Annotated in this window: 48 protein-coding genes (1 of these 48 running past the window's edge); 13 read left to right on the top strand and 35 right to left on the bottom strand. The window is 70.2% G+C overall.

What is annotated here, in order from left to right; translation table 11 throughout:
- A partial coding sequence (locus H180DRAFT_RS30080; protein WP_217628749.1) for a hypothetical protein occupies positions 1-208 on the top strand: 208 nt, incomplete at its 5' end.
- A 57-nt stretch (positions 209-265) separates the two neighbouring features.
- Here the strand turns inward: H180DRAFT_RS30080 and H180DRAFT_RS13225 are convergent.
- From H180DRAFT_RS13225 to thyX, 3 genes are all read right to left on the bottom strand, one after another.
- On the bottom strand, positions 266-1,951 hold the full coding sequence (locus tag H180DRAFT_RS13225; RefSeq protein ID WP_055486261.1) for a ribonuclease J: 1,686 nt from the start codon (positions 1,949-1,951) through the stop codon (positions 266-268).
- 194 nt (positions 1,952-2,145) lie between these two features.
- On the bottom strand, positions 2,146-3,045 hold the full coding sequence (dapA, locus tag H180DRAFT_RS13230) for a 4-hydroxy-tetrahydrodipicolinate synthase (protein WP_055486461.1): 900 nt from the start codon (positions 3,043-3,045) through the stop codon (positions 2,146-2,148).
- A 204-nt stretch (positions 3,046-3,249) separates the two neighbouring features.
- On the bottom strand, positions 3,250-3,990 hold the full coding sequence (gene thyX, locus H180DRAFT_RS13235) for an FAD-dependent thymidylate synthase (protein ID WP_055486262.1): 741 nt from the start codon (positions 3,988-3,990) through the stop codon (positions 3,250-3,252).
- Between the two features lie 335 nt (positions 3,991-4,325).
- On the opposite strand from thyX, the gene H180DRAFT_RS13240 reads away from it, so the two are divergent.
- Together H180DRAFT_RS13240 and H180DRAFT_RS13245 are read left to right on the top strand one after the other, a co-directional pair.
- Positions 4,326-4,562 (top strand): hypothetical protein, encoded by a 237-nt coding sequence (locus H180DRAFT_RS13240; protein WP_055486263.1) that lies wholly within the window; start codon positions 4,326-4,328, stop codon positions 4,560-4,562.
- A gap of 174 nt (positions 4,563-4,736) precedes the next feature.
- Positions 4,737-5,318, top strand: a complete 582-nt coding sequence (locus H180DRAFT_RS13245) for a hypothetical protein (RefSeq protein WP_055486264.1) — start codon at positions 4,737-4,739, stop codon at positions 5,316-5,318.
- A gap of 10 nt (positions 5,319-5,328) precedes the next feature.
- Here H180DRAFT_RS13245 and H180DRAFT_RS13250 read toward each other — a convergent pair whose 3' ends face one another.
- From H180DRAFT_RS13250 to eccD, 6 genes are all read right to left on the bottom strand, one after another.
- Positions 5,329-5,847 (bottom strand): hypothetical protein, encoded by a 519-nt coding sequence (locus H180DRAFT_RS13250; protein WP_254666013.1) that lies wholly within the window; start codon positions 5,845-5,847, stop codon positions 5,329-5,331.
- A 4-nt stretch (positions 5,848-5,851) separates the two neighbouring features.
- On the bottom strand, positions 5,852-6,607 hold the full coding sequence (gene dapB, locus H180DRAFT_RS13255) for a 4-hydroxy-tetrahydrodipicolinate reductase (RefSeq protein ID WP_055486265.1): 756 nt from the start codon (positions 6,605-6,607) through the stop codon (positions 5,852-5,854).
- Between the two features lie 82 nt (positions 6,608-6,689).
- On the bottom strand, positions 6,690-8,003 hold the full coding sequence (locus H180DRAFT_RS13260) for a M16 family metallopeptidase (RefSeq protein WP_079100085.1): 1,314 nt from the start codon (positions 8,001-8,003) through the stop codon (positions 6,690-6,692).
- An 80-nt stretch (positions 8,004-8,083) separates the two neighbouring features.
- Positions 8,084-10,336: a polyribonucleotide nucleotidyltransferase gene (locus tag H180DRAFT_RS13265; protein WP_055486462.1), complete on the bottom strand. Its 2,253-nt coding sequence runs from the start codon at positions 10,334-10,336 to the stop codon at positions 8,084-8,086.
- Positions 10,337-10,655: 319 nt separating this feature from the next.
- A complete protein-coding gene (gene rpsO, locus H180DRAFT_RS13270) occupies positions 10,656-10,946 on the bottom strand; it encodes a 30S ribosomal protein S15 (protein WP_055486267.1) in 291 nt (96 codons plus the stop codon).
- Positions 10,947-11,122: 176 nt separating this feature from the next.
- On the bottom strand, positions 11,123-12,592 hold the full coding sequence (gene eccD, locus H180DRAFT_RS13275) for a type VII secretion integral membrane protein EccD (protein ID WP_055486268.1): 1,470 nt from the start codon (positions 12,590-12,592) through the stop codon (positions 11,123-11,125).
- 268 nt (positions 12,593-12,860) lie between these two features.
- On the opposite strand from eccD, the gene eccCa reads away from it, so the two are divergent.
- Positions 12,861-16,802, top strand: a complete 3,942-nt coding sequence (gene eccCa, locus H180DRAFT_RS13280; RefSeq protein WP_055486269.1) for a type VII secretion protein EccCa — start codon at positions 12,861-12,863, stop codon at positions 16,800-16,802.
- A 239-nt stretch (positions 16,803-17,041) separates the two neighbouring features.
- Positions 17,042-17,296 carry a DUF397 domain-containing protein gene (locus H180DRAFT_RS13285; RefSeq protein ID WP_055486270.1) on the top strand — a complete coding sequence of 85 codons (255 nt, stop codon included), beginning with the start codon at positions 17,042-17,044 and terminating at the stop codon, positions 17,294-17,296.
- A 122-nt stretch (positions 17,297-17,418) separates the two neighbouring features.
- On the opposite strand, the gene H180DRAFT_RS13290 is transcribed toward H180DRAFT_RS13285, so the two are convergent.
- From H180DRAFT_RS13290 to H180DRAFT_RS13310, 5 genes are read right to left on the bottom strand one after another with little or no spacing between them, the layout of a single operon-like run.
- Positions 17,419-18,111 (bottom strand): hypothetical protein, encoded by a 693-nt coding sequence (locus H180DRAFT_RS13290; protein ID WP_055486271.1) that lies wholly within the window; start codon positions 18,109-18,111, stop codon positions 17,419-17,421.
- Between the two features lie 43 nt (positions 18,112-18,154).
- Positions 18,155-18,940, bottom strand: coding sequence for a hypothetical protein (locus H180DRAFT_RS13295; protein WP_055486272.1), 786 nt, complete (start codon positions 18,938-18,940; stop codon positions 18,155-18,157).
- Positions 18,937-19,644, bottom strand: coding sequence for a hypothetical protein (locus H180DRAFT_RS13300; protein ID WP_055486273.1), 708 nt, complete (start codon positions 19,642-19,644; stop codon positions 18,937-18,939). The genes H180DRAFT_RS13295 and H180DRAFT_RS13300 overlap by 4 nt, the downstream gene beginning before the upstream one ends.
- Positions 19,641-20,927 (bottom strand): WXG100 family type VII secretion target, encoded by a 1,287-nt coding sequence (locus H180DRAFT_RS13305; RefSeq protein WP_055486274.1) that lies wholly within the window; start codon positions 20,925-20,927, stop codon positions 19,641-19,643. Before H180DRAFT_RS13305 ends, H180DRAFT_RS13300 begins: the two co-directional genes overlap by 4 nt.
- On the bottom strand, positions 20,927-21,247 hold the full coding sequence (locus H180DRAFT_RS13310; protein WP_055486275.1) for a hypothetical protein: 321 nt from the start codon (positions 21,245-21,247) through the stop codon (positions 20,927-20,929). The genes H180DRAFT_RS13305 and H180DRAFT_RS13310 overlap by 1 nt, the downstream gene beginning before the upstream one ends.
- A gap of 426 nt (positions 21,248-21,673) precedes the next feature.
- On the opposite strand from H180DRAFT_RS13310, the gene H180DRAFT_RS13315 reads away from it, so the two are divergent.
- Positions 21,674-22,075 carry a hypothetical protein gene (locus H180DRAFT_RS13315; protein WP_055486276.1) on the top strand — a complete coding sequence of 134 codons (402 nt, stop codon included), beginning with the start codon at positions 21,674-21,676 and terminating at the stop codon, positions 22,073-22,075.
- A gap of 263 nt (positions 22,076-22,338) precedes the next feature.
- Here the strand turns inward: H180DRAFT_RS13315 and H180DRAFT_RS13320 are convergent, their stop codons facing one another.
- The 8 genes from H180DRAFT_RS13320 to eccB all read right to left on the bottom strand — a co-directional run bounded on the left by H180DRAFT_RS13320 (position 22,339) and on the right by eccB (position 31,136).
- Positions 22,339-23,580 carry a S8 family serine peptidase gene (locus H180DRAFT_RS13320; protein ID WP_254666014.1) on the bottom strand — a complete coding sequence of 414 codons (1,242 nt, stop codon included), beginning with the start codon at positions 23,578-23,580 and terminating at the stop codon, positions 22,339-22,341.
- Positions 23,581-23,744: 164 nt separating this feature from the next.
- Complete coding sequence (mycP, locus tag H180DRAFT_RS13325) at positions 23,745-25,055, bottom strand: type VII secretion-associated serine protease mycosin (RefSeq protein ID WP_254666015.1); 1,311 nt, start codon at positions 25,053-25,055, stop codon at positions 23,745-23,747.
- A 108-nt stretch (positions 25,056-25,163) separates the two neighbouring features.
- Positions 25,164-26,657: a WXG100 family type VII secretion target gene (locus H180DRAFT_RS29505; protein WP_139151386.1), complete on the bottom strand. Its 1,494-nt coding sequence runs from the start codon at positions 26,655-26,657 to the stop codon at positions 25,164-25,166.
- Between the two features lie 38 nt (positions 26,658-26,695).
- On the bottom strand, positions 26,696-27,025 hold the full coding sequence (locus H180DRAFT_RS13335) for a hypothetical protein (protein ID WP_055486279.1): 330 nt from the start codon (positions 27,023-27,025) through the stop codon (positions 26,696-26,698).
- 25 nt (positions 27,026-27,050) lie between these two features.
- On the bottom strand, positions 27,051-28,418 hold the full coding sequence (mycP, locus tag H180DRAFT_RS13340; RefSeq protein ID WP_079100087.1) for a type VII secretion-associated serine protease mycosin: 1,368 nt from the start codon (positions 28,416-28,418) through the stop codon (positions 27,051-27,053).
- Between the two features lie 138 nt (positions 28,419-28,556).
- On the bottom strand, positions 28,557-28,847 hold the full coding sequence (locus tag H180DRAFT_RS13345) for a WXG100 family type VII secretion target (RefSeq protein ID WP_055486280.1): 291 nt from the start codon (positions 28,845-28,847) through the stop codon (positions 28,557-28,559).
- 91 nt (positions 28,848-28,938) lie between these two features.
- A complete protein-coding gene (locus H180DRAFT_RS13350) occupies positions 28,939-29,250 on the bottom strand; it encodes a WXG100 family type VII secretion target (protein WP_055486281.1) in 312 nt (103 codons plus the stop codon).
- A gap of 350 nt (positions 29,251-29,600) precedes the next feature.
- Positions 29,601-31,136, bottom strand: a complete 1,536-nt coding sequence (gene eccB / locus H180DRAFT_RS13355; RefSeq protein ID WP_055486282.1) for a type VII secretion protein EccB — start codon at positions 31,134-31,136, stop codon at positions 29,601-29,603.
- A gap of 671 nt (positions 31,137-31,807) precedes the next feature.
- Here eccB and eccE point away from each other — a divergent pair.
- From eccE to H180DRAFT_RS30425, 3 genes are all read left to right on the top strand, one after another.
- A complete protein-coding gene (gene eccE, locus H180DRAFT_RS13360; protein ID WP_055486283.1) occupies positions 31,808-32,992 on the top strand; it encodes a type VII secretion protein EccE in 1,185 nt (394 codons plus the stop codon).
- A 14-nt stretch (positions 32,993-33,006) separates the two neighbouring features.
- Complete coding sequence (locus H180DRAFT_RS13365; protein ID WP_254666016.1) at positions 33,007-33,879, top strand: hypothetical protein; 873 nt, start codon at positions 33,007-33,009, stop codon at positions 33,877-33,879.
- Between the two features lie 406 nt (positions 33,880-34,285).
- Positions 34,286-37,549, top strand: coding sequence for an SCO5717 family growth-regulating ATPase (locus H180DRAFT_RS30425; protein ID WP_055486284.1), 3,264 nt, complete (start codon positions 34,286-34,288; stop codon positions 37,547-37,549).
- 80 nt (positions 37,550-37,629) lie between these two features.
- Here H180DRAFT_RS30425 and H180DRAFT_RS13375 read toward each other — a convergent pair whose 3' ends face one another.
- The 12 genes from H180DRAFT_RS13375 to rimP all read right to left on the bottom strand — a co-directional run bounded on the left by H180DRAFT_RS13375 (position 37,630) and on the right by rimP (position 53,403).
- Positions 37,630-38,649, bottom strand: coding sequence for a bifunctional riboflavin kinase/FAD synthetase (locus H180DRAFT_RS13375; RefSeq protein ID WP_079100088.1), 1,020 nt, complete (start codon positions 38,647-38,649; stop codon positions 37,630-37,632).
- Between the two features lie 54 nt (positions 38,650-38,703).
- Positions 38,704-42,498: a serine protease family protein gene (locus tag H180DRAFT_RS13380; protein WP_055486285.1), complete on the bottom strand. Its 3,795-nt coding sequence runs from the start codon at positions 42,496-42,498 to the stop codon at positions 38,704-38,706.
- A 216-nt stretch (positions 42,499-42,714) separates the two neighbouring features.
- Positions 42,715-43,503, bottom strand: a complete 789-nt coding sequence (locus H180DRAFT_RS13385; protein ID WP_055486465.1) for a DeoR/GlpR family DNA-binding transcription regulator — start codon at positions 43,501-43,503, stop codon at positions 42,715-42,717.
- A 286-nt stretch (positions 43,504-43,789) separates the two neighbouring features.
- On the bottom strand, positions 43,790-44,824 hold the full coding sequence (gene pdxA / locus H180DRAFT_RS13390; RefSeq protein ID WP_055486286.1) for a 4-hydroxythreonine-4-phosphate dehydrogenase PdxA: 1,035 nt from the start codon (positions 44,822-44,824) through the stop codon (positions 43,790-43,792).
- The gene (locus H180DRAFT_RS13395) at positions 44,821-46,197 is read right to left on the bottom strand and encodes a four-carbon acid sugar kinase family protein (RefSeq protein WP_074466792.1); all 1,377 of its coding nucleotides are present in this window, start codon (positions 46,195-46,197) and stop codon (positions 44,821-44,823) included. The genes pdxA and H180DRAFT_RS13395 overlap by 4 nt, the downstream gene beginning before the upstream one ends.
- Positions 46,198-46,403: 206 nt before the next feature.
- Positions 46,404-47,357, bottom strand: coding sequence for a tRNA pseudouridine(55) synthase TruB (truB, locus tag H180DRAFT_RS13400; protein WP_055486287.1), 954 nt, complete (start codon positions 47,355-47,357; stop codon positions 46,404-46,406).
- A gap of 3 nt (positions 47,358-47,360) precedes the next feature.
- The gene (gene rbfA, locus H180DRAFT_RS13405) at positions 47,361-47,822 is read right to left on the bottom strand and encodes a 30S ribosome-binding factor RbfA (protein WP_055486288.1); all 462 of its coding nucleotides are present in this window, start codon (positions 47,820-47,822) and stop codon (positions 47,361-47,363) included.
- 15 nt (positions 47,823-47,837) lie between these two features.
- Positions 47,838-48,134, bottom strand: coding sequence for a DUF503 domain-containing protein (locus H180DRAFT_RS13410; RefSeq protein WP_055486289.1), 297 nt, complete (start codon positions 48,132-48,134; stop codon positions 47,838-47,840).
- A 94-nt stretch (positions 48,135-48,228) separates the two neighbouring features.
- The gene (infB, locus tag H180DRAFT_RS13415) at positions 48,229-51,309 is read right to left on the bottom strand and encodes a translation initiation factor IF-2 (protein WP_055486290.1); all 3,081 of its coding nucleotides are present in this window, start codon (positions 51,307-51,309) and stop codon (positions 48,229-48,231) included.
- A 157-nt stretch (positions 51,310-51,466) separates the two neighbouring features.
- Positions 51,467-51,754 carry a YlxR family protein gene (locus tag H180DRAFT_RS13420; RefSeq protein ID WP_074466793.1) on the bottom strand — a complete coding sequence of 96 codons (288 nt, stop codon included), beginning with the start codon at positions 51,752-51,754 and terminating at the stop codon, positions 51,467-51,469.
- Positions 51,755-51,814: 60 nt separating this feature from the next.
- Complete coding sequence (gene nusA, locus H180DRAFT_RS13425; RefSeq protein ID WP_055486292.1) at positions 51,815-52,852, bottom strand: transcription termination factor NusA; 1,038 nt, start codon at positions 52,850-52,852, stop codon at positions 51,815-51,817.
- A 2-nt stretch (positions 52,853-52,854) separates the two neighbouring features.
- Complete coding sequence (gene rimP / locus H180DRAFT_RS13430) at positions 52,855-53,403, bottom strand: ribosome maturation factor RimP (protein WP_055486293.1); 549 nt, start codon at positions 53,401-53,403, stop codon at positions 52,855-52,857.
- Positions 53,404-53,758: 355 nt separating this feature from the next.
- On the opposite strand from rimP, the gene H180DRAFT_RS13435 reads away from it, so the two are divergent.
- The 3 genes from H180DRAFT_RS13435 (at position 53,759) to H180DRAFT_RS13445 (ending at position 55,972) form a co-directional block, all read left to right on the top strand.
- On the top strand, positions 53,759-54,325 hold the full coding sequence (locus tag H180DRAFT_RS13435; protein ID WP_055486294.1) for a hypothetical protein: 567 nt from the start codon (positions 53,759-53,761) through the stop codon (positions 54,323-54,325).
- Complete coding sequence (locus H180DRAFT_RS13440; RefSeq protein WP_055486295.1) at positions 54,322-54,801, top strand: ferritin-like domain-containing protein; 480 nt, start codon at positions 54,322-54,324, stop codon at positions 54,799-54,801. The genes H180DRAFT_RS13435 and H180DRAFT_RS13440 overlap by 4 nt, the downstream gene beginning before the upstream one ends.
- Positions 54,802-54,994: 193 nt before the next feature.
- Complete coding sequence (locus H180DRAFT_RS13445) at positions 54,995-55,972, top strand: aminoglycoside phosphotransferase family protein (protein WP_055486296.1); 978 nt, start codon at positions 54,995-54,997, stop codon at positions 55,970-55,972.
- A gap of 63 nt (positions 55,973-56,035) precedes the next feature.
- On the opposite strand, the gene H180DRAFT_RS13450 is transcribed toward H180DRAFT_RS13445, so the two are convergent.
- Positions 56,036-57,481, bottom strand: a complete 1,446-nt coding sequence (locus H180DRAFT_RS13450; RefSeq protein WP_055486297.1) for a CitMHS family transporter — start codon at positions 57,479-57,481, stop codon at positions 56,036-56,038.
- Between the two features lie 171 nt (positions 57,482-57,652).
- Between H180DRAFT_RS13450 and H180DRAFT_RS13455 the strand changes: the two genes are divergently transcribed.
- Positions 57,653-57,671, top strand: the beginning of a protein-coding gene (locus H180DRAFT_RS13455; RefSeq protein WP_055486298.1) for a LysR family transcriptional regulator. 902 nt of this gene lie beyond the right edge of the window; only the first 19 of its 921 coding nucleotides appear in the window; its start codon is at positions 57,653-57,655; its stop codon lies off the right edge, out of view.

Raw genomic sequence — 57,671 nt, forward strand, 5'->3', positions numbered from 1 at the left:
TCTGGCGTTGACTTTTGGCACGCTGTTGAGTTCTCAAAGAACGGACGCTTCCATCACAACCCTCACAGGCCGCTCCGGGCGCTTCCCTCTCGGTGATTCCAACCTTACCAGGGAACTTTCCGAATCCGTTTGCCGGACCGTCGAGTTGGGTCTGGTCGCGGATGCTGCGGACGAAGATCGGCCGGTACCCGCTGAGTTGGAGATGTAAACGTACTGGAGCGGAGCGCCTGGATGCAAATCGAGGCGCTCCGCCCTGCGTTGGGGCTCAGACCTCGACGACCACGGGGAGGATCATCGGGCGGCGGCGGTAGGTGTCGGAGACCCACTTGCCCACGGTCCGCCGCACGAGCTGCTGGAGTTGGTGAGGTTCGGCGACGCCGTCCTGGGCGGCCTTGCCCAGCGCCTCGTCGATCTTCGGGACGACCTGCTCGAAGTCGGCCTCGTCGATGCCCGAACCCCGCGACTGGACATGCGGTCCGCCGACGATCTTGCCCGTGCTGCTGTCGACGACGACGAAGACCGAGATGATTCCCTCGTCGCCGAGAATGCGGCGGTCCTTGAGGGAGGACTCCGTCACATCGCCGACGGACAGGCCGTCCACATACACGTAACCGGCGTGCACCTTCCCCGCGATGGTGGCCTTGCCGTCGATCAGGTCGACGGCCACGCCGTCCTCGGCGATGACCACCCGCTCACGCGGAATGCCGGTCTGCGCCCCGAGTTCGGCGTTGGCCCGCAGGTGCCGCCACTCACCGTGGACGGGCATGAGGTTCTTGGGCCGGCAGATGTTGTAGAAGTACAGCAGTTCGCCGGCGGAGGCGTGCCCGGAGACATGGACCCGGGCGTTGCCCTTGTGCACGACGTTGGCGCCCCAGCGGGTGAGGCCGTTGATGACGCGGTACACCGCGTTCTCGTTGCCCGGGATGAGGGACGAGGCGAGGATCACCGTGTCGCCCTGGACGATGCGGATCTGGTGGTCGCGGTTGGCCATGCGCGAGAGCGCCGCCATCGGCTCGCCCTGCGAACCGGTGCACACCAGCACCACTTCCTCGTCCGGAAGGTCGTCGAGCGCCTTCACGTCGACGACGAGACCGGCGGGAACACTGAGGTAGCCGAGGTCGCGGGCGATGCCCATGTTGCGGACCATCGAGCGGCCGACGAAGGCCACTCGTCGTCCGAACTCGTGGGCCGCGTCGAGGATTTGCTGGATGCGGTGCACGTGGCTGGCGAAGCTCGCCACGATGATGCGTTTCTGCGCGCTCCCGAAGACCTGGCGAAGGACGTCGGAGATCTCGCGCTCGGGCGGGACGAAGCCCGGCACCTCGGCGTTCGTCGAGTCGCTCAGCAGGAGGTCGATGCCCTCCTCGCCGAGGCGGGCGAAGGCACGCAGGTCCGTGAGGCGCCCGTCCAGCGGAAGCTGGTCCATCTTGAAGTCGCCGGTGTGCACGACCATGCCCGCGGGCGTGCGCAGGGCGACGGCGAGCGCGTCGGGAATGGAGTGGTTGACCGCGACGAACTCGCAGTCGAAGGGGCCGATGCGCTCGCGGTGGCCTTCCTCGACCTCCAGCGTGTACGGGCGGATGCGGTGCTCCTGGAGCTTCGCCTCGATCAGCGCGAGGGTCAGCTTGGACCCGATGAGCGGGATGTCGGCCTTCTCACGCAGCAGGAACGGCACGGCGCCGATGTGGTCCTCGTGCCCGTGCGTCAGGACGATGCCGTCGATGTCGTCGAGGCGGTCCCTCAGGCTGGTGAAGTCGGGAAGGATCAGGTCGATCCCGGGCTGTTCCTCCTCCGGGAAGAGGACGCCGCAGTCGATGATCAGCAGCCGGCCGCCGTATTCGATGACCGTCATGTTGCGGCCGATCTCGCCGAGCCCGCCGAGGGGGGTGACGCGAAGGCCGCCCGCGGCCAGCTTCGGCGGCGAGCCGAGTTCGGGATGCGGATGACTCAAAAGACTCTCCTCACCACGCGCGCGCCACGCTCCCCCTGCCTCCGGCATGGGGAACCCCACTGGCCTCCGGGTGAGGGGCCCCGTGGGACACGTGGCGCGCGCGATATTCGTGAATGGGTTGAATGCTTTTCGCTCGTACTGACTATGTCCGGGTATTTCGGTTGGTGCCCGTTATGGAGTTATGGCGTCGGTGTTCAGATCTCCACGCCGCCGTGGGCCAGGTCGTGCCGCAACTGCTGGGTCTCCTCCGGGGAGAGCTCCACGAGCGGCATGCGCAGCGGTCCGCCCGGCAGTCCGCGAAGACTGAGGGCGGCCTTCGTCGTGATGACACCCTGCGTACGGAACATGCCTGTGAAGACGGGCAGCAGCTTCTGGTGGATCTCGGTGGCCTTCGTCACGTCACCGCTCAGATGCGCCTCGAGCATCGAACGCAGCTCGGGCGTGACCAGATGTCCGACGACCGAGACGTAGCCGATGGCGCCGACGGAGAGCAGCGGCAGGTTGAGCATGTCGTCGCCGCTGTACCAGGCGAGCCCGCTGGTGGCGATGGCCCAGCTGGCACGCCCCAGGTCGCCCTTGGCGTCCTTGTTGGCGACGATGCGCGGGTGCTCGGCGAGCCGGACGATCGTCTCGGTGTTGATCGGCACGCCGGAGCGGCCGGGGATGTCGTAGAGCATCACCGGGAGTTCGGTGGCGTCGGCGATCGCGGTGAAGTGCCGGAAGAGCCCTTCCTGCGGCGGCTTGCTGTAGTACGGCGTCACCGCGAGGAGACCGTGCGCGCCGGCCTTGGCCGCGTCGCGGGCGAGCTCGAGGCTGTGCGCGGTGTCGTTCGTACCGGCTCCGGCGACGACGTGGGCGCGGTCTCCGACCGCCTCGACAACTGCCCGCACGAGCTGGGCTTTCTCGACATCGCTGGTCGTCGGGGACTCACCGGTGGTGCCGTTGACGATCAGGCCGTCGTTGCCGGAGTCCACGAGGTGAACGGCGAGCTGCTGCGCGCCGTCGAGGTCGAGTGCGCCGTCTGCGGTGAACGGCGAGACCATCGCTGTGAGGACGCGCCCGAAGGGCGTGTGCGGTGTGGAGGTCGGAGCCATGAGGTCCACGCTACTCGCAGGCCGGGCTGTCGTGCTCCCTCGGGGCCATGGTCATGGTCATCCGGGAGGGGAAGAAGGCGGTGTCCGAGCCCGTCGAGGGGCGCTGGGCGTGGGAGACCCGGCACTGCCTGCTCGGGGGTTCAAGCAGTGCCGGGCCGTGATTTCAGCGTAGACGCACTACGCGAAAGCGTGCAATCCGGGCACTTACGGCGCGACCCGGCCGTTTGCGTTGAACGCCTCGTAGGTCAGCGGCATGAGCTTCGCCCACTGCTCCTCCATCAGTTCCCCCACCATCTCGATCTCCCGCTGCGGAAAGGACGGCACTTTCGCGTCCTCGTGCTGGGTGCGCAGTCCGAGGAAGTGCATGAGGGAGCGGGCGTTGCACGTCGCGTACATCGAGGAGTACAGGCCGACGGGGAGGACGGCCCGGGCCACCTCGCGTGCGACTCCGGCGTCCAGCAGCCGCTGGTACGTCTCGTACGCCTGGCGGTAGGAGTCCTCCATCGCGGAGACCGTCAGCTCGTGCTGCTCGGGAGTGCCCTCCACGAACTCGTACTTCCCCGGCCGGCCCTGCTGCACGAGCTTGCGGGTGGGGCCGGGGGTGTAGAAGACGGGCTCGAGGCGGCGGTAGCGGCCCGATTCCTCGTTGTAGGACCAGCCGACGCGGTGCCGGTGGAACTCCCGGAAGACGAAGAGCGGAGCGCTGACGAAGAAGGTCATCGAGTTGTGCTCGAAGGGACTCCCGTGACGGTCGCGCATCAGGTAATTGATCAGACCCCTGGAGCGTGCGGGGTCCTTGTGCAGCTCCTCCAGGGATTTCTCGCCTCCGGTGGAGACCCGGGCCGCCCACAGCACGTCGGTGTCGGCAGCGCTGTGCTTGACCAGCTCGACGGTCATGTCTCCGCGGAAGCTGGGGGATGCGGAGTGGTCTGGGGTGTCGGTCACGGAGGTCCTCCGGGTCGTGCGGCTGCCGGGCGCGCCCAGCCTACGGCTCGCCACCGACAGCACCTGTCCCGTGCCCGGTCTGTTCCGGGCTTGAGGCGGCAGCCCCCTGCAGCCCCGTGCATGTGCTGTTGCGCGCGTCCGTTTCGCCTGGCTGACGGCTTCCGTCCGGACAAAAGGGGGTGTCTGGGCCGATAAGCGGGGTCGGTGCGTGAAGGCGCCCGCCCGCTTGATATTTTTTGACACACGTCCCCATTCACCCGGCACTTCTCAGCCGTCAGGGGCGTTCTACCTACGAAACCCTTTTCAGAAACGATCTCGACAGGAGTCTCCTGCCCATGTTCCGCCGCGGAGAGTCTGTACCGTTCGCGTTCCTCGCCGACGCCGACCGGTTCCGCAGCAATGTCACGCCCCCGCCCCGTGCCCAGCGCAGTTTCGCCGAGAAGGCAGGCGGCGCGCTGTTCGGCCTGACTGTGGTGGCCGGGCTGGCCGGATCGCTGATCCTGGGCGTGCCCGCGCTCGATCCCGAGCGTCAGTCACAGCACCACGGCCCCGCCGCGGCCGAGAGCCGCTGACGCCTCGAGCGTCCGCTTTCCTCCGGCCGGGCACTGCTGTCCGGCCGGTCCTCGGGTCACCTCCCCGACGCGCCGCGCTCACCTGCCGGGCTGGCCGGGTCCCGCACACCTCGCTAGTGTCCACGCGCATCACCCGATCCACCCGATCGAGACCGTTCAGAGCGAGGACCACCAGTGCCCCTGCCCTTCATGACGGCCGCAGAACGACCCGGCGCGGCCGAGCACCCGGAGCCCGCCCCGCTTCCGTACGACGTCCGCGAGCACTGGCGCCGCCCGTACCGTCCCGGCCCCTGGAGGGTCGGGGGCGCCGCCGTGATGCTGCTGCTCGCCTCGTACATGCTCTTCTCCGCCCTGATCATCGCCCTCGCCGGAGCTGTGCCGGGCGCCCTGATGTGCCTCGGCGCCGCGCTGGCCGTGATCGCGCTCGCACTGCGGCTGCTGCGCGTGGGGGTGTGGGTCTCGGCGCACGGGCTGCGACGGGTCGGCCTGCTGAACACGGTGACGCTGACCTGGACCGAGGTGGCCGCAGTACGGACGGTTCAGCAGCCCGTACGGTGGCTCGGGCTGCCGCGCACCGTGCAGGGGCAGGCGCTGGACGTCGTACGGGCCGGTGACGGGGAGCCGCTGCGCACGCTGCTCACCGACCACAACGCCGACTTCCTGGCGCGGCCCGAGGCGTTCGACCGGGCCGCGGACGTCATAGAGGGATGGGCGGCCGAGTCACAGCCCGCCGTCCACGGGCCCAAGCGCCGGTAGGGGCCTGCCGTCAGGGAGCGCCGTCGCCGCCGGGTCCCTTCGGGCCCCGGTCAGGGGGGCTCCCGGCGTGTTGCTCGTCGCGCTCCTGCTGGTCCCGGCGGTGCAGCGTGATGGCGTGCTGCATGGCCTTGCGCGCGCGAGGGGTGTCACGGGCGTCGCGGTAGGCGACCGCCAGACGGAACCAGGAACGCCAGTCGTCGGGAGCGCTTTCGGTCTCGGCCTTTCTGCGGGCGAACACCTCGTCCGCGGACTCCCGGTCGATGCGGCCCGACGGCGTGCGCCGCAGTTCGTCGTGCGGCAGGCCGCCCTCCGCTTCCAGCTGCCGTGCCAGCCGCTCCGCGTTCCGGGCGAAGCGCGTCGTGTGCCACAGGAACCAGAGACCGATCAGCGGCAGGACGAAGACCGCGAGACCGAGGGCCACGGTGACCGGCGTGCCGTGCCGGACCAGCAGCACTCCGCGGCTGCCGACCAGCACGAAGTAGACGACCAGCACGCCGGCCAGCGTGAAGTACGCGATCTTCGCCCGCACGCCGTCACCCGTCCAGGTCGAGGAAGTGCTCCAGACCGTAGGTGAGTCCCGGAGCGGAGCCGACGCGGCGTACTCCGAGGAGCACACCGGGCATGAACGAGCTGCGGTGAAGCGAGTCGTGCCGGATGGTGAGGGTCTCCCCCTCGCCTCCGAACAGCACTTCCTGGTGGGCGACGAGACCGCGCAGCCGGACGGCGTGCACCGGGACGCCGTCGACGTCGGCGCCGCGCGCACCGTCCAGGGAAGTGGTCGTGGCGTCGGGCTGGCCGGGCAGTTCGGCTTCCTCGCGGACGGAGGCGATGAGCTGCGCGGTGCGCACGGCGGTGCCGCTTGGTGCGTCGGCCTTGTTCGGATGGTGCAGCTCGACGACCTCGACGGATTCGAAGAACCGGGCGGCCTGCTGCGCGAACTGCATGGTCAGGACCGCGCCGATGCCGAAGTTCGGGGCGATGAGGACGCCGGTCCCCGGCGATGCGGCGAGCCAGCCCCGCACGGCCTCCAGCCGATCGTCCGTCCAGCCGGTCGTGCCGACGACGGCGTGGATGCCGGACGCGACGCAGTGCTCCAGGTTGCCCATCACGGCGTCGGGGTGCGTCAGGTCGACCACGACCTCGGCGCCGGCGCGGGTGAGGTCCGCGAGGTCGCCGTCGCGGTCGAGGGCGGCGGCGAGTTCCATGTCCTCGGCGGCTTCGACGGCCCGTACGGCCTCGGAGCCCATGCGTCCTTCGGAGCCGAGGACGGCCACGCGCAGCTTGCTCATTGTTCGTTCCTTCGGGACTGACCGGACCGGTGGTGCCGCCGGGTCCTGGCGGGGGACGTGGGACGGGAGTGCGGGGCGGCCGTCAGGCGACCGCCTCGTGGAGCTGGGTCGTCTGCCGGTCGGTGAGGGGCCCGATGACGGCGAGCGAGGGACGCCGGCCGAGCACGTCCCGTGCGACCTCGCGTACGTCGTCGGGCGAGACGGCGGAGATTCTGGCCAGCATCTCGTCGACCGACAGCTGTTCGCCCCAGCACAGTTCGCTCTTGCCGAGGCGGTGCATGAGTGCGCCGGTGTCCTCCAGGCCGAGGACCGTGGCGCCCGACAACTGACCGATGGCGCGGCGCAGTTCGTCGTCCGGGAGACCGTGGGCGGCGGCCTGGTCCAGCTCGTCGCGGCAGATCTTGAGCACATCCGGCAGCTGCCCGGGCCGGCAGCCCGCGTAGACGCCGAACAGGCCGCAGTCGGCGAATCCGGAGGTGTAGGAGTACGTGCTGTAGGCCAGGCCGCGCTTCTCACGGATCTCCTGGAAGAGCCGGGAACTCATTCCGCCACCGAGTGCCGCGCTGAGCACCCCGAGCGCCCAGCGCCGGTCGTCGTTGCGTGAATAGCCCGGCATTCCCAGGACGAGGTGAGCCTGTTCCGTGCTGCGGTCGGCGATCTCCACGCGGCCGCGGGCACGCAGGGGGCGTGTGCCGGTGCGCGGGCCGACCGGCTCCCGGCCGTCGGCGCGTTCGAGCGCGCCGGCCCTGTCGAAGGCCGCACGCACCTGGGTCACGACGGTGTCGTGGTCGAGGTTGCCCGCGGCGGCCACCACCAGGTGCGGCGGGTCGTAGTGCTTGCGGTAGAAGCGGGCCAGGCGGTCGCGTGTGAAGCCGTTGACGGTCTCGACGGTTCCCAGAACGGGGCGGCCCAGCGGCGAATCGCCCAGCAGCGCGCGGGCGAAGAGGTCGTGCACACAGTCGCCGGGATCGTCCTCGGTCATCGCGATCTCTTCGAGGATGACGCCTCGCTCGGCCTCCACCTCGGCCGGATCGAGGACCGAACCGGTGAGCATGTCACCGAGAACGTCGATGGCAATCGGCAGGTCGGAGTCGAGGACCCGTGCGTAGTAGCAGGTGAACTCCTTGGCGGTGAAGGCGTTCATCTCCCCGCCGACGGCGTCCAGCTCGGCCGAGATGTCGAGGGCGCTGCGCCGCCTGGTGCCCTTGAAGAGCAGATGCTCCAGATAGTGCGTGGCGCCGCCCAGCGCCGGCGTCTCGTCGCGGGAACCGACGTGCACCCAGATCCCGAGGGTCGCCGAGCGGACGGTGGGCACCGTCTCGGTGACGACGCGCAGCCCGCCCGGCAGGACCGACTTGCGGACCACGCCGCCTGTCTCCGGGCGGCCGCCTGACATCGCCTTCACTCCCGATGGTGTACGGGCGACGGCCCGCCCCACCGCGGTGGTGGGGCGGGCCGTCGCACGGTGTGCATGTGTCACTTGTCACCCGCGTCGGCCTCGGCCGGCGCGGTGTCCTTCTCGTCGGAGTCGCCGGAGCCCTCGGACTCCTCGTCCTCGAGTACGGGGATCAGCGAGAGCTTGCCCCGCTGGTCGATCTCCGCGATCTCGACCTGGACCTTCTGGCCGACGCCGAGCACGTCCTCGACGTTCTCCACCCGCTTGCCGCCGGCGAGCTTGCGGATCTGCGAGATGTGCAGCAGTCCGTCCTTGCCGGGGAGCAGCGAGACGAAGGCGCCGAAGGTGGTCGTCTTCACGACGGTGCCCAGGTAGCGCTCGCCGACCTCGGGCATCGTCGGGTTGGCGATGCCGTTGATCGTGGTGCGGGCGGCCTCGGCGGCGGGGCCGTCGGCGGCACCGATGTAGATGGTGCCGTCGTCCTCGATGGTGATGTCGGCGCCCGTGTCCTCCTGGATCTGGTTGATCATCTTGCCCTTGGGGCCGATGACTTCGCCGATCTTGTCCACGGGGATCTTCACGGTGATGATCCGCGGGGCGTTGGGGGACATCTCGTCCGGCACGTCGATGGCCTCGTTCATCACGTCCAGGATGTGCAGACGTGCGTCACGGGCCTGCTTGAGCGCCGCGGCGAGAACCGACGCCGGGATGCCGTCCAGCTTGGTGTCGAGCTGAAGGGCCGTCACGAACTGCCTGGTGCCGGCGACCTTGAAGTCCATGTCGCCGAAGGCGTCCTCCGCACCGAGGATGTCGGTGAGGGTGACGTAGTGGGTCTCGCCCTCGATCTCCTTGGAGATCAGGCCCATGGCGATACCCGCGACGGGCGCCTTGAGCGGCACACCGGCGTTCAGCAGCGACATGGTGGAGGCGCAGACCGAGCCCATCGACGTCGATCCGTTGGAGCCGAGGGCCTCGGAGACCTGGCGGATCGCGTACGGGAACTCCTCGCGCGTCGGCAGCACCGGCACGAGCGCACGCTCGGCGAGCGCACCGTGGCCGATCTCACGGCGCTTCGGGGAGCCGACGCGGCCCGTCTCACCCGTGGAGTAGGGCGGGAAGTTGTAGTTGTGCATGTAGCGCTTGCGGGTCACCGGCGAGAGGGTGTCCAGCTGCTGTTCCATGCGCAGCATGTTCAGCGTCGTCACGCCGAGGATCTGCGTCTCACCGCGCTCGAAGAGCGCCGAGCCGTGGACCCGCGGGATCGCCTCGACCTCGGCGGCGAGCGTACGGATGTCCGTGACGCCGCGGCCGTCGATGCGCTTCTTCTCCTTGATGACGCGTTCGCGGACCAGTTCCTTGGTCAGCGTCCGGTACGCGGCGGAGATCTCCTTCTCGCGGCCCTCGAACTGCGGGATGAGCTTCTCGGCGGCCAGACCCTTCACGCGGTCCAGCTCGGCCTCGCGCTCCTGCTTGCCGGGGATGGTGAGGGCCTGGGCGAGCTCGTCACGGACCGCCGCGGTGAGAGCCTCGAGAACGTCGTCCTGGTGGTCCAGGAAGACCGGGAACTCGGCGACCGGCTTCGCGGCCTTGGCGGCGAGGTCGGACTGGGCCTTGCACAGCACCTTGATGAAGGGCTTGGCGGCGTCCAGGCCGGCGGCGACGACCTCCTCCGTGGGGGCCTCGGCACCGCCCTTGACCAGTTCGACGGTCTTCTCGGTGGCCTCGGCCTCGACCATCATCACCGCGACGTCGCCGTCGGGGAGGGTGCGGCCGGCGACGACCATGTCGAAGACGGCGTCCTCCAGCTCGGTGTGGGTCGGGAATGCGACCCACTGGCCCCGGATGAGGGCGACGCGGGTGCCGCCGATGGGCCCGGAGAAAGGCAGACCCGACAGCTGCGTGGAGCAGGAGGCGGCGTTGATGGCGACCACGTCGTAGAGGTGGTCGGGGTTGAGCGCCATGATCGTCTCGACGATCTGGATCTCGTTGCGCAGGCCCTTCTTGAACGAGGGGCGCAGCGGGCGGTCGATCAGCCGGCAGGTGAGGATCGCGTCCTCGGACGGACGGCCCTCACGGCGGAAGAAGGAGCCGGGGATCTTGCCGGCCGCGTACATCCGCTCCTCGACGTCCACCGTGAGCGGGAAGAAGTCGAGCTGGTCCTTGGGCTGCTTGGAGGCGGTCGTGGCCGACAGCACCATGGTGTCGTCGTCCAGGTACGCCACTGCGGAGCCGGCGGCCTGCTTGGCCACCCGGCCCGTCTCGAATCGGATGGTGCGGGTGCCGAAGGTGCCGTTGTCGATGACGGCTTCGGCGTAGTGGGTCTCGTTCTCCACCAGGGTTATCTCCTCGTATGCGTCCGGCACCCGTGTGGTGCGGACCGGCTGCGGAGGAGCGCTCCGTGTGCGGGCCGGTCTTCGATCGAAGCACCCGGAAGTCTGTCCGGGGGCCACTACCGAGGACCGGCTACGGGCGGGGCGCTCCTGCCGCGTCTGTTGCCTGTGTCTGTGTCTGTGTCTGTGTCCGACCGCGCTCCTGTGGTGGCGGTCTGTGTGTTGTACGTCGTGCAGGGACCAGCCTACAAACCAACCGGTCCCTTCAGGTACGGCGAAGGGAGCGGTCCCCTTTGATGGGAACCGCTCCCTCCGTCACATGTCAGCGGGCGCCCGCCGCGCCACGGCGGATGCCGAGGCGTTCGACGAGGGCGCGGAAGCGCTGGATGTCCTTCTTCGCCAGGTACTGCAGCAGGCGGCGGCGCTGGCCGACCAGCAGCAGCAGACCACGGCGGGAGTGGTGGTCGTGCTTGTGGGTCTTCAGGTGCTCGGTCAGGTCCGAGATACGGCGGGAAAGCAGTGCCACCTGGACCTCGGGGGAGCCGGTGTCACCTTCCTTGGTGGCGAACTCGGAAATGATCTTCTTCTTGGTCGCGACATCGAGAGACGACACGCGTACTCCTCATGGGTTCTGCCCGCGAGCGCCCCTGGTCTTCGCCTCAGGGGATGCTTCGATTACTCGGAGGGCCGGCCCAGCCTACCAGCGCCGCCGCACGCCTCCGCCCGCCCCCTGTGCAGCGGTCGGGGACGGGCGGAGGCGGGTCCGGCTCGGGCGGCGGCGGGGCCGGGTCAGCCCCCGATGGACCCGCGGACGCGGGCGTAGACCTCGAGAACCGCGAGGCAGAGCGGGATCAGCGAGAGCAGCACGAAGGTCTCCGTCAGCTCCATGAACCGGCCCCAGAACGGGGTCAGCCCCGTCCGCGGGACGATCAGGCCGATCGCTGTGACCAGCGCCGCCGCCACCGCGATCGATGCCGCGATCCAGACCGTGCGGATGTCGAGCCCGGCGCTGTCGCCGGCGGCGAACTCCCGGACGAGCTGCGCCGGGGGGTTGAGCGACAGCCCCAGTGCGAGCAGCGTCAGAGCGCCGAGGCCCGCGAGGAGCGCGCAGGAGACCTGCGCGGTGTAGCGGAAGAGCCGGGCCCGCAGCAGCATGGCGATGCCCGTCGCGAGGGCGAGCAGCTGGCCCCAGCCGCTGTCGGAGAAGCCCAGCACGGCCGCCGAGCCCACCACGGCGGCGCACCAGCCGCCGACGAGGCCGACGAGCATCTCGTGACCCCGGCGGGCCTGGGCCGCGATGCGCTCGGCGTCGACGGGGCCCTGGGCACTGCGGGAGCCGTCCTGACCGTCGTCGTAGCCGCCGGGACCGCCTGCGCGGGGCTCGAAGCCTATGGGCAGCCGGGCGAAGCGGGCGGAGAGACCCGGCAGGAAGGCGATGGTGCCGACGGAGACGGGGGCGGCGACGGCGGCCGCGTCGACAGGGCCGATGTCGGCGATGACGGCGATGAAGGTGAAGACCGTGCCGACGGCCGAGACGATGGCGGAGGCGACGAACGGACCGTCGCCCCTCGGCGTGATCGCGATGAGCACCGCGGAGGCCAGCAGCACCGCCACGCAGCCCAGCAGGAACTGGAGGCGGCCGACGCCCTGGCCGTCTGGGAGCGGGAGTACCCCGGACCCGGCGATCATGATGTGCGGCATCGCGCCGAGGCCGAGGGCGATGGACGAGGCCCTGTCGTCGTACACGCGGGCGCGGACGCACGCGAGAGCGACGAGCAGGAGCCCGGCCGCCGCGGCGATGATGCCGGGCAGTCCGTGCATGTCGTGTTCGACCGGGTCGGCGAACCACAGCGCGAAGGCCATGAGCACCAACAGCACTCCGCCGCCTACGAGTCCGGCCACTCGCATCCGCTGTTCGTTCCACAGGGCGCGGTCGCGCCGTACCGACGCGGCGACGGCGTCGCTGACGTCGTCGAAGACCGCCGAGGGGAGCGAATCGGCGAACGGCCGCAGAAGCAGGACCTCGCCGTCACGGATGCCGTTGCCCGCCAGCGAGAGCCCCGACTCCAGGACCCGCCCGTCCCGGCGCACCAGGTGATAGCCCGACAGGGAGCCCTCGGCGGGGCTGCCTCCGGAGAGACGGGCGATCTCCGGATAGACGTCGGACAGGGGCACGTCCTCGGGAAGCGCGACGTCGATCCGCCCCCCAGGAGCAACTACCGTGACGCGGCAGAAGCCGGTCGCTGCGGTCGTGGCCACCTTGTTGTTCCCCCTTGCTCACTGCTCGGACTCGGCGTCACGATGAAATACAGACATCTCGGGCTGATGGATTGCCCCAAGCTTCCTGACTACGGAAGCAGTTGGGAAGATTGCGGGTCACCTTACCGTCCGCGGCGGACAGTCGGTCCTCCCGGATCCCGGAGACTCTCATACCTACTAGGATCAGCGTCTGCATGACCGGTAGCTGTTGCGATGGCGGGGGCGTCGGTGCGTAATTGCGAATTTATCGTGAAGGACTGATGAAACGGTGAGTGTGGTCATCGTGAAGCGGCAGCCACGGGTCATGCCGCCGACCGTGCCCGAGGGGGAAGTCAAGCTCGAATCCCCACCAGAACTGCCGCGGGACGGTGACAGCGACATCTGGATGAATCTCCTGCCCGTGATGGGCATGGGAGGTTCGGTCGCATTCTTCTTCATGCCGGGCTCGCAGCCCTACATGAAGGTCGTCGGCGGCCTGATGGCGGTCTCCACGGTCGCCATGGCGATCGCGCAGGTCGTCAAGGCACGCCGGGGAGGCCGTGCCCAGATGGGGCAGGCGCGGAGGGACTACTTCCGCTATCTGGACCAGATCCGGAAGGACGTACGGAAGACTTCCGAGGCACAGCGGAGCGCGCAGCTCTATCAGCATCCGAGCCCGGATCAGCTGTGGGCGATCGCCGGCGACCCGAAAAGACTCTGGGAACGGCGGCCCTCCGACAACGACTTCTCGTCCGTGCGAATCGGCACGGGCTGGCAGCAGTTGAGCACTCCGCTCGTCGCACCGGAAACGGCACCCAAGGACGAACTCGAGCCGCTCACGGCGGAAGCGATGAAGTCCTTCCTGGACATTCACCGTTCACTTCCGGATCTCCCCATCGCGGTGAGCCTGCGGGCCTTTTACCACGTGGTCGTCACCGGAAGTACGGACGAGGTGTACGGCAATGTACGCGCCGCCGTCGGTCAGCTCTCCTCGCTCCACTCCCCGGAGGAGCTGATGATCGCGGTCGTCGCCCACCCCGGCTCGATGGCGGAATGGGACTGGACGAAGTGGCTGCCGCACGCGCAGCACCCCTCGCAGTCCGACGGCGCCGGCCAGGCGCGGCTGTTCTACGACGACCTGGGGCAGCTCGAGGAGGCGCTCAGCAGCCAGCTCGACGGACGCGCCCGCTGGAACCGCGACGGCACGCCCGTGGCCGACCAGCCCCACATCGTCGTCATCCTCGACGGCGGTTCGATACCGCCCGACTCCCAACTCGCGGGCGCCGAGGGCCTGCAGGGCGTCACCTTCATCGAGGTCGCTCCGGGCACGCTGGACGACCAGATGTCCGGCGGCCTGACCGTCCACGTGCGGGAGAACTCCCTCGAGCTGTACGTCGGCCGGGAGTCGGCCTACTCCGGCAGGCCCGACCTGCTGAGCTACGAGCAGGCCGAGGCGCTGGCCCGCCAGCTCTCCCCGATGCGGATGGGCAGCGGGGAAGAAGGCGAACCGCTGCTGTCCAACCTGGACTTCACCGACCTCATGGGCATCGGCGACGCGGGTTCCGTCGACGTGGCGCGCACCTGGCGGCCGCGTTCGCTGCACGAGCGGCTGCGCGTGCCGATCGGGATCGGCGGCGAGGGCGAACCGGTCATGCTCGACATCAAGGAGGCGTCGCAAGAGGGCATGGGCCCGCACGGCCTCTGCGTCGGTGCGACCGGTTCCGGCAAGTCGGAGCTGCTGCGCACGCTCGTGCTCGGCCTGGCCGTCACCCACTCTTCCGAGACGCTCAACTTCATCCTCGCCGACTTCAAGGGCGGTGCCACCTTCACCGGCATGGCCGACATGCCGCACACCGCGGCGGTCATCACCAACCTCGCCGACGAGCTCACCCTCGTCGACCGCATGCGGGACGCGATCACCGGTGAGCTGAACCGCCGTCAGGAGACGCTGCGCAGGGCGGGCAACTACGCCAACATCACCGACTACGAGAAGGCCCGCGCGGCGGGCGCGGCCCTGGACCCGCTGCCCTCCCTGGTCCTGATCATCGACGAGTTCAGCGAACTCCTCACCGCCAAGCCCGACTTCATCGACATGTTCATCCAGATCGGCCGCATCGGCCGTTCCCTGGGCGTGCACATGCTGCTGGCGTCGCAGCGCCTGGAGGAGGGCAAGCTGCGCGGTCTGGACACCTTCCTCTCGTACCGGATCGGTCTGCGTACCTTCTCGGCCGCCGAGTCGCGCACCGCGATCGGCGTCCCGGACGCCTACCACCTGCCGAACGTCCCGGGCGCCGGCTTCCTCAAGTACGACACCGAGACGATGGTGCAGTTCAAGGCCGCCTACGTCTCCGGTGCCTACCGCACGGCCGGCCCGACGCGGGTCAGCCAGTCCACGCAGACGCGTCCCGTGAAGTTCACCGCCACGCCGGTGGCACTGCCGGCCATGCCGGAGCCGGAGGCACCGGAGACCGACACGGTCGACGACGCTCTCGCCGACACCGTGCTCGACGTGATCGTGCAGAAGATGGTGGGCCAGGGCCCGTCCGCACACCAGGTGTGGCTGCCGCCGCTGGACGAGCCGCCGTCCATCGACCAGCTGCTGCCCGCGCTCGCCGCCACCCCTGAGCGCGGCCTGACGGCACCGGAGTACACGGCCCTCGGCCGCCTGGCGGTGCCGGTCGCCCTGCTGGACAAGCCGTTCGAGCAGCGGCGCGACGTTCTGTACCGGGACTTCTCCGGCGCGGCCGGTCACGGCTTCGTCATCGGCGGTCCCCAGTCCGGCAAGTCGACGCTGCTGCGCACGCTGATGACGTCGTTCGCCCTCACGCACACACCGTCCGAAGTGCAGTTCTACTGCCTGGACTTCGGCGGCGGCTCGCTGCTGTCGATGGAGGAGTTGCACCACGTCGGCGGCGTCGCCAACCGTCTCGACGGTGAGAAGGTGCGACGCACGGTCAGCGAGGTCATGTCGATCCTCAACGAACGCGAGGAGTACTTCCGGACGCACAACGTCGACTCCATCGCCACATTCCGGCAGCGCCGCGCCGCCGGGCAGCTGCCGGACCAGAAGTGGGGCGACGTCTTCCTCGTCATCGACGGCTGGGCGACCTTCAAGAACGACTACGAGATGCTCGAGAGCGACGTCACCGACATCGCGACCCGAGGACTCGGCTTCGGCATCCACCTCATCCTCACCGCCTCGCGGTACACGGAGGTGCGTCCCGCGCTCAAGGACCTCCTGCAGAACCGCGTGGAACTGCGGCTGGGCGACCCGTCCGAGTCCGAGATCGACCGCAAGGTCGCGGCGAACGTCCCGGTGGCCATGCCGGGACGCGGCCTCAGCCCGGACAAGCTGCACCTGATGACGGCGCTGCCGCGCATCGACGGCTCCGCCACGCTGGAGGACCTGCCGGACGCGACCCGGCAGACGATCAGCGCGATCAACGAACACTGGCAGGGCGAGCCGGCACCCGCGGTCCGGCTGCTGCCGACCCTGCTCGAGGCCTCCAGGCTACCCAAGGGCTCCGACTACCCCGAGCACGGGCTGGCGTTCGGCATCGACGAGAGCTCGCTGCGGCCGGTCTTCGTCAACTTCGAGACCGACCCGCTGTTCGTGATCTTCGGTGAGAGCGAGTCCGGCAAGAGCGCCCTGCTCCGGCTCCTCATGCACCAGATCACCGAGCGCTACACGCCGGACAAGGCCAAGATCGTCGTCGGTGACTACCGGCGTGCGCACCTCCAGGGCGTTCCTGAGGCGCACCTGTCGCGGTACTGCGCCGCGTCACCCGCGCTGCAGGAGACGCTCGAGGGCCTGGCCGGCTCCATGTCCCGGCGCATGCCGGGGCCGGACGTCACACCCGAACAGCTGCGCAACCGCAGTTGGTACGACAGCCCGGACGCGTTCGTCGTCATCGACGACTACGACCTGGTGGCCACCGGGCAGAACCCGCTGATGCCGCTGCTGGAGTACCTGCCCTTCGCACGGGACGTGGGGCTGCGCGTGATCCTCGCCCGCTCGTCCGGCGGCGCCAGCCGCTCGCTGTACGAGCCGGTGATGCAGCGGATCAAGGAGCTGGGTGCGCAGGGCGTCGTCCTCTCGGGCGACAAGTCCGAGGGAGCGCTCCTGGGCAACATCTCCCCGACCCAGCTCCCGCCGGGCCGCGGCTACTTCCAGACGCGGCGCCGGGGCGGGCAGCTCGTCCAGACGGGGTGGCTGCCGGCGAACAACTGACGGCCTCCTCTCCGGGGCAGATCCGAACGGACGAAGCCCGTGCAGGGAGTTGGAACCCTGCACGGGCTTCGTCCATTCACAAGCACCGGATGCACGCACGGGGCTGACTCGATCCGGTCTGCGTGGTCAGGGGTGCATGGGAGGATGACGGGTCGGCGGCGGGAGGGGCCGGACCGGTGGGGGTTCGCGGCCACGTCGACGACATTCACGCCGCGGTGCGAAGAAGGGAGCATGCGCCCATGGGGACGCAGCAGGAGAAGGACGAGCTGTACGCGATGGACATCTCCGACGCCGTCTGGGAGTCCGCGCCCGGCGACCCGGAGGAGGAGAGGGTCGAGATCGCGCACCTCCCCGGCGGCGCCGTCGCGATGCGCAACTCCAAGGACCCCGGCACGGTGCTGCGTTACACCGCAGCGGAATGGCGTGCCTTCGTACTGGGCGCGCGGGACGGGGAGTTCGATCTGGAGCCGACGCCGGAGAACGGCGGGAAGTGAGACGGCGGGCCGGGCGCTGAGGCTGTGGCGGAGCGCCGAGGCGGTGGCCGGAGGGGCCGCCGCCGACGCGCCGTCCGGGGCCCGGGGTTGCGGGGTCCCGGACGGGGCGAGTCCCGCCCGGGTCAGCCCCGGCCAGGGGCGGCGGCGAGGAGGCGCGCGTGGTCGGCCTTGGCCGACTTCCGTTCCATGGACAGCACCTGCGTTCTGCGCTGCACGGTCATCAGGCCCCTGCCGCCGGGAAGCGCGAGGACTCCCCCGAGCTCGATGTCCCCGGCGAACCAGGCACCCCGCTCCATCGACTCGTCCCAGCGGTTCCAACGCAGCGGATTGCGGGCGGACATGGTCTGGGACCAGACGGATCCGTCGTCGTCCACGTATGCGCTCTCATCCGCAGCTTCCGCCCCCGCATCGTCGGGGAGTCCGAACTGCACGGGGACGCCCATCGCTTCCTTCGTTCCCGTGAGCTTCCGCACCGCCGGAAGCGACCGCCACGGGTACGCCTCCAGAACGCTGCGGGCCTTGCGCAAGCGGGACAGCGCTCCGCAGCAGGTGTAGAGGGCAAAGGGGTAGGCGAGTACGGCCACGGCACCGATGAGACCGCCCACGCTGTTGCCGCCCCGGCCGTAGCGGCCGCCGTCACCCTCGCTCAACCGCACTTCCGCGAACACGCCGCTCACAACGAAGGCGGCGACGAACAACACGCTCCACAGCGACAGCTTGAGCACGACCCGGCGACGCGTCGCCTTCCACGTCGCCTGTGTGGCCGGATCGTCGAACGCCACTGCGGCCAGGGGCAGTCGGGGCTCGGATTCCACGCGCTGACTTCCTCTCAGACTTGCGGGCTTCAAGAAGACGCTTTCAAACGCGACGCCGGTCGAGCCCCGCACGCTGTGCCTTCTGTGTGCGCTCTGCACCGGCACGGCTCCGCTCGCCGGCGAGTTCGTCCCAGTGCAGAGGCTGCGCGATCATCAGCTCACCTGACCCGGGGACGAGTGCGACCCCACCAAAGACGTCGTCACCGGCGAACCACACGCCCGCCTCGATGTTCTCCGGCCACAGCTTGCCCAGGGGCTGGTGGGCCGACATCTTCGGGGAGCCTTCGTCCGGTCGGCCCAGGCGCAGCGAACGCTTGCCGGAGGCACGGATGTTGAGCTTTTCCACGGGGGCGCGGAATTCGAAGCCGTACACGTCGGCCACGCGGGCGGCCAGCCGGACGGACCGGGACTGCTCGAACCAGAAACGCGTCCCCAAGAAGAGAACAAGGATGGCCATCGGAGCGAGCGGTATGACGTAGTCCGACTTCGTCACCGGTACGCTCGCTGCCGCGGCGAGGCACAGCAACACCAGGATCCCGTAACGCTTCCCCAGCACCGACCGGTGATACTCCACCGCCCCCTGGGCGTTCGTACCGTCCGTGGCATACGGGACGCGACCGCGCACGGGCGCATACAGCGCAAGGAGGGCGCCCGTGCTGCCAAGTGCGGCAAGGCCGATCAGTCCCGGAATGGCGAGGAGGAACAGCGAGTCGGTGAGCACACAGAGCGCAAGCCCGTAGAAAACGGCGAACGCCCCCGTCCAGAATGCGACCCGGCGAAGCGGCGAAGGTCCGCGCGGCTTCGCAGGGCGTACGACGCCGTCGGTCACCCGAAGTCGCTCCTCACCGCGTGGGCCGCCGACCCCGGCTCGGGCTCCGCAGAGCGGGCCGCACCGTCGGCAAGCGCCGGGTCGGTGAACCTCACCGTGGCGGCCACACCGAGCAGCACATTGCGGTAGTCGTCCGCGAGCTCAAGCGCCGGCGTGACCAACTGGACGGCGATTACGGCCGAGTTGCGGGTGTCCGGTATGGCCACCATGCCACGCCAGACAGGAGCGTCCGCAGGACCCTCACCTCCCTCACCGGCTGCTCCCGGCACCATGCTGCGCTGCACGGATTCGGTGAGGAAGCCGGGCCCCGAGGGCAGTTCGACGGGCCTGATTCCCTTGTCCGAGTTTTCTCCGGCCCCGGAGGTCATCAGGGTGGCGAGCACCGCCTTCGGATTGACGCCCTGCATCTCCACGCTGGAGACCGTCAGGACCGACACCGCGGCACTGCCACGGTCGTCAGGGTGCATGCCGATGGCGCAGCCCTGGACCCGCTGCTTCTGCATCTCCCACATGACGATGGCGTACAGACGGAACACCTGGTCCGCACGGTCCCGGACGTCTTCCGGCAGGGCGAGGATCTCCCGCGCCATCTCGTCCAGGCGTTCGCGCTCGGGACGGATCTCGAGCTGGAGATAGCCGTGCGGGATGTCGTACCAGAACGCGGGCGCCGGCCTGTCTTCGTAGGTCTCCTGAGCGGTACTCAAAGCCTGAGCCCTGCCACGAGGTCACCCATTCCGTCCATGATGTCCGTGGCCGCACCCGGCGCCCCGTATGCAGCGGCACCGGCCTTGGTGAATTCCGCTCCGTTGTGGGCGGGTCCGGCATCCGGAAGAACGCCCATCTGCTCAAGAGAGGAGGAGGTGTTGGCCAGCACGTTGGCCCCGTTGATGCCGTATTGCAGAAGACCCGTGTTGGGGTCGGTGGCCACGTCGAGCGCCTTGAAATTGAAGGCCGAGACGGTCTCCCGCCCGAAGGCGGCGACCTTGGAACCGGCGGACATCGCCTCACCGCCCTCCCTGGCGGCGCCTGCCAGCATGCTGACCTCACCACCGGCCTTGCCCAGGGCACCGGCACCGGGCACCATCCCGAGCGCGTCCCCGCCAAGAGAGGCCCAGGCGCTGAAGGCTTCCATGCCGCCGTACTTGCCTGTCAGCGAGTCCCTGAAGTCTTCGCTCGAGAGGTTCTTGGCCATGGACGCGGCGCTGGCCACCACCGCGATGCCCGCGAACACCGGCGCGAGCGGAGTCGGGAAGAGGGCAAGCAGACCCGCGATGGCTCCGATGGTGCCCGCGTGATCGAGGAGGAACTGACCGGCGGCCTTCAGCCCGTCACCGATGGCGCTGAGGGTCTTGCTGAACCAGCCCGGCTCCTTCGGCGCCAGCTTGTCATCCGCCTCGTCCAGGCTGTCAGCGACCTTGTTGGCCTCGCTTTCGTGCTCCTTCTCCAGCTCCTTGGCCTTGGCGATGACGTCGTTGTACGCCTTGTTGGCCTTCTCCAGGGCTCCGGAGGCCTCGCTCAACCGGCGCTCGGCCGCCCGCAACCGCTCCGTCGCCGCATCCGCCTCGGCCTGGCTCGGGAACTCCTTGCCGCCGAGCTTGAGGTCGGGGTCCTTGCTCGCCGTCTCCTCCCGGTCCTTCGCGGTGCCGATCGCTGACTTCTTCTCTTTCGCCTCGTCGTCGTACTTCTTGGCGAGCTCGCGATTGGAGGTCAGGTCCCCGTCCCACTTGGCGAGCTGGGCGGCAGCCTTCTCCAGGGACCGTGCGGCGTTCTTCATGTAAGTCGGCAGGTCGCCGTCGAGTTCGTCACGGAAGGCGTCAGCGGCGTCGCCCTCCCAGTGGCTGCTCTCGCCCAGAAGCCGCTCGATCTGCTGGTGCGAACTGCGCAGCGCCTTGGCCGCCTTGTCCACCTTCGTCTTGAGCGAGTGGACCTCCGACGGAACGCCGGGTACGGGATTCCAGCCCAGGTACGGATAGGGATTGTCAGCCATCACTTGCCCCCGCCGGAAGTTCCCTGGTCCGCCATCTGCTTGAGGGCCTTCTCCAGGTTGTCTTCCATCTCCTTGTAGCTCTTCTTGTTCGCCTTCACGCCCTCGCTGATGCCGCCGATCAGCTCGCTCATCTGCTCGGAGCCGTACTTCCACTTCTCCTGGAAGCCGTCGCAGGCTTCGTCGAGCCGTGCCGTCCCGATCTGGTCGCCCCTGACGCTGGACAGCGCCGAACGGGCCTCATCCAGATCCTTGACGCTGCTCTCCAACGTCTTGACGAACCGATCGAGTTGGTCCGTATCCGTCTTGAAGTGATCCCCCATGAAGTGCCTCTCCTGAACAGCGTGGAAACGGATCAGAGCGAGGCGGCAAGCACACAGAGGTGCGACCCCCGCGCATGTACACCACGCCTCGTAGCGATCGCAGATTATACGAGTTCACAGGCCTTCTGGAAGGATCGAACTGTCGAACGTCCGCCACTGCCGAAGGCCGTCGGCCGGCCCCAGCCGTCATAGGTGCAGCATGAGTTGAAGCGCACGGCAGATCACTGCAGTACGAGAGGGCCAGGAGGCGCTGCGGGGGTCTCCCGGGTTCCCGGACGTCTCCGATCGGAACCGGTCCGGAAGCTCCACAACAACTCCACAGCCCCGCACGGCATGATGGGTGAGCCGCACCGCACCTCATGTGTGAGCGGTTCGAGTGGACATCACCAGCCCCCGAACAACCGCCGGAAAGACTAAGGACTCCGAGTGAACGACCAGTCGCGCGACGACGCAGCCAACAAGTCCCGCACGCCGCTGTCCAGCAACAAGCTCATGCTCTTGTGGTTCGGAGCCATCCTGGTCGTGGCCGTGTGCATCTGGGTCGGCCTCGTGCTCACAAAGACGAGCGACCCGGCTTCGGCCACCTACACGGTCGCCGGCATCTGTGTGTTCATGGCCGCAGTGGTCGACATCGCCACTCGCAACAAGCGCCGGAACGCGGCACGTCGGAACGCCACGTCAATCGAAGAGGCCCGTGGCCGGATCGACGCCGCCGAGGTGCGTGCGCTGAAGGACAAGAGCGGAGAGGTCCGCGCAGTGAAGGCGGTACGAAGCCAGGTACCGGGGCTGTCCCTCACAGACGCCGTGCAGCTGGTCAGGAGTCTCTGACCAGGCGGTCGGCCGAAGGGTTCCGCGACCCCGACGAAAGGCCCCCGCGGCCCCCGGCCCGGGGGGCGGTGCACCGGATCTCGCCACTACAGCCGTGTGCCGGGCCATCCCCTGTCGCCACTGGAGTACGCCGCCAAAGCCTCGGCTTGCGCGCGGCGGCCCCCGGCCGCGGCTTCAGATGCCCTTCAGCGCTCACACTCCTCCTGCTCCCACGCGCCCTGGACCCAGGGCAGCGATGGACCCGATGAACCAAGTTCCGCTGCTCATCGCCGTGTAGGTGGAGGCTGATTCGGCGGCGGGGGCGGCGTGGTGGGAGGTCCACCGAACTGCCCCGCCGGCGCGTGGGGTTGCTGGCCGGGGTACTGCGGAGGCACGCCCAGGGCGTTGCCCGAACCCCACGGGTCACTCACCCGATCCCGGCGGTCCTTCCGCTTCACCAGGACGACAACCAGAACCGCGACGCCGACCAGGACGACGAAGATCAACCCGAACAGGACAATCGGCGGACCCAGCACAAACATCCATCCCCCAGAGTCCCCAGAGGACGAGGATCCCGAGTCGGAACCGGGACTGGTGTCACCCGCCGCCGAACCTGACGACTTCTCCGCCTGCGCCAAAGGGCCTGCCTTGGGACCGGCCGCATAGTCATACGTCACCGCCCGGAACGGGCGAACCACGCCGTAACCGAACTTCTCATCCGGCAACTTGGGCGTATTCCCCTTGGCGTCTGCCAGCGGCTTCGCCGACTTGATCAGCCGGTTGATCACCTGGCCGGCCGTGAGGTCGGGGTGCTTCTCCCGCACCAAGGCAGCGGCTGCAGACACATAGGCAGTCGCATCGGAAGTGCCGCTGCCGATGCCATACCCGGACTGGTGTCGCCTGTTCGCGGAGACAATGTCTTCAGCCGGCGCCACGAGGGTGGTGTTCGAACCCCATGCAGATCCCTCCCACAGCGTGCCGTCACGTCCGAGACCACCCACGGATACAACGCCGGGGTATGCCGCTGGATAGCTCTTGTGCTTACCGGCGACGTTCCCAGTACTTGCCACGACGACAGCGTCTTTCGAAATCGCGTACTGGACCGCCTCTCGATCGCCTTGGTCGGCAGGGCCACCATACGACAGATTGATTACGTCCGCGCCGTGATCTACCGCATACCGGATACCTTTGCCGTAAGTAGACGCAGTGGGCACCGTGATAGGCATGATCTTGGCACGAGGCGCCAGCCCTTTCATACCTGAATTGCCACCCGCACCATGACCGTGGGCAGCGATCAGGCTGGCCATTGCCGTACCGTGCCGACCACCGTCAACGGTGTCAGATTTTGCGCTCGTGTAGTCCTTGCCGGCACCTACGGAGCCCTTCAGGTCTGGATGACCTTTGTCCACGCCAGTGTCAACTACCGCAACGGTTACGCCTTTCCCTGTAGCGTGATCCCAGATGTCCTCTGCGGCAAAGAAGTCAAGCGCCCATTGCCGATCGCGGATGTCGTCTGCGGAAGCCACGGGAGCAGGGCCGAGGAGCAGGGCTCCTGTCAACACCCCCGCGCCAGTGGCACACAGTGCTCGTCGAAGATGCATTTCCCCTGCTTAACCGTCCAAAGGACGCGCCCCGGGCGACTCCTAATCGGATTGAAGCCCCCGGGACACGAAACTCCGTTCAATTCACCTCACCGCGGCGGCTGATTCGGCGGCGGGGGCGGCGTGGTGGGAGGCCCACCGAACTGCCCCGCCGGCGCATGGGGTTGCTGACCGGGGTACTGCGGAGGCACGCCCGGGGCGTTGCCCGAACCCCACGGGTCACTCACCCGGTCGCTGCGGTCTTTCCGCTTCACCAGGACGACAACCAGAACCGCGACGCCGACCAGAACAACGAAGATCAACCCGAACAGGACAATCGGCGGACCCAGCGCAAACATCCACCCCGCTGAGTCGTCGGATGATGACGAACCGGAATCCGAGCCGGACCCCGCCTCTCCCGCGGCGGTGTCCGAGGGCTTGTCCGACTGAGCGAGCGGGCCGGCCTTGGGGCCAGCAGGAATGTCGTAGGTCACGGCTCGGTAGGGCCTCACGACGCCGTAGCCGAACTTCTCATCCGGCAGTTTCGGGTTGCTCGCTTCTTCAGGTCCAGGCACCTTCGCAGTTTTGATCAAGCGGTTGATCACTTGGCCTGCGGTGAGCTCAGGGTGTTTCTCACGCACCAGGGCCGCGGACGCGGAAACGTATGCCGTGGCATCCGAAGTTCCGGTTGTCATCGCATAACCAGAAGCCGAGGTGGTGTCAGCACCAACGTTCTTCGTCGCAGGAGCGACCAACGTTGTGTTCGACCCCCACGATGAATTCTCCCAGACAGCCCCGGTGTCATCCACCCCCCCTACCGAAACGACACCGGGATACGCAGCAGGATAGTTCGTCTCCTTCTTCCCATCATTACCCGCTCCCGCAACAATGACCACGTCCTTCTTGATCGCATATTCGATGGCCTGTTGTTCCGGAAGACTCTTAGTCGTCACGATCGATAGATTGATGACGTCTGCTCCGTGATCGACTGCGTAACGCACCCCGTCTGCCCAGGAAATGCCCAACTCGCCATCTTCGTGCTTGAATCTGATGGGAAGGATTTTCGCCTCTGGCGCCAGCCCCATGACCCCAGCCCTATTCCCTGCGCCATGTCCTCGCCCAGCGATCAGGCCAGCCATGCTAGTTCCATGCCCGTCTGTGTCCTCCTGGGCACTTCCACCTTCTTTGGTGAAGTCTTTCCCCTTGAGGACTTGCCCTTTGAGATCTGGATGCGAAGCGTCGACGCCCGCGTCAACTACAGCAACAGTGACGCCCTTGCCTGTGGCCCTTTCCCAAATCTTGTCCGCATCGAAGGCAGACAAGGCCCACTGGCGGTCGCGGATGTCGTCTGCGGAAGCCACGGGAGCGGATCCGAGGAGCAGGGCTCCCGTCAACGCTCCGGTGCCCACCAGGTGCAGCACTCGTCGGAGGCTCAACTCCTGCTCCTCTTCGTACTCTCGACGATGGCCCTCGCGAAGTAGCATCCGCGAGGGCCATCTGTGATCTTCAGTGGCTACCCGCCACCGTTCCTATTCGATCGTCTTGGGAACGCTCCGGCCGTCCTCCGGCGTCCAGGTCTCTTCATCCTCGACCAGATAGTCGGGACGGCTTCCCTGTTCGCGTTCCTCGTCACCCGGTCGCTGGCTCGTGCCTCGAGCCCCACCGCCGAGCATTCCTCCCCGTCCAGCGGCACCCCCCTCGCCACCACGGCCCCTGCCAAGCCCCGTGCCGCCAGGAGTGGCAGGACTACCGCCACTGATCCCCTTGGGAGCTCCGGCGACACCGCCCTTCGCCTTGGCGAGAGCGCCACGACCGGCAGCGCCCGCAGCTCCCCTACCGCCGGCGGCCGCACCTCCACCTCGGCCGCCCATCGCACCGGCGCCGCCGATGCCGGAGCGGCCGGCGGCACCACGGGCAGCAGCTCCTCCGCCAGCCGTCAGGCCACCGCCAGGAACGCCCGCGGTAGCGCCGGAGCTACCGGCTCCGATGCCGCCACCCGTGCCGGAGGAAACACCACCGCTGCCGGGAACGCCGCTCGTTCCGCTGCCGGAGATTCCAGACGGCAGGCTGTCCACCTTCGTCTGGCTGGCCGGTACTTGTTGACCACCGGAAATGCCGGGGTCACGGGGACCAGTTGTCACCGGCACCTTGGAGGACCCGTCCAAGTTGGTAGAGGTCTTCGCTCTGCCCGCAGCAGAAGGCCCGGCGGTGGAACCCGAGGTAGCAGGAATCGGGGTGGGCATCGGGCTGGTGGGCTCCGACGGAGGGATGTCGTCGCGACCATCGCCCACGCCCGGAGCGCTACGCAGCCGCTGCTTGTAACCCACGTAGCTGCGGCCGAGGTTCTCCATGATGGCGACGGCCTTGAGCTGCTCTTCCTTTTCGGCCCCGATGTAGCCTTCGTTGGCCTCTGCGATCAGGTCCTTCGGAATGTTGCCGCTTTTTACGTCAGCTTCCGTGTACTTGTCGTCACGCCCGGAGTCGGTGACGAGGTCCCACGCCTTACCGAACCAACTGGGCTTCTCGATCTTGCTGATCGCGTCCCGCTGGGTACGGAGGTCGTCTGCAGCCTGAGTCATGACTTGGGACACAGTATGGGCGTGTGAAGCGCTGTTGGCGATCTGCTGGAGGATCTTCTCAGCCTTGGCCTTGAACTGGTTGGCGCTTTCGCCCTCCCAGTGTTCCAGGACGTCATCGACAGCCTTCTTGAGCTGGCCGTAGGCACTGCCGCCGGAAGGTGTCCCGCCGCCTTCGCCGACGAGCTTGTCGTGGACCCGCTTCCAGTTCTTGCCGATTCCGTCCACGCCATCGGGGTTGGCGTTTTCGATCATGCCTTTCAACTGATCGATGTCGTGGGCCGTGAAGTTGGTCTCGAGGGGAAACTGCTCGTTGGCCTTCTTGTAGTCCGAGATCTCCCTCTCGTGACCCTTGAGGCCCTCGTCGTGCGATTCCTTCTTGGCGCGCTCCATCGCTTGCCGCTGAGCCTCGATCTGCTCAGGCGACTGATAAGCCGGGTATCCCACAGTCAGTCACTCCCACCGTTAGTCATCAAGCCCACAGGTCAGGCCCCGAAGTCGGTGTCGCTCGACACCGCGCGCTTGTTCTTGTGCTCCTGGTCGTCGTAATTGCGCCGGACCTGGGATGCGTTGGAGCTGAACTTGACGATCAGATTTTGCAACTGCTTGATGTAGCCCTCGATGTCACTCTTCACACCGTCGTGCGCCCCGCGGAAGCCCTGCTCCTCGCTGAAGCCCTTCCCCAGCCATCCGGGCGGGAGGTACGTCTCGTACTTGGCGCACGTGTGCGGGCCGCCCATGTCGTCGACGACCCGGTTCAGCTTCTTGATGACCTCGTCCAGGGCGCTCAGATCGACCTTGTATCCGCTGCTCATGCCCCGTCTCCTCTCCCCCTGCTGCCTATTGCCTCGTTGAAGTCGTGGTCTGCGCCGGGCTGCCCGCCGTCGAGCGCTTGCGGCGGTGGTCGCGGGCTGCGACAGCGGTGCCACCGATGAGAATCGTCAGTACGGTGCCTGCGGCCATGACGTAGACCGAGAGGCGCTGCGTGCGTTCGGTGTCGCTCTCGCCGACCGTGAGGGACATCGGAGTGACGTGGCGGCTCTGCTGCGCCTGGTCACGCCTGGGCCGGTCCTGAGGCTTGTCGTCACCCGAGAGGGCTGCGACGGGGTCGACGACGCCCCAGCCGAGTTGCGGGTCGGGGCCGGCGCCGGGCCTGTTGGCCGTCTGCTGGAGACGCGCAGTGATCTGCTGGGCGTTCCAGTCGGGGTACCTCTCGTACATCAACGCGGCGACGCCGGCGACGTACGGCGCCGAGAAGGAGGTTCCGTCGGCGGAACACTGGCCGCCCTTGGGCACGGTGGAGACCATGCCGACGCCGGGGGCCGCCACGTCGACGAATTCCCCGGACTGGGAGAAGAAGGCACGCTCGTTGTTCCGGTCCGAGGCGCCGACGGCGAGGACACCCTCGTAGGCGGCCGGGTAGGTGTTCTCGAGCTTGCCGTCCGCGCCGTCGTTGCCGGCAGCGGCCACCACCAGGATGTCCTTGGCGACCGCGGCGTCGATGGCGGCCTCGAGCCCGGCGTTGGGCTTCTTCGCGACCGTGTCGGAAGAGATGTTGATGACGTCCACGCCCTGGGACACGGCGTAGCGGATCGCCTTGGACATCGTCTCGGAGTTGCCCTGCTTGTTCTCGGCACCCGTGTACCGGAGCGGCAGTATCTTCGCGCCCGGCGCGATGCCCGAGAACCCGCTGCCCGGGACCTTGTCGGCGGCGATGATCCCGGCCACGCGTGTGCCGTGACCGTTGACGTCGGTCGTGCCGTTCGTCTTGCCGACGAAGTCGTCACCGCCCGGGCTGAGCGCGGGACGGATCTGCGAATTGCCCTTGTCGACACCCGTGTCGATCACTGCGACCGTGACGCCCTTGCCCGTCGCCTTGCTCCACAGCTCGTCCAGGAGTACGCGCTGGAGCGACCACGGGGTGCTCTTGATGTTCTTGCCGCCGAACTTGCACTCGCTGCTGCTGTTCAGCCCCTGGTCCTGGCCGGCCCGGCCCGGCGAGTGGCCGGAGGAGGAACTTCCGCCCTGCGAGGGGGACATCGGGGCCGCGGCGGCGGGTACGGCGGAGCCGGCGGCGCTGAGACCGAGCGCCGCGAGCAGGACGAAGGCCCGCTGGGCACAGCGGGTGCTCCGGGGCCTTTGCGCGTCGCGCTCATGGGCCCCAGAGGTGAGGACTTCGGCGTTGGATCCAGTGACAGCCTTGGACATTTGTGATTCTCCCCCGGGGACGCCGGTCGGTGCCGACGTGCCTGCCCCGGCCCGGCCGGAACGCCCTTGACGCAACGGCAGGAGCGGGCCGGCCGGTGAGAGGCCGGGCCCACTCCTCGTACGGGCGTTGCCGGTTGTTCAGCCGCCCCAGACGTTCGCGTTGCTCTTCTCGGTGGACTGGTAGTTGTCCGCCGAGTTCTGCAGCGCGGTCGAGATCTTGAGCAGAACCTGGTGCAGGTGGTCCGCCGTCTGGTCCCACTGGCGCTGCTTGGCCTGGTAACCCTCCTGGGCGGAACCTTCCCAGGTGTTGGCCACGCGCTTGACCATGGCCTCAAGGTCGTCGAGCTGGCTCTTGATGCGGCCGGCCGTGGACCTCACGTCCTGCGAGGCCTGCGACACGGTCTGGAAGTTTACGAGAATTCCGGACACTTACGACTCCTCCTTCAGCGATTCTTCGGTAGTAGTAGCTGTGAACTCAGGGGTTGAACGGACGGGTGCCGATCGGGCAACTGGCCCTGGATCAGCCGAAGTCCGACATGATCTTGCTGACCTCGGAGTTCTGCTGCTCTTCCGTCGCCGAGTAGTTCTGACGGGTGGAGTCGACCGCTTCCTTGATGTCGGTGAGGATGTTGTTCATCTTGCGCGCATCCTCGTTCCACTGCTGCTGCAGCCGGTGGTAAGCGCTGGCCGCCTGGCCCTGCCAGCCGCCGGCGATCTGGCTGATCACACCGTCGAGGCGCTTGACCTCACCCTGGACGGAGCTGTTGACCTCGCTGATCTTCGACGACAGAGCGCGGAGCTCGTCCTCTGTTACCCGAAACTGTCCTGCCATGGCGCACCTTCCCCCATGCTATTCATGTGAACGTCTCAGCAGCCCGGATCGGGCTGGTGGGTCACCCTATGCCACGCACAGAACGGGCCGTCAGCTGACACCGTGAGAACACTACCTTGCCCCACCGACACAGCCGTTCGCATGTCATTACCGTCACGTGGTCAACACACCGCTGCGACCAATCCGTGATCCCCGCGGTCGGCGCCTCGCGCCCCGAAGTCACCCTGCCCCCCGTCGCCCCCCTGAAACGCCCGGAACCCCGAACCGGGAATGCGTAACTCCCGCCCTGTGGACGGGAGTTACTGCCTACCCCGGAATCGGCCGGGCGATGCGTGCGGCGTGTCCGGCCGTCACAGCCCCTGTTCCTGCGAGGCGCTCCTGGTGTCGAGCGTGGGGCCCTTGGGCAGCAGCGACGACCAAGTCTGCGGGACCGAAGCGATCTTGGCCTTCTCGTAGCCGAGGCGCGCAGTCGGGCTCTTCTCGCTCGCGCCCGCCGCCTGCTGTTCGTCTCCGCCGCCCTTGGGGAGGGCGTAGCGCAGACCCGAGTCGGTCAGCAGGAACTGGGCGCCACCGCCGCCCCTGCCGCTGAACTCCCGGTAGAGCAGGCCGGATCCGGGGCTGACGTACGCGTTGGCGGAACCGTCGACGACGTTCGCCGGGTAGTCGGGCCCGGCCCAAGCGGCCAGTTTCGGTGCGCCGTTGGCCATCTTGCCGGTGTAGACGCTGCAGGAGACCTGACGTGAAGTGGAACCGAACCCTTCGGGCGGGCGGTTGACGTGCTTCAGGACGTTCTCGGGCCAGCCCTTGCCCCCGGTGTCCATCTGGTCCGACGCTCCCGCGCCGGCCACCTCGACGTTGCTGACCGACACGAGCTTCTCGCCCTGTTGCACCAGGTAGAGCCGGGCCACCAGGGGAGTCACCCGCTGCACCCTCTCCTTGAGCACCATGTAGTAGTACGTCACACCACCGGAGCTGGACTTCAGCACCTTCCCGACCGAGCGGGCCTCGGCGGGCAGCGAATCGACGCCCGGGAACGCGGGGTCCGTGCCCTGCGGGGCGTCAAGCTTCGGGAAGACGAGGTCGGCACCGCTGTTCAGGGTCTTCAGCCACTGGCCGGAGACCTTCTGCGGCTCTCCGGGGTCGCGGAGCACCTGCTTGGTCAGCACGTTGCGCTCGGCGAGCTTGGCCTGCGTCTTGCCCTGCGGCCCGTCGAGCAGGAGTTTGGTGCCGGTGCCGTCGATCACGTAGCGGTCGCCGGTCTTGGCGTCCTCGACATACAGGCCCTCGCCCCGGTCGAGCCGGTACTTGTTCTTGAGGGTGTCCTTGTCACGGCCGCCGAGTACGAAGACACCCTGCTGCGGCTCGCCTTCACCGCTGGGGCCGGGCTTTTCGCAGACCGCCCACTCCTTGGCCGATTCGGCGTCGGCATCGTCCGGCAGCCGGTCGGGGGCGTACGGGATGCCGATGGTGGCGCCGCGCGGGATGGGGCTTGCGTCGATGTCCTTGCCGGAGACCTCTATGACCTCGCCCTTGCCCTTGTCCAGGACGAGCTTGGCGGAGGCGAAGTTCAGCACAGGGTGGAGCTGCTTGGTCTTCTTGCCGGACTTCGTCTTGTGCGGCAGGACGACGTACCGCGTCGTCGAATCGCTGTCGACGATGATGTGTTCGCCCGGCTTGTCCCAACCGGGCGGCGCACTGGGGGCGATGGCGCCCCATGCGATGCTTCCGGCGACCAGCACCACACCCACGACGATGCTGGGCATCATCGCCCGCACGGGACGCGGGGCCTCCTCGTCGGAGACTCTCGAATCCGGCTGCAGAAAGGCCGCAAGCGTGCGCTTCCGCGCGAAGGTGTGGGCGCTGAGCTCGTCCCGCCGCGTCGACATCGGTCCCCGTCTCTTCCGTTCCCGTGCTGATGAAGTAACCGGTGAGGGTGGTGCCTTGGTGGCTCCGGGCGGCCACGAAGACCGGTGTCACATGCTCCGCGTCGCCCTTTCCGGTACGGCGCCGGCCCCCGGGTCCGCCTCCCCCGGCGGCACTACTATGCCGCCCCACGGTGCGTGCGCAAACGCCCGGGTGGGAGCAGAGGTCGCGGTATCCGCACAATGCCCTCACTCACCCTGCTGTCGGCCGCCTGCGGGACCGAGTCGGCGGTGAGTATCCTGACGTCCGGCCGGCATCCGTCGCGGTGCAGGCCGGTCCGGCTCCCCGTCCCGCACGGGGCCGGCGAAACGACGGCACAGCAGGGGGCGACCGCAGACGCCGGAGGGGCGAGGCCGAACCGGCGGAACCACGAAGGCATTGCGCAGAAACCACCCGTGCGGCGCGGCCCTGTCCGGTGACGCGCACCGCACGCGGAATCGGCGACTGTGGTCAGCAGCCGTGCAGATGACACCTCGAAGGGGAATTACGGGGGATGACGAGCGCCACCCGCAGCCGGTCCCGGAACCAGCGCGTCCCGTCTCAGCGGAATGACGGGCAACAGGCCCCGGCCGCCTCTCAGGCACCCACCACAGCCACTCTCCGGCTGAGCAGCAAGCCCGGCAGTTTCGGCCCGGTGCGGCTTCAGCAGCTGATCCTGATCGAAGTCGCGGCGGGACTCGTGCTGGTCGCCTGGATCGCGCAGAAGTGGCTGGTGCTTCCGGCCGCCGTGGTGGCCGGACTCCTGACCCTGTTCGCGCTGGTGCGCCGGCGGCAGCACCCGCTGTCCGAGTGGTACGAGTTGAAGCGTTCGCTGCGGCGGCGCAAACGCGGGGCGAAGTACCCGGTGCCGGCAGGAACCGATCCCAGTCTCGCGCCGGTCGTGGAGTGCGACGAGGCGGTGCAGACGTCCACCTATGTGACGCGTGAGGACCGCGCTGTCGGCATGGTCGGCGACGGCACGTTCCTCACGGCCCTGATCGCCGTGGAGGGCAAGGACGCCCCGCTGCGCCCCGGGCGCACGGGCCGCGTCGAACGCCCCGTGCCCCTCGATGTGCTCCACGGAGCGCTGACGACCGATGACATCCGGCTGGAGTCCGTCCAGATCGTCCAGCACACGCAGCCCGCTCCGGCGCCGCATCTGCCGGAGCAGTCGGTGGTGGCCCGTTCGTACGGCTCACTGCAGGAGGCCTCGGGCATCCCGTCGCTGCGGATGACCTGGGTGGCGCTGAAGCTCACGCCGGAACTGACGCCGGAGGCCATCGAGGCGCGCGGGGGCGGGCTCGGAGGCGCGCAGCGTTCCCTCGTGCGCGCCGCGGACCAGCTCGCCAGCCGGCTCGAGGGCGCGGGGTTCAGCGCCACGGTGCTCAACGAGACGGAGGTCATCCAGGCGCTCGCCACCTCCACATGTCTCAACCCCCGTGCCGGCAACGCCAATTCCCATGACGGCCGTCAGCCGCAGCGGCGCACGGAGGAGTCGGTGCGCGGCTGGCGCTGCGACGACCGCTGGCACGCGACGTACTGGATCAGCCGCTGGCCGCAGGTGGGCCCGAACGCCGTGAGTTCGGCGCACCTCGCGTCGATCCTCACCTCGCTGCGGGTGTTCACCTCCGTCTTCAGCATGACCATCGGCCCGGGCGACGGGCGTTCCGCCTCCATCTCGGGGCACGTGCGCATCGTCACCCGGAGCGAGAACGACCTGTCCACCGCGCGGCGCGAACTGCAGCGCACGGCGAGCCGGGCGAAGACAGGGCTCGTCCCGCTGGACCGGGAGCAAGTGCCCGGCGTGCTCGCCACTCTGCCCCTCGGAGGCACCAGCTGATGTCCACTCCGATGATGCCGAGACAGACCGGCATGCCCGGCGCCGGCCTGGGCCGTCAGCAGCCGCAGGGCGGCATCGGCCAGGACGGCGAACCGGCGCAGCCGCGGCACGTGGCGACCGCGACCGACACCGGGGTCATTCCGGTCTTCGGGCACGACGACGAGTCGCAGCAGCAGGCCGCACGGCCGCGCCGCCCGGGGTTCGGCCTGCGCGGGCCGCGCCATCTGCGTCACAAGGTCGCGGTGGAGCAGCTCGCCGCGATAGGTGTTCCGCTCGGCGACGACGGTGTCGTCATCGGCACCGACGCCCAGCGGCAGCCCGCCGTTCTCGGGCTCAGCCGGCGCACGGCGTACGACGTCCTGCTGATCGGCGGTCTGTGGACGGCGCAGGTGCTCGCGCTGCGTGCGGCGGGCACGGGGGCGCGCGTCGCGGTGGAGACGGGCCGTGCGCACGTGTGGACGGCGCTGGTGCGGGCCGCCGGTGCCGAGCAGCAGTGCATGACGCTCTACGACGTCGGCCATGTGCCCTCGCTCGGTCCGTCCGTGAGCAGTCCCGTGGTCATCATCCGCGACTGCGGCATGAAGCCGCCGCGCGGGCGGGTGTCCTCTGCACCGTGGCAGTCCGTGGTGACGCTGCTCCCGTATCTCAGCCCGGCCGCGCCGAGGCTGCTGCAGACCTCGTCCCTCGTGGGCATTCAGCGGGTCTCGCCGGACGAGGCGGCGCACCTGTCGCGGACGATGCGGCTGCCGCGCGAGGAGACCGAGGCGCTCTCGACACTGGGTGACGGCGTCACACTGTGGTGCACGCGCAAGGACAGGTACTACTCGCTGACGCAGCCGACGGACGCCGAGGCGGGGCTGCTCGGCAACCCCCGGCGCCTGGACTGACAGCGCGCGAGGCAGTCGTGTCCGGCGGGGCCGAGTCCTGCCGAAGTCCTGCCGGACACATGCCGGTTCGGGGTGGTCCGGGACGGTTCGCGGCGCCGGTGCGGTGACTGCCCGGTCGGCCCGGTCCCCGGTGCTCGTCCGTTCCGCCCTGTTCCGGTACGGGCCGACGCACCTGCGTACAGCACCGACAGAGGTCGTGAACCGGGAAGAAGTTGACCGCCCGGCAGTGCGCTCCGAGACTGGAGCGAGACCTTCGACTGGTTGAGTCGGGTCGTTCGAACAGAAGTGGCCCCCCGGCTATCGCACCGGGCACGAACGGGCCCGCAGTGCCGTGCCTCGAGGCGCCGAGATTAGGCTGGGGCACTGCGCCACAAACGGGGTGTGCGACCACACAGCAGGAGGCATTGTGAGCAGCGATCGGGACGAGATCCGCTGGGGCAGGACGGCGCCCGATGCCGATCGAGGCGACGCGGATCCGGCGCCCGAGAACGACACGGAGTCGACGGGGCAGTTCACCATCGACTACACGCCCCCTGCCTGGTACACGCAGGACGCCGACAGCGCCGCCGCCCCCAACACCCCTGGCGTGGGGGGCAATCCGAGCGGTCCGACGACGCCGCCTCCGTTCCAGGCGACGACTCCGCCGCAGCCGCTGCCGGGGCCGCCGCAGGAGCAGCCTCCCGGGCCGGGCCCGGCCGTTCCGGAGCCGCCGCAGAACCCTCCCGCGCAGCCGGGGCAGTTCGCGCAGCCACCCTCTTCCGGCGACGCGTACGCCGACCCCCGGAGCGGGTCCACCGGGAGCCACGACTGGCAGGGCGACGGGGTGGGCCGCCCCTCCCCCGCACCCGCCGATGCCACGCATGTGTTCCCGTCGCTGCGGCAGTGGGACGCTCAGGGCCGTCCGGCCCAGCAGGACCAGGGGGACCAGGGGGACCAGGGGGACCAGCGCAACGAGCCGCAACAGCAGTCCCGCACCGGGGAGTTCGGCGAGGCACAGGGCGACTCCGGGCAGCGGCCGGACCGGAGCGACGGGGCCGGCACCTCCACGTCCGGGCCGGCGGCGGACGAGACGGGTGCCGGGGCGCCGGACGCCTCTGCGGCCTCGCCGCCCTCGTTCCCGTCCTTCCCCTCTTTCCCGTCCGTTCCGGAGCCGGAGCCGGAGCCCGGCGGCGGCGCCTCGGCGCGTGCGGAGGGAGCCGGGGACTCGGAGCCGGAACTGCCGGACGACGAAGGCTCCTCCGCCGCCGACGCGCCGCATGCCACCGACGACGACGCACGGCAGGAGGCCGCCCGGGGAAGCGGCCCTGACGGCGCCGGACCGGACGCGGCCGAGGAGCCCCGCGCCTTCGGCACCTCGTCGGACGGTGAGGGAACGGACGTCCATGACGCGGGCGACGGTGGCACGGCCGACCGCGAAGACGCGGCAGGGCCCGGGACGTCCTCCGGGCCGCCGGCTCCGGAGGTTGCCGCCACCGCGGACGACGACACCGCCGCTGACACCACCGGCGCCGACCCCAGGACCGGCGAGGGCACCACCGCTTCCGCGGCGACGCAGCTCCCCCAGCAGGGCGCCCCCTGGACGCCTCAGGGCACCGGCACCGGGCAGTCGGAACAATCCGGTGAACTACCGCCGCTCCCGCCGGACTTCCAGCCTGCTGCGTCGGGTTCGGGCACCTCCCCCGTGGCGGGGAATCCCCCTGCCGCACCCGCTCAGGAGACCCCTGCCCCGGGTACGCCCGCGGCCGGTACGCCGGCGCAGGTCCCGCAGCAAGGCGGTTACGGATACCCGCAGCCGGGTGGAGGGCAGCAGCCCGGCTACGGATACCCCCAGCCCGGCCAGCAGCCGCCCCAGCAGCAGCCGCAGGGCTACGGCTACCCCCAGCCGGGACAGCCCCAGCCCCCGCAGGCGCAGCCCCCGCAGCAGCAGCCCGGTTACGGCTACCCCCAGCCCGGACAACAGCAGCAGCCGGGCGAGATGCCGCCCGCGGCGGCAGGCGGTCAGGCGGCGCAGGCCGGTTACGGCTATCCGCAGCCCGGGCAACAGCAGCAGCAAGCACAGTGGCCTCCGCAGGCGCAGCCTCCGCAGCAGCAGCCCGGGGCCGCCCAGCAGACACCGCAACCCGGCTACGGCTACCCCCAGCCCGGACAACACCAGCCACAACCCGGCCAGCAGCCGCCCCAGCAGCAGGGCTACGGCTACCCCCAGGCGGGACAGCCCCAGCCCCCGCAGGCGCAGCCTCCGCAGCAGCAGCCCGGGGCCGCCCAGCAGACACCGCAACCCGGCTACGGCTACCCCCAGCCCGGACAACACCAGCCACAACCCGGCCAGCAGCCGCCCCAGCAGCAGCCGCAGGGCTACGGCTACCCCCAGGGGTGGCAGTCCGGCCGGCCCGCGCAGCAGGACCAGCCGCCGTACCAGGCCTATCAGCCGCCGCAGCCTGGCCCCGCCGGGCAGGGCGCGCCGCAGGGCCCGCAGCCCGGAGCCGGTGGCCCGGGTGCCATGGGTCCGGGTCAGGCGCCGGCCGAAGATGCGCGGCGCCAGGGTCACGGCGGCAATCCGCTCGGCTACACGGCCGCGGTCGAGCTCTCCTCGGACCGGCTGGTCAACAACCGGAAGAAGCCGCGTTCCCAGAACCCCGCCCTCGGCGGCAAGTTCCGGTTGGGCGGCAAGAAGGAGGAGGCGGAGCGGGAGCGCAAGCTGAACCTGATCCGTACGCCGGTGCTCTCCTGCTACCGCATCGCCGTCATCAGCCTCAAGGGCGGCGTGGGCAAGACGACGACCACGACGGCGCTCGGTTCGACTCTGGCGACGGAACGGCAGGACAAGGTCATCGCGATCGACGCGAACCCGGATGCGGGCACCCTGGGACGCCGCGTGCGGCGTGAGACGGGCGCGACGATCCGTGACCTGGTGACGGCGATCCCGTACCTCAACAGCTACATGGACATCCGCCGCTTCACGTCGCAGGCGGCGTCGGGCCTGGAGATCCTGGCGAACGACGTCGATCCGGCCGTCTCCACCACGTTCAACGACGACGACTACCGTCGCGTCATCGACATCCTCGGACGGCAGTACCCGATCATCCTCACCGACTCGGGCACGGGGCTGCTGTACTCGGCGATGCGCGGAGTGCTCGATCTCGCCGACCAGTTGGTCATCATCTCCACGCCGTCCGTGGACGGTGCGAGCAGCGCAAGCACCACACTGGACTGGCTCTCGGCGCACGGCTACGGGGATCTCGTGCAACGGAGCATCACGGTGATCTCCGGTGTCCGCGAGACCGGCAAGATGATCAAGGTCGAGGACATCGTGGCGCACTTCCAGACGCGCTGCCGCGGGGTGGTGACCATCCCGTTCGACGAACACCTCTCGGCGGGCGCCGAGTTGGACCTCGACATGATGCGTCCCAAGACCCGTCAGGAGTACTTCAACCTCGCCGCTCTCATCGCCGAGGACTTCGCGCGTCAGCAGCAGGAACAGGGCCTCTGGTCCGGGAACGGCAACAACCCGCCCGCGCAGACGGCACCGCCGCTGCCGGGCCAGCCGGGCTACGGTCAGCAGCCGCCGTTCCCGCAGCAGCAGCCGCCTCAGCCGGGTCAGCAACCGTATCCGCAGCAGGACGGCGGCTGGCCGCAGCAGCCTCCCGGGCAGGTGCCGCCCCAGCGGTAGCGGGTGCGGGACGGTCACGAGGCCGGCCCGGGGTCACCACCCCGGGCCGGCCTCGTCATCTCCGCTGGGGCTCTGCCGTTTCAGGACGTGCCGGTCTCCCCGGACCCTGCCGTCTCCACGTCACCGTCCGCGTCGCCGTCCCCGTGGACCTCTGCCCCTGCCCCTGCCACGAGGGCACGGCACTGCTCGACGTCGTGCGCCATCCGCGCCAGCAGGGCGTCCAGGGTGTCGAACTTCTCCTGTCCGCGGATGTAGTTCAGGAAGTCGACGGAGACGTGCTTGCCGTACAGGTCCAGATCGACGCGGTCGATCGCGTATGCCTCGACGGTTCGCTCCGTCCCGTCGAACTGCGGGTTCGTGCCGACGGAGATCGCCGCGGGCATCCGCTCGCCGTCGGCGTTCAGCCACCCGGCGTACACCCCGTCAGCGGGCACCGCCGTGTGCGGGACCGTCTCCACGTTGGCCGTGGGGTAGCCCAGTTGGCGACCGCGCTGCGCGCCGCGCACGACCACGCCCTCGACGCGGTGCGGCCTGCCCAGCACTTCGGCGGCCCCGCCCACGTCCCCGTCGGCGACCAGGCCCCGGACCAGCGTGGACGAGAAGGGCTCTCCGCCGCCGGCGGAGCCGCGTTCGTAGAGATCGACGACGATGACCTCGTAGTCGTACGTCCGGCCGAGTTCGGTCAGGAAAGCGACGTCACCCGCGGCCTTGTGTCCGAAGCGGAAGTTCGGCCCCTCCACCACGCCGACCGCGTGCAGCTTGTCGACCAGCACCTTCGCCACGAAGTCGGCCGGCATGAGTTTCGAGAAGTCCGCGGTGAAGGGCAGCACGAGTACGGCGTCCACGCCGAGCTCCCCCATGATCTCCGCGCGCCGCGGATGCGGAGCGAGCAGCGGCGGGTGGCTTCCGGGACGCACGACTTCGCTCGGATGGGGATCGAAGGTGACGACGACGGCGGGCACTCCCAGTTCGCGGGCGCGTGCCACCGTCTTGTTGATGATCAGCTGGTGCCCTCGGTGCACCCCGTCGTACGAGCCGATGGTGACGACGCTGCGCCCCCAGCCCTCCGGGATGTCCTCCAAGCCACGCCAGCGTTGCACGTCCCTGCTCCTCGCCGATGCCGATGGTCCGCCGGTCCAAGGGTGCCATGGTGCTCAACGGCTCACGCAGGGGACCCGCGCCTGAGGAGCGCCGGTCGGCGCCCGTCCCCCACCCGGTGCTCCGGCGGGGCGCGGGCCCGGCCCGGCCGGCTGTGCCGGCGGCTGCTGCTGTGGCAGTGCCTCCGCGCCGCGCTCGCCCGCTGCTCCGGTTTCTCCCACCTCTCCCGTCGCGTGCCCCTCCCTCCGGCGCTCGTTCCCCATCCCGTCCGGCACGTCGTCCCGCGCCGCCTCCAGCACGGCAGGGTCACGCTCGCCGAGCAGCAGCACGCCCAGCAGTTCCCCGGACACCGGCCCGCCGAGCCCGCGCAGGACGCGGGCCAGGCCGGCCCTGAGGGAGGCGCAGGGCGTGCGCTGCAGTGCACCGACCAGCATCTGGACGCCCTCGCAGCCCTGGGGGCGGTACGCGAGCCGGCGCCGCACGAACGCGGCCAGCGCCTCGCCGGCGGCCTCCGGCCGCATCTCGGCGTAGTGGCGCATCACTTCGGCGGTCGGTACGGCGAGCTCCGCGACAGGCACGGCCGCGAGCGCTTCTGCGAGGTGCCGCGCTCCGCTGCCGGGCTGTTCGCACAGGTGCGCCCGGAAGGCGGCGAGTACGGGAGCGGGCCCGTCGGCGAACGCTGCGACGAGTGCGTCCGACAGCTCTGCCGATCCCGAGGTGGCGAGGAGTCCGACGGCGGCCGCCAGGTAGTGGTCCGGCTCCGTACAGGCCGCAGGCGTACCGGCGTCCGGGGCCGTTCCGGACGGGCCGGAGGTGCCGGAGGTGCCGGAGGTGCCGGAGGTGCCGGAGGTGCCGGAGGTGCCGGAGGTGCCGGAGGTGCCGGAGGTGCCGGACGCCACGGAGGGGCCGTGCGCCAGCCGCAGCAGCATGGCCAGCGCTGCCGGACCGTGCAGGGAGGAGCCGCCCGGGATGCGCAGCAGGGCGTGCGCCGCGCGCCGCAGATGTGCACGGTCGGAGTCCGAACGCACGTGCCGCGCCATCACGGGCCCGTACTCGGCGGCCGCGATCTGTCGCAGGGTCCGCTCGTCGTGCGCCCAGCGCTCGACCGCGCGGCACAGCGCGGAGGGCTCCTCCTGCGCGAGTTCGCCGAGAAGCTCGTCGGCGCGCGGGTGACAGGCGTCCGTCAGCAGGTCCAGCGTCATGTCGACCGACTGCCCCCGGTGCGTGTACAGCAGGGCCTGCGCGGCCGACGCGACCGTCGGCCGGGGCAGCTCGCGGTCGTCGTGACTGCCGCCGCCCGCCGGCTCGGCGAGTCTCCTCCGGTCGGTGAACCAGCCGCACAGCAGGGGCTGTACGGCATGCGGCTCCGCGGCCAGCACCTCGGCGACGACGTGGAGGTACCGCTCCTCTCCCCGGTCCTCCGTCGCCGAGTGCGGTGCGTCGGCCGGAAGCAGGAGGCGCAGCAACCCGACCCGCTGGGCGGTCGGCAGGGCCAGCCGGCGCCAGAACGACGGCCCGAACATGCCCGCGCCGTCGCGCTCTTCGGCGACGACGCGCTCCGCGAGCCCCCGCAGAAGGCCGTAGTACGGGCGGGCGTCGGGCACGCGCAGCAGGGTCTCCCGCAGCAGACGGCCTGCCCACCACACCGTTTCGTCCTCTTCGCGGGAGCAGACCGCGTCGGCGAGCGGCCGCAGCCGCCTCTCCAGCGCCTCCGCTCCCTCGAGCCGGCCGCACAGCACCAGGGCATGCACCACCGGGCCGATCCGGTGCCGGGGGACGGTAGCTGCTCCGTGAGCCTCGTGGGACCTGTCACCGGACTCCCGCGGCTGTACGAGGGCTTCCAGGGCGGCGTCGACGTCGAGATGGCGGCCCTGCATCCACTCGCCGAACTCCTCGTCCGCGAAACGGAATTCCTCGCCCGCCGCCTCCAGCACGCCGTCGGCGAGCACCGCTTCCGCCCAGCCGGCCGAGGTGGGGAAGATCTCCTCGAAGTCGCCCCGGCTCAGGGCACCCTGTGACGGCCCGAGGCTGCGCCGCGCGGCTTCGTGCAGCGCACCCGCCGTACGCGTCGCAAGCCGTCGTACCGCACCGGCTGAACCTCCGGGGGCGAGCGTGCGCGCGATCCGCAGGGCGACGAGGGCGAGATACGCGGAGAAGATCCCGTCCCGGGTCGGTGGCAGGGAAGACGACCCCGCGTCCAGGTCCCGTCCCTCTCCTTCCCCTCGTTCCGCTCCTTCCTTTCCTTCCTCCTGCTCCGCGTGCTCCTGCTCCGCGTGCCCCTGCTCCTGAGCGGCGCGGATCTCCGAGCGCATGCGCAGTGTCAGTGGATGCGCGGCGTCCGCCGGGGCGAGGTCTTCGGGGCCGAGACCGTACAGCTCACGCGCCCGCGCGGCGTGCGGGGCGGACAGGTCGCCGAGGCGCACGTGCGGGGGCGCATCGGGAGGGCAGGGCCGCCCGCCGTCGCCGAACAGCATGTCGCGGGGGAACAACTCTCCCAGTTCCGCCCACTGTTCGGGCCCGCATGCGATCAGCAGCCTCGCTCCTGCCGCTCGGAGCCAGCCCGATGTGCCCGCCGCCCAGCGGTGCAGGTCCCGGGCGAGCCCGGCGGGCATCTCCTCCGGCCCGTCGAGCAGCACAAGCAGTGGACGCCGGGCATCGCGCGCCAGCCGGGCGACGACGTCCGCGCAGGAAGCGGTGGTTCTCCCCGCGGAGCGGCCGTGCGCCTCCGCGACCGGGCCGAGCACCCGTCCAAGAGCTTCCCTGACGCTGCCGTCGCCCTCGTGCAGGTGCGCGCCGCGCAGCCATACCGTGGGCGCGGGTGCCGCCCCGCCGGCCCGTACGGCTGCGAACGCGGCGAGTTCCGTCGTGCGTCCTGATCCGGCGCGCCCGACCAGAGCCGCCACCGAGGCTCCGCTCGTGCAGAACTCCCGCAGGGCCCCGGTCACTTCGGGACGTTCCACCCGGCGGGAGGCGGACATGACGCCCGCCGCGCCACAGGACGGCAGGGTCGCCGCGGCCAGCCGCAGCGCGCCGGTGAGGTTGAGGTCCGGGCCGAACCCGGGGACGGTCGCACTGTTCCGCGCGAGCAGCGCCCCCAACTGCCCCTCCGCGTCCCACAGTCCGGCCGTGTGCAGCGGTACGGCGAATGCCGCGCCGCGGCCCGCGTGGGGCGCGTGCAGCGCGGTGCCCAGTACGGCCAGCACCGCGCCGGTCGCGGTGTCCAGGACCGGTGAACCGGACGCCGGAGCGTTCAGGCGGAGGCCGGCCGCTGCCGCCTCGGGCAGCGTCAGCTCCAGGGCCCCTTCCAGGTCGTGGAAGCGGTCGGTGGAGGTGTAGGTGACGGTGGTCGGCCGCCCGGACAGTTCGGCCGCGATCCAGCAGCCCCGCTGCCGCTGCCGAGGGACGGCGACGGCACCGTCGCCGGTCTCGTCGCGCCCGCCGAGGTGCATGCCGAGGTCCCCGCCTTCGCCGGGGTCCCTGCCTTCGCCGGGGTCCCTGCCGTGACGGTGCGCGCCGCAGACGTCCTCGCAGCCCTCCGTGAACAGCAGGACGTGCGTGCTTCCGGTGGCCGGTCTTCCGGCGCCGATGAGAAGGGGAGCCACGCCGAGCCCCGTCGTACGGATCAGGGCGAGGTCCCATTCGGGGAGCCGGGTGATCGCGTCGGATTCGGCGAGGTGGCTGCGTTCGCGGCCTTCGCCGCCGGCGTGCACGACGACGCGGCCGAGCCCGTCGACCGCCTCGTGGCTGGTGATCACGGTGCCCGTGCCGTCGGCGACGAATCCGGTCCCGCGCACCCGTCCCGCCAGATCGCAGATCCGCACCAGCGCCTGCTCCGTGAGCACCGCTCCCATCACGCACCGTTCCACCTCGGCCGACCGAACGGCCCGACGGTAGAGGGAAGTTGATCAGCGGCGACAGTGCCTGCGGGAAAAGCGCCCCCGCCCGCGCCGCCGACTCACCCCGAGCGCCCGGCCGTTGGAGTGAATACCGCGACGTGCGGGAATGGGCGACAGGGCAGTGCGGCAGTGCGGCAGTGCGGCAGTGCGGCAGTGCGGCAGTGCGGCCGGTTACGCGGTCAGCACTTCGCACTCCCCGCCCGCCGTGAACTCCGTCAGCTTCTCGGCGGCGGCGCCGGCGTCCGTGACGAGCGTCCACGGGCCGCGGGCACGGGCGTGGTACGGGAACGGGCTGCGGCCCAGCTTGGAAGCGTCCGCCAGCACGAACACCTCGCGCCCGCGCTCCGCCATCAGCTCCTTCGAATGTGCCTGTTCGGGAGTGGGGCAGGAGAGGCCGTCGCGTGCGTGCAGCCCGTCCGCCCCGAGGAAGACCACGTCGGGCGTGAGCCGTCGCAGAGTCTCCTCTCCTTCGGGGCCGAGGATCGCGCCGTTCGGACGGCGCACACGGCCGCCGAGGACGATCAGTTCGATCCCGTGCGCCTCGGCGAGATGCCCCAGGGCGATGGTCGAGTTGGTGATGACGGTGAGCGCGGTGCGCGCCCGCAGGAGACGAGCCAGCCGCCCCGTCGTCGTGCCCGCGTCGAGGAGGATCACGTCGCCGTCGCGCACGCGGTCGGCGGCCGCCCGCGCGACGGCCTCCTTCTGCGCGCGGTTGCCGGACTCCTTCTCGTCCAGGGTGCGTTCAGCGGCGTGACCGCCCGCGACCGCGCCGCCGTAGGTGCGGTGGATGTGCCCGTCTCCTGCCAGCTGCTGCAGATCACGGCGGACCGTGGAGACGGAGATCCCGAAGCGGGCTGCGAGTTCGGCTATCTCTCCGTTGCCCGCGAGCACCTCCCGCAGGATGTCGTCGCGGCGCCGCGCGGTGTCACGGCGGGGTGCGCGCGGACGGGCAGCAGTCATCGGGTCATCGTCCTTCGTCCGCACCGGAGTTCACCATGCGAGCCTCGCCGCTCCTCCCTTCGCCCGGCCGGCCGGGCCGCCCCGCGCCCGGGACGGCAGCCGGTGCCGCCGAGGCCGCCTCGGCGGACGGACGCCCGACGGGCCCCCGGCACGGCGGCCACGGCGAGGCATCCGGCGAGCACCCCGAACCCGGTCGCCCTCGTGCCCGCGCCGCCCGTGCGCCGGCACAGGTACGGGCCGGCATGACAACCCCGGTTCCCGAGCGCATTGATGAGGCCCATGGCCGTCAGGTTCCTGCGCCGCCGTAGGTCTCCCTGATCCGTGCGACCGAGCTGCTGAAGTCGGCTCCGGCCCGGAAGGCGGCCGCCATGGTGCCCGGCGACGCCTTGCCGGTCCCGGCGATGTCGAAGGCCGTGCCGTGGTCGACGGACGTACGGAGAATCGGCAGACCGACCGTGACCGAGACCGTTCCGTCGAAGTCGACGGTCTTGGCGGGGATGTGGCCCTGGTCGTGGAAGTGCGAGAGCACCCCGTCGAAGCGGCCCTGCAGCCCCTGGTGGAAGACGGAGTCCGCCGGGACCGGGCCGACGACGTCGAGCCCCTCGGCCGCGGTCCTGTCCACCGCGGGTCGCAGCACGGTGATCTCCTCGTCCCCGAAGTGGCCGTTCTCGCCGCCGTGCGGATTGATGGCTGCGACGGCGAGTCGCGGCTCGTCGTGTCCGAAGACCCGCAGCGCGGTGACGGCGTGGCGGATGCCGGCCGCCACGCGCTCCTCGTCGATCTGGTCGAGGGCCTTGCGCAGGGAGACGTGCCGCGTCGTGAAGAAGATCTTCAGCCCGCGGACGACGAACATCGTGTCGAAGTGTGCGGCGCCGGTCAGTTCGCCCAGCATCTCGGTGTGGCCGAGGTGTTCGGCGCCCGCGGCCCAGACCGCCTCCTTGTTGATGGGCGAGGTGACGATTCCGTCGACCTCGCGCGCCATCGCGGCAGCGGTGGCCGCTTCGATGGCGGCCACCGCCGAACGGCCCGCCACGGCACTGACCTTGCCCCATTCCAGATCGTCGCCGGCGATGCCCAGGTCGATGATGTCGATGGTGCCCGGCGCGAAGCGGGCCTCCGCCACCGAACCCACCGCGTTCACCTCGACGTCCAGACCGCACACCTTGACGGCCCTGCGCAGCACGGCGGCGTCTCCGACGGCGATGCCGCGCCCGACTTCCGCGGTCCGAGGATCGGCGAGGGTACGGGCGGTGATCTCCGGCCCGATGCCGGCGGGGTCGCCGAGGGTGACGGCGAGAACGGGGAGCGGACGGCTGGTCATGGGGAAACCCCTTCTGCTCTGCGGTGGTTGGAACCCGGTGTGGAGTCGTGGACCGTGCCGGACCCGGCCGGGCCGGTGGTCGCGCCGCCCGGAGGACCGAGGTGATCGGGAGCTCCCCGAACCCGTGGCAGGCCCCGCGTGTGCATGGCGCGCAACCGCTCCACGCAGGCCACGGCGGCATCGGGACCGCCGATCAGTCCGCCCTTGGTGGCGAAGGGCAGGCCGCTGTGGGGGCCGCCGACGAGATGGCCCGCCACCGCCAGCGGCAGGACCTCCGCCTCGATCGCGAAGCCCTCGGCGCCGAGAGCGCCGGTGACTGCGGCGGCCACGTCGCCCCCGGAGGTGTACAGACCGCCCGGCTCCAGGACATCGACGGCCTGCGCTGCGACCTCGGCGAGGCAGCGCAGGATGCGCTCCGCCGCGGCGGGATCGCGTACACGACTCGGCGCCACCCGTACGCCGAGCACGGCGGTCCCGGCATCGGCCGCGGCCCGCAGTTCGCCGACGATCCGCTGCGCAGCGGGCGCGGGAGCGTCCGGGTCGATCTGGACGTAGTGTGCGCCGAGCGCCTTCTCGGTCCTGGCGAGCTGCTCGTGTGTGGCCTCGGTGACGCTGCCGACGATCGCCAGGATCCGGGGCGGGTTCCCGGCCGGACGGACGCCCAGTTCCGCAGCGAGGGCCGCCCCGAAGGGGCCGGAGTCCAAGGAGACCCAGCGTGTGCCGTCCTCGGCGGTGAGGCGGGCCGCTGCGGCTGCGACGGTACGCAGATGCTCGTTGTCGGTGGCGTCGCAGACCAGGACGGCGGCCGGCTGCCGCAGCGCCCCGAGTACGCCGCCGACGCCGTCCTCGACCACGTCGAGCGGCACTTCGGCGGTGGTCAGCGCGCTCTGCTCACCGATGACGGAGGCGACCCGCGAGTGCTGCACCGCGCTGAACAGGTCCTGCGCGACGGGCGTCCGGGTCAGCGGCACCCCGTCCACGAGGTGGATGCCGCCCACCGTGGTGCGCCCGGCGTCGGGGAAGGCCGGAACTGCCAGTACGCGCACGGGCGTCGAGGCGTCGCGAGCTGTGACCGCGTCGACGACCGCGTCCAGTTCACGGCCGGGGTTGCCGCGCAGCGTGGTGTCGACACGCTTGACGACGAGGCCGTCGCCCGCCGCCGCGGCGACCGCTGCGTGTACGGCGTCATAGCTCTCCGCGGGCGGGAAACGCCGGGACCCGGTGTTGACCACGAGGACGTCGACGGCCCCGGCGTACCGCGGCACTTGCGCGGGTTCGCTCACGGTGACGGTGTGCAGGCCCAGCCGTGCGAAGAGGGCGCCCGTGGCGTTGCTGCCGGTGAGGTCGTCGGCGATCACGAGAATCTGCGCCACGACGCCTCCTTCCGCCCCGCCCGCCCACTACGTGACCGGTCCGCGCAACAATTCCTGCGTGTTCCGCTCAACGAAGCCTCGTTGTCGCGCATCGCGGCTGTCAAGGCACGCAACGAGCGGAACAGGACGCAGCTCTCGCACGAACCGCGCAACTTGGCGCGTCGCCGGTACTGTTGCTCGTGCTCGTGCTGGTGCTGGACGAAGACCTACTGCCGGGCGAACACGGCGAGGCTCTTCGCCCGGCCCTGACGCTCCTCGACGAGCGCCACCAGGTCGCCCCCGGGACCGAACACGGCGACAGGCGCCGGGCCTTCGCTTCCCGTGGGCGCGGGGTGCGGCGCCGGCATGCGCAGTTGCACGCCGTTGCCGATCATCCGTGCCTGTTCCTCGTCGACGTCCCAGCGGGAAAAGGCCGCGGCGGCGGCCTCCGCCAGCGGCACCGACGACAGGCCTTCGCCGCTGTCCGCCTCGCTCTGCAGCGCCTCCAGTGAACGGGCATCCGCCAGCCGGTAGGGACCGACGCGGGTACGGCGCAACGCCGTCAAGTGCCCGCCGGTACCGAGAAATTCGCCCAGGTCACGCGCCAGCGCCCGTACATAGGTGCCCGAGGAGCACACGACCGAGACCACCAGATCGGTGACTTCGGTGCCGTCCTCGGCCCTCTCCCCTCGGCGCACCTCGTGCACGTCGAATGCGGAGACGGTGACCTCGCGGGCGGCGAGTTCGACGTCTTCGCCCTCGCGCACGCGCTGGTAGGAGCGCTTGCCGTCGACCTTGACCGCGCTCACCTTCGACGGCACCTGCCGGATGCGCCCGGTGAGTTTGCCGACGGCCTCCCCGACGGCCTCGTTCGTGAGGCCGGAGGCTCCTCGCGCCTCGGTCACCTCACCCTCCGCGTCGTCCGTGACGGTGCTCTGCCCGAGCCGGACCGTCGCGACGTACTCCTTCTCCGTCAGGGCGAGATGACCGAGCAGCCGTGTGGTCTTCCCGGTGCCGACGACGAGCACGCCGGTGGCCATCGGGTCCAGCGTTCCGGCGTGCCCGACGCGCCGGGTGCGGGCCATGCCGCGCAGCTTCGCCACGACGTCGTGCGACGTGAAACCGGCGGGCTTGTCGACGACGACGAGCCCGCCGGGATCCTGGTCCTTCTTACGCGCCACAGCTCATTCGTCCTCGGCCTGCGCGTCCTCGGCCTGCTCGCCCTCGCCCGGCTTGCGGTAAGGGTCCGCTCCGCCCGCGTAGTCGGCACCGGAGGAGGCCTTGCGCACCTCTTCGTCGGACGCCTTCGCACGCGCGAGCAGATCGTCGATCGTGCGGGCGTTCTCCGGGAGGGCGTCCGCGACGAAGCTCAGGCTGGGGGTGTGCTTCACACCCGCTGCAGCCCCGACCGCGGTGCGCAGCACGCCCTTTGCGCTCTCCAGCCCGGCGGCCGCCGCCTTGCGGTCCTCGTCGTCGCCGTAGACGGTGTAGAAGACCGTCGCCTCCCGCAGGTCACCGGTGACTCGGGTGTCGGTGACGGTCACATGTGTGCCGAGCCGCGGGTCCTTGATCCCCCGGTGCAGCTTCTCGGCGACCACCTCACGGATGAGGTCGGCAAGCCTCTTGGCCCGTGCATTGTCGGCCACTTGTCCGTCTCCTCGCTAATCGTCTTCTTCACCGTGGAAGCGCCGCCGCACCGACAGCAGCTCCACCTCCGGGCGGGCGGCGACGAGCCGCTCGCACCGGTCCAGCACGTCCGTCACGTGCGCCGCGTCCCCCGAGACCGCCGCCAGACCGATCCTGGTACGGCGGTAGAGATCCTGCTCCGCAACCTCCGCCACGCTCACCGCATGCTTGCGCTGCAGTTCGGCGACGATCGGTCGGATGACGGAGCGCTTCTGCTTCAGCGAACGGACGTCGCCCAGCAGCAGGTCGATGGAAAGAGTCCCCACATACACCCGGAGATCGTAGAAGATGCCGCCGGGGCCGATCGACGGAGTTACTCCGCCGACCGGCCCCGGACCGGCTCAACCCGCTTGCTGCGGCGCCGCGTCAGGCGCGGGGCTTCTCCCGCATCTCGTACGTCGCGATGACGTCGTCGACCTTGATGTCGTTGAAGTTGCCGAGGTTGATACCGCCCTCGAAGCCTTCACGGATCTCGGTGACGTCGTCCTTGAAGCGGCGCAGCCCCTGAATGGTGAGGTTCTCCGCGACGACCTTGCCGTCGCGCAGCAGGCGGGCCTTGGTGTTCCGCCGCACCTCGCCGGAGCGGATGAGGACACCCGCGATGTTGCCGAGCTTGGAGGAGCGGAAGACCTCGCGGATCTCCGCCGTGCCGAGCTCGACCTCTTCGTACTCCGGCTTGAGCATGCCCTTCAGGGCCGCCTCGATCTCCTCGATGACCTGGTAGATCACCGAGTAGTAGCGCACGTCCACGCCCTCGCGCTCGGCCATCTGCGTCGCACGCCCCTCGGCGCGGACGTTGAAGCCGATGACGATGGCGTCGGAACCGGTCGCCAGGTCGATGTCGGTCTCGGTGACCGCACCCACACCGCGGTGCAGGATGCGCAGATCGACCTCTTCGCCGACGTCCAGCTGCAGCAGCGAGGACTCCAGCGCCTCGACCGAACCGGACGCGTCGCCCTTGATGATGAGGTTGAGCTGCTGCACCTCGCCCGCCTTGAGCACCTTGTCCAGGTCCTCCAGGGAGACCCTGCGGGTGCGCTTGGCGAACGCGGCGTTGCGCTCACGGGCGGCACGCTTCTCGGCGATCTGACGGGCCGTGCGGTCCTCCTCGACGACCAGGAAGTTGTCGCCGGCACCGGGGACGTTCGTCAGACCCAGGACGAGGACCGGAGTCGCGGGACCCGCTTCCTTGATGTTCTCGCCCTTGTCGTCGAGCATCGCGCGGACCCTGCCGTAGGCGTCGCCCACGACCATGGTGTCGCCGACTCGGAGCGTGCCCCGCTGGACCAGCACGGTCGCCACGGCGCCACGGCCGCGGTCGAGGTGCGCCTCGATCGCGATGCCCTGTGCGTCCTGTTCCGGGTTGGCCCGCAGGTCGAGCGCGGCGTCAGCGGTCAGCACGACCGCCTCGAGCAGCGCTTCGATGTTCTCGCCCTGCTTGGCGGAGATGTCGACGAACATCGTGTCGCCGCCGTACTCCTCGGCCACCAGGCCGTACTCGGTCAGCTGACCGCGCACCTTCGTCGGGTCCGCGCCCTCGACGTCGATCTTGTTGACCGCGACCACGATCGGCACCTCGGCCGCCTTGGCGTGGTTCAGCGCCTCGATCGTCTGGGGCATCACGCCGTCGTTCGCCGCGACCACCAGGATCGCGATGTCCGTCGACTTGGCACCACGGGCACGCATGGCGGTGAACGCCTCGTGACCGGGGGTGTCGATGAAGGTGAGCCTGCGCTCCTCGTCGTTGACCTCGGTCGCGGCCTGGTAGGCACCGATGTGCTGGGTGATGCCGCCGGCCTCGCCCGCGATGACGTTGGTCTTGCGGATCGCGTCCAGAAGGCGCGTCTTGCCGTGGTCGACGTGGCCCATGACGGTCACGACCGGCGGACGCGGCATGAGCGCCCTCTCGCCGCCCTCGTCCTCGCCGAACTCGATGTCGAAGGACTCGAGAAGCTCGCGGTCCTCCTCCTCCGGGCTGACGATCTGGACGACGTAGTTCATCTCCTCGCCGAGCAGGCCCAGCGTCTCGTCGGAGACGGACTGCGTCGCGGTGACCATCTCGCCCAGGTTGAACATCACCTGGACCAGCGACGCCGGGTTGGCGTTGATCTTCTCCGCGAAGTCGGTGAGCGAGGCACCGCGCGAGAGCCGTACGGTCTCGCCCTTGCCGCGCGGGAGCATCACGCCGCCGACCGACGGCGCCTGCATCTGCTCGTACTCCTGGCGGCGCTGCCGCTTCGACTTGCGGCCACGACGGGCCGGACCGCCGGGCCGGCCGAACGCGCCCTGCGTACCGCCGCGGCCACCCGGACCACCGGGACGGCCGGCGAAACCGGGACGGCCACCGCCGCCGGGACGACCGCCGAAGCCGCCGCCACCGCCGCCGGGACGGCCACCGCCGCCCGGACGACCGCCGAAGCCGCCGCCACCGCCACCGGGACGGCCACCGCCGCCTCCGCCGGGACGCGGACCGCCGCCGGGGCCTCCGCGGCCGGGCCCCGGACGCGGAGCGGCAGCGGGACGCTGAGGCATCATGCCCGGGTTCGGCCGGTTGCCACCACCGCCGCCGGGACGCGGACCGCCGCCCTGGCCGCCGCCCTGCGGGCGCGGCATGTTGCCGGGAGTGGCGCGGCCGCCCGGCGCCTGCGGACGCGGACCGCCCTGGCCCTGGCCCTGGCCCTGACCGGGCTTCGGAGCACCCTGGCCGGGCTTGGGGGCGCCACCGGGACGGGGCGCCTGCGGGCGTGCCATGCCGGTCGAACCACCGGACGTGAAGGGGTTGTTGCCCGGGCGCGGACCGGACGGACGGCCACCCGGCTTGGGCGCGCCCTGGCCCGGGCGTGCGCCCTGGCCGCCGCGGCCGCCCTGCCCCTGGCCCTGGCCGGGCTTCGGAGCGCTCTGGCCGGGCTTGGGACCCTGGCCGGGCTTCGGAGCCGTCGCGCCGGGCTTGGGTGCGGCGTCCGCCGAACTGGGCGCCGAGAACTCCGGCTTCGCCGGGCCGGGCTTGGGTGCGCCCGGCTTGGGGGCCTGCGTTTTGCCGGACGCCGGTGCCGCCGGAGTGACCGGGCCGCCGGTCTCTCCCTCGGCCGCAGGAGCGGGCGAGACGGGGGCTTCCGGCGCCGGCTTGGGGGCGCCCGGCTTGGGTGCACTGGACTTGCTCGCGGCTCCGGCACCCGGCTTGGGTGCGGCCGCACCGCCCGGCTTGGGGGCGGCGGGCTTGGCGGCTGCCTTCTTCGGCGCCGCCGGCTTCGCCGCGGACTTCTTGGCGCCGGAAGCGCCGGCACCGCCGTCCGCGTCGAACGCGTCGGTCAACTTGCGTACTACGGGCGCCTCGATCGTCGAGGACGCCGAGCGGACGAATTCGCCCAGTTCGTTGAGCTTGGCCATGACGACCTTGCTCTCGACTCCGAGCTCCTTCGCGAGCTCATAAACCCGGACCTTAGCCACTTCGCTCCTTACGGTCCGGGGGGCTCATCCGCCGCCGGACCTTCGCTACTTATGCATGGGCGTACTCATCGCGTACTCATCGAGTGCTCATCGCAATCTCGACCTACTTCCGACTCGCGAGGTACCTCTCCGAACGGAGGGTTCCGAACGGACTGTCTTACGGTTCCGCATGATCGATCTGCTCCAGCTGACGCCGGACCTCTGTCACGTCGAACGGCCCCGGGCCGCGGAAGGCCCTGTTGAACGCCCGCCGCCGGACGGCCTGGTCGAGGCAGAACGACGTGGGATGCACGTACGCGCCCCGGCCGGGCAGCGTACCGCGAAGATCAGGGACGCAGTGGCCCCCGCTCTGCACCACACGCAGCAGATCGGGTTTGTCCGAGCGCTTCCGGCAGCCCACGCAGGTCCGCTGCGGGCATGCTCGGACTCGCGTCCGGCCAGACACGTTAAGTCTACCTCCCCGTACTGTCACACCCCTTCGGGGGTAACAGGCACCCTCATGGTTTCAGCCCTGCTCGGCAGCGTCTCCGGGCGCCCTCTCCGGCTCGGCCGAGACGGCTTCGCCGGCGTCCGCGGTGTCCGGACGGATGTCGATGCGCCAGCCCGTGAGCCGTGCGGCGAGGCGGGCGTTCTGGCCTTCCTTGCCGATCGCGAGGGAGAGCTGGTAATCGGGCACCGTCACGCGCGCGGAGCGCGCCGCGAGATCGATGATCTCGACCTGATTCACACGTGCCGGGGAGAGCGCGTGCGCGACCAGTTCCGCTGGGTCGTCGGACCAGTCCACGATGTCGATCTTCTCGCCGTGCAGCTCCGCCATGACATTGCGCACACGGCCGCCCATCGGGCCGATGCAGGCGCCCTTGGCGTTGAGGCCGGAGCGCGTCGACCGCACGGCGATCTTCGTGCGGTGCCCCGCCTCGCGTGCGATGGCGGCGATCTCGACCGATCCGTCCGCGATCTCCGGGACCTCCAGCTCGAAGAGCTTCCTGACCAGGTTGGGGTGGGTGCGCGAGAGGGTCACCGAAGGGCCGCGGACACCCTTGGCGACCCGGACGACATACGTGCGCAGCCGGGTGCCGTGCGCGTAGTCCTCCCCCGGGACCTGCTCCTGCGGCGGAAGGATCGCCTCCAGCTTGCCGATGTCGACCAGCACGCTCTTCGGGTCCTTGCCCTGCTGGACCACGCCGGCGACGACGTCGCCCTCCCGTCCCGCGTACTCGCCGAACGTGACCTCTTCCTCGGCGTCCCGCAGCCGCTGGAGGATGACCTGCTTCGCGGTGGTCGCGGCGATACGCCCGAAGCCGCTCGGGGTGTCGTCGAACTCGCGCGGCTCGGCTCCCTCCGGCAGCTCGGACGGGCTCTCCTTGGCCCACACCGTCACATGCCCGGTCTTGCGGTCCAGCTCGACGCGGGCGTCGCGGTAGCTGCCCTCCGTGCGGTGGTAGGCGATGAGGAGGGCCGATTCGATCGCCTCCACGAGGAGATCGAGAGAGATCTCCTTCTCCCTCACCAGCCCCCGCAGGGCACTCATGTCGATGTCCACGGCTACGCCTCCTCCTTGCCTTCGTCGTCAGCGGCCGCGGACCCGTGCTGCGCTCGCTTCTCGGCGGCCTTGCGGTTGAACTCGATCTCCACGCGGGCCTTCGCGATGTCGCCGAAGGCGAGCCGGCGGGTGGTGGGCCTGCGCCCCTTCACGCCCGGGACCTCCAGGTCGATGCCCTGGTCGTCCGCTGCCGTGATGCGTGCGGTCACTTCGCCGCCGCCGGCGGTCTCCGTGAGATTCGCCTTGACCAGACGGCCCAGGGCACGGCGGTAGTGACGCGGCTCGGTCAGCGGGCGGTCCGCACCGGGTGAGGTCACTTCCAGCACGTACGGGTTGCCGCCCATGACGTCGGATTCGTCCAGCACTTCGGAAAGAGCGCGGCTCAGCTCGGCGCACGTGTCGAGCTCGACTCCGTCGTCGGAATCGACCACTACGCGCAGGACCCGGCGTCTCCCGGCGGGGGTCACCTCGATCTCTTCGAGATCCAGCCCCTTCTTGCTCACGAGCGGCTCGAGCAGTGCGCGCAGCCTCTCGCTCTGGGTGGTGCTCATCCGGGTGACTCCTCGGCCGCGTGTGCTGTTGTGGGGGTGCCTGTAACAGGGGAGGTGAACTGGGTCGTGTACCGGTCCAAGCCTAACGTCTGCCACGGGCGGCGCCGACCAGACGGGCGATCCGGGCGGGATGTCACGGACGTGCGGGTACTGATGCGGTACCGAGGTGGCCCGTCGATGCGTTCGAATGGACGCGGGTACGCTCTCGGGGCGGTGATCACCGTAAGTGGTGTCCGCCGCAGAGATTCCAGCGATGTTCCGACGCCGCTCAGGGAGCCCGATGCCGCTCACGCCTCCCCCAGACCCTCCGGCCCGGTGGCGCCCCCACCCGCCGGCGGGCCCGCGCAGAAGGTCGATGGTCGCGGGGACTCTGGGCACTCTGGCCCCTCTCGGGGCGCTGACGACGCTCGTCGCAGGTTGTTCGGGGGACGGAAGCGGCACGGACGCCGCGCAGAACACCGGCGAGGACAAGCGCCTGCGTCGCGAAGCGACCAAGCAGAGCCTCGAGTTGCTGGCCCGCTACGACGCCACCGCCGACTCGCACTCGGGCCTCGCGGACCGGCTGCGTCCGCTTCGCGCGGCGACGATGCGGCACGCGGAGGTGCTCAGCGGCGACCACGACGGCAAGAGCGGCAAGAACACCGACGGCCGCGGCGGCAACGGCGACAGGAGCGGCCGCGACGGCGCCGGAGAGGCCGGTGCGGGAAAGAACGGCAGGCCCGGCAGGCCGCGGGTTCCGGGTGACGAGAAGGCGGCGCTGACGGAGCTGGGCGACGCGGAGCGCCGCACGGCCCGGGCCCGCACCGAAGCGCTGGTGAAGGCACCGCCGGAGACGGCCCGGCTGCTGGCGTCCCTCGCGGCGGCGGGCGCGGCACACGCCTATCTGCTCGGCGCCGGGGACGGGAAGGACGGTGGCTCATGAAGAAGCTGGTCGACGCCGTGCAGGCGGCCCTCGCGGCCGAGCACGCCACTGTCTACGGCTACGGCGTCGTCGGCGGCCGCATCGATTCGTCCCGCCAGGACGAGGCGCGCAGCGCCTACGACGCGCACCGGGCACGCCGCGACGCGCTGCGCCGGGAGGTGCGCGACCTGGGCGGCGAACCGGAGCCTGCCGCCGCGGCGTACGCACTGCCCTTCGCGGTGCCGGACAGCGCCGCCGCGGTGCGGCTGGCAGCCGAACTGGAGGACCGGCTGGCCGGGGTGTACGCGGACCTCGTGCGGGTCAGTGAAGGTGCCCGCAGGCGGGAGGCGGCCGCGCTGCTGAGCGAGGCTGCGGTCCGGTCGGTGCGGTGGCGGCGCACAGGCGTAGCCTTCCCTGGTCTCTCCGAGCGTTCCGGCTCCGACGGCCCGGTGCCTTCGGGTTCGCCGTCGCCCGGTGGGACATCCGGTTCGCTCTGACCGTCCCCGAGGGGGGCCGGCGAACCGGAACCGAGCACCGGACACCGGGCACGGGCAGAGCGCTTCGCACGCACACCAGCACGCACACCGCACGCGCACTGACCGAGCCGTGCCGCACCGGCACGGCACAGCTCGCCCGTGTCCCGCTGCCCGCCGTCCGCCGTCCGCCGTCCGGAAAGGTCCACGTCACCGCATGCCTTCTGCACTGCCTCTCGATCCCCCGCAGCGGCTTGTGCGCACCCTCGCCTCTCAACACGGCCACGCCGGTGAGGAGTTGGGCCGGGCCGGCGAGGACTGGCTCGGGGAGTTGCCGGCGACTCTGGAGCGGATGCTCGGGAAATGGGAGCTGACGCCGGACCGTGTGGTCTCGCCCGGCGGCCGCAGCAGCCTGGTGACCCTCGTACGGCAGGCCGACGGCACTCCGGCAGCGCTGAAGCTGCTGGCCCCGTACGTCTACGGGGTGCGGGAGCGCACCGAGCGGGAGGGTGCCGCTCTGGCGCAGTGGGACGGGCGGGGCGCCGTGCGGCTGCTGCGTCGCGACGCCGCGGAGGGAGCGCTGCTGCTGGAGCGGCTGCACGGGGAGATGTCGCTGCGCTCGCTCCCGGAGGCGAGGGCGACGCTGGAAGCCGCTTCGGCGGCACGCCGGCTGTGGGTTCCGGCCGCGGCAGTCCGCGACGGCGGGGAGCCCGGCGCGGACTGCCTGCGCACGGTCGCCGAGCACACCGCGGCGAGCTGCGCCTTCCTGCGTTCACCCGCGACGCCGCCGGAGGTGCGGCCGCTCCGCGACGAGGCGCTGGAGCTGCGCGACGCGCTGCTCTCCGACCCTCCCGAACAGGTGCTGCTCCACGGCGACTTCAGACAGGGCGCGGTCCTCGCCGCGGATGCCGGCCGTGCGCCCTGGCTCGTGACCGGCCCGGATCCGTTGCTGGGTGAGCGCACGTTCGACCTGGCGCGGCTGGTGCGCGACCGGCTGCACGATCTGCTCGCCTCCCCCGGCGCCGCCTCGGCGACCAGGCGCCGCCTCAACAAGCTCGCCGACTCCCTCGATGTGGACCGCGAGCGGCTGCGGGGCTGGTCGCTCTACCGGGCGGTCGAGTCCGGCGTACGGCACATGAGCAGCGGAAACCGGGAGGACGGGGAGCTGCTGCTGGAGTTCGCGGGCTGGCTCTGACCGCGGGACGCGGGGCGCCCGGGGGCTCCCTCGCCGGCAGGCGCCGCGTCCGGCACTGTGCGCTCAGAGGGGTACGGCACCGGTCAGCATCGCCGCTGCCGTCATCACGAGGGTGGTCGCGAACGCCCAGCCGAAGATGAAGCGCTGGTGCTCACCGAGCTGGACGCCGGTCATGCCCACGAGGATGAACGTCGCGGCCGTGAGCGGGCTGAGCGGAAAGCCCGTCGTCATCTGCCCGAGGATTGCGGCCCGGGCGATCTCGGCCTCTCCGGTGCCGAATCCCTGCGCGGTCTCCGAGAGCACCGGCAGCACGCCGAAGTAGTACGCGTCGGGGGTCAGGGCGAGACTCAGCGGCATGCCCGTGACGGCCACGGCTCCGGGGAGGTGGCCGCCCAGCGATGCGGGGATGACGGAGACGAGCGCCTGGGCCATCTCGTCGATCATCTTGGTGCCGGTGAGGATCCCCGCGAGCACCCCGGACGCGAAGATCATGGTGGTCACCAGGACGACGTTCTTGCCGTGCCGGTCGAGCAGCGCCTGCTGGTCCTCCCACCTGGGGTGGTTGACGAGCAGGGCGAGGGCGAAACCGACGACGAACAGCACCGGCAGCGGCAGCAGTTGCAGCACGAGGCAGACCAGCAAGGTCAGGGTGAGCACCAGGTTGAAGACCGTCAGCCATGCCCGGGGGCGGGCGGGTGCGTCCCGGTCCGGCGTCGCATCGGTGGACGGGGTGGCTGCGGCCGAGGTGGCGGTGGCCGTCGTGGCCGGGATTTCCGCCGTGGCCTTGGGCCCGCTCTCCGGCCGTGCGGAATGCGCCGCGTCGACAGCGCCCTCGGCGGAGCCTTCGCCGGGGCCTTCGCCGGCACCGGCTGCGGGCCCCTGCTGCGCGGACAGCTCCCCGAGACGCTTCCGCTCGCGCCGTCCGATGAGGTACGAGGCCAGCAGAACCCAAGCGATTCCGCAGCCCATGGCGGGGAGGACGGGCACGAAGATCTCGGAGGTGTCGAGCTTCAGCGCGGCGGCGGCCCGCGCGGTCGGACCGCCCCAGGGAACCATGTTCATCACGCCGGCGCCCAGGCAGATGATTCCGCTGAGGGCGAGCGGCCGCATGCCCAGTCGCCGGTAGACAGGCAGCAGTGCGGAGACGGTGATGAGGAAGGTGGAGGCCCCGTCGCCGTCGAGTGCCACGCACATCGTCAGCACGGCGGTGCCGACGCAGATTCGCAGCGGGTCCCCGCGGGCGATCCGGAGGATGCCGCGTATCAGCGGGTCGAAGAGACCGGCGTCCACCATGAGGCTGAAGTAGAGGACCGCGAAGGCGATCATGATCCCGGTCGGCGCCACCGTGGCCAGGCCGTCGAGAACCATGTCGCCGAGTTCGTCGCCGAATCCTCCGGCCAGGGCCGCCAGCACGGGGAGCAGGACCAGAGCGACAAGCACGGACAGCCGCTTGGTCATGGTGAGCAGTAGGAAGAGTCCGATCGTGGTGAAGCCCAGTGCTGCCAGCATGATCTCTCGCTCTCGTGTCCCGGGCCTGGCGGCGGGCGACTCATGGAGGTGGGGGCGTCGCGTTGCCCGAGAGTTTCCGAGCCGGATCGAATGGGTGTCCAGCATTGAACGGGGATCCACTGATGCGATCTGTGCATGAGTTCGCTCTGCTCGCGCCTATGCTCACCGCCCATGGACGCCACACTCCGCC

This window comes from Streptomyces sp. WMMB 322 (assembly GCF_900090145.1).
Lineage (GTDB): Bacteria > Actinomycetota > Actinomycetes > Streptomycetales > Streptomycetaceae > Streptomyces.

Bases quoted from the DNA above. Each gene is read 5' to 3' on its own strand.
- dapA (WP_055486461.1), bottom strand. From the start codon at position 3,045: ATGGCTCCGACCTCCACACCGCACACGCCCTTCGGGCGCGTCCTCACA.
- H180DRAFT_RS13240 (WP_055486263.1), top strand. From the start codon at position 4,326: ATGTTCCGCCGCGGAGAGTCTGTACCGTTCGCGTTCCTCGCCGACGCC.
- dapB (WP_055486265.1), bottom strand. From the start codon at position 6,607: ATGAGCAAGCTGCGCGTGGCCGTCCTCGGCTCCGAAGGACGCATGGGC.
- H180DRAFT_RS13260 (WP_079100085.1), bottom strand. From the start codon at position 8,003: ATGTCAGGCGGCCGCCCGGAGACAGGCGGCGTGGTCCGCAAGTCGGTC.
- H180DRAFT_RS13285 (WP_055486270.1), top strand. From the start codon at position 17,042: ATGGGGACGCAGCAGGAGAAGGACGAGCTGTACGCGATGGACATCTCC.
- H180DRAFT_RS13305 (WP_055486274.1), bottom strand. From the start codon at position 20,927: ATGGCTGACAATCCCTATCCGTACCTGGGCTGGAATCCCGTACCCGGC.
- H180DRAFT_RS13310 (WP_055486275.1), bottom strand. From the start codon at position 21,247: ATGGGGGATCACTTCAAGACGGATACGGACCAACTCGATCGGTTCGTC.
- H180DRAFT_RS13335 (WP_055486279.1), bottom strand. From the start codon at position 27,025: ATGAGCAGCGGATACAAGGTCGATCTGAGCGCCCTGGACGAGGTCATC.
- mycP (WP_079100087.1), bottom strand. From the start codon at position 28,418: ATGTCCAAGGCTGTCACTGGATCCAACGCCGAAGTCCTCACCTCTGGG.
- H180DRAFT_RS13350 (WP_055486281.1), bottom strand. From the start codon at position 29,250: ATGGCAGGACAGTTTCGGGTAACAGAGGACGAGCTCCGCGCTCTGTCG.
- eccB (WP_055486282.1), bottom strand. From the start codon at position 31,136: ATGTCGACGCGGCGGGACGAGCTCAGCGCCCACACCTTCGCGCGGAAG.
- H180DRAFT_RS13365 (WP_254666016.1), top strand. From the start codon at position 33,007: ATGCCGAGACAGACCGGCATGCCCGGCGCCGGCCTGGGCCGTCAGCAG.
- H180DRAFT_RS13380 (WP_055486285.1), bottom strand. From the start codon at position 42,498: ATGGGAGCGGTGCTCACGGAGCAGGCGCTGGTGCGGATCTGCGATCTG.
- H180DRAFT_RS13385 (WP_055486465.1), bottom strand. From the start codon at position 43,503: ATGACTGCTGCCCGTCCGCGCGCACCCCGCCGTGACACCGCGCGGCGC.
- pdxA (WP_055486286.1), bottom strand. From the start codon at position 44,824: ATGACCAGCCGTCCGCTCCCCGTTCTCGCCGTCACCCTCGGCGACCCC.
- rimP (WP_055486293.1), bottom strand. From the start codon at position 53,403: ATGAGCACCACCCAGAGCGAGAGGCTGCGCGCACTGCTCGAGCCGCTC.
- H180DRAFT_RS13435 (WP_055486294.1), top strand. From the start codon at position 53,759: ATGGTCGCGGGGACTCTGGGCACTCTGGCCCCTCTCGGGGCGCTGACG.
- H180DRAFT_RS13440 (WP_055486295.1), top strand. From the start codon at position 54,322: ATGAAGAAGCTGGTCGACGCCGTGCAGGCGGCCCTCGCGGCCGAGCAC.
- H180DRAFT_RS13445 (WP_055486296.1), top strand. From the start codon at position 54,995: ATGCCTTCTGCACTGCCTCTCGATCCCCCGCAGCGGCTTGTGCGCACC.
- H180DRAFT_RS13450 (WP_055486297.1), bottom strand. From the start codon at position 57,481: ATGCTGGCAGCACTGGGCTTCACCACGATCGGACTCTTCCTACTGCTC.